Genomic DNA, 57,671 nt, shown 5'->3' on the forward strand with positions numbered 1-57,671 from the left:
TAAAAATTTCAGCCGCAACAGCTATGGCGCTGGGTACATCTATCGGGGGCTGGAAAATCATCAAGACGATGGGAACCAAGATTTTTAAAATCGAGCCAATTAACGGATTCGCAGCCGACATTTCGGGAGCCTCTGTTATTTTCACAGCTACATTGCTTCATTTGCCCGTAAGTACCACTCATGCCATTACTTCGGCTATTTTGGGTGTGGGTTCTGCGAAGCGTTTTTCCGCTGTGCGTTGGTCGCTGGCCGGTCGAATTATTATTACTTGGGTTATAACGATACCGATTGCTGCGCTGTTATCTGGATTGATTTTCAAAATTCTTTTCTAGTTCATTATTATTTCTTGAAAAATAGGTACACACTATAGAATACACAATAAGCTTCCGTCCGCTTTTTGCGGCAGGGGCTTATTGGCATTCTGGGGCAAAACTTTCTTCAAAGTTTACACATCCAGATAGTTCCATGAAACGTTTTTCAAAAATACCTGACATCAAAGTAGTCAATTTTTAATAACTCCTGTAGAATAAACAGAAAACTTTGAACCGTTCAACTGACTGGAGGAAATTATGCAAAAATCTAGAAAACTAATAGCACTCATGATTTGTTTGTTTTTTGTGGTTGCCCTGGCCGGTAATTTCGGTGTAGTGGCACATGCAGAAAATAAAACAAAGTATGATATCGGCACGGATACAACGTTCGCGCCTTTTGAGTTTGAAGATGTAAATGGTAAATTTGTCGGAATCGACATGGATTTGCTGGCAGCTATTGCCAAGGATCAGAATTTTGAATATACGATTAAGCCTCTTGGCTTTAACGCGGCAGTGCAGGCCCTTGAAACGAATCAAGTGGATGGTGTCATTGCCGGGATGAGTATTACCGATGAACGTAAGCGGAAATTTGATTTTTCCGAGCCTTATTTTGATTCAGGCGTCGTCATGGCGGTCCGCAAGGATAATGATACGGTTAAACGCTATGAGGACTTGAAAGGACAGCGTGTCGCTGTCAAAACAGGAACGGAAGGTTACACATTCGCAGAATCGATTAAGGCCAAATACGGCTTTACTACAGTTCCGTTCGATGATTCTTCTCAAATGTATGATGAAGTTAAAACAGGTAATTCGGTTGCCTGCTTTGATGACTATCCGGTACTGGCATACGGTGTAAACCAAAATAACGGCCTTAAGTTGGTAACAGATAAGGAAAAAGGTGCTTCTTACGGGTTTGCTGTTAACCAAGGCAAGAACCAGGAGTTGCTGGAGAAATTTAATGCAGGGCTTGTTAATCTGCGCAATAGCGGGGAATACGATAAAATTTTGGCCAAATATCTTGGCGAATCGGGCAAAGGTGTGGCGCCTGTAGAGACCAGCCGCTGGGGACTGATTTCCGCTTCGCTGCCTTCGCTGATTAAGGGCATGGGAAATACGTTGCTGTACACACTTGTATCTTTACTCGTAGCCTTTATCCTAGGGTTGGTGTTTGGCTTTATGAAAGTAAGCCATAACAAGGTGTTCCGTGGTATTGCAACTGTATTCGTCGATATATTCCGCGGTATTCCGCTGATCGTGCTTGCTTTCTTTATTTACTTTGGTATTCCACAGGCACTGGATTTCAAAATGCCGCTTTTTGTCGCGGCTGTACTGACATTATCCCTGAATGCGGGTGCGTATGTAACTGAGATTATCCGTGGTGGTATTCAGTCCATTGATCCGGGACAAATGGAAGCAGCTCGTTCGCTTGGTCTACCCTATCGGACGGCTATGCTTAAAATCATTTTGCCACAAGCTGTGAAAATCATGATCCCGTCGTTTATCAATCAGTTGGTTATTACGTTGAAGGATACGTCCATTTTGTCTGTTATCGGTCTGGTCGAGTTGACCCAATCGGGTAAGATCATTATTGCGCGGACATTCCAATCCTTTGATATTTGGCTGGTAGTAGCGGTGATGTATCTTATCGTCATTACAGTTCTGACCAAAATTTCCAACCGTCTCGAAGGGAGAGTTCGCCGTGGGTAAAATTATCGTTAAAAACCTGAAAAAAAGCTATGGTAGTAATCAAGTATTAAAGGGCATCGATATGCAAGTACGTGAAGGCGAGGTTGTGTGTGTCATTGGCCCCTCTGGTTCGGGGAAAAGTACGTTTTTGCGTTGTATGAACATGCTTGAAGAAATTACCGCAGGTGAGGTCATTGTCGATGACTACAACTTGAGTGACAAAAACGTGGACATTAACAAAGTCCGTGAAAATATAGGTATGGTATTTCAACACTTTAATCTGTTTCCGCATATGACCGTGCTCAAGAACATTATGTTCGCGCCGACTGAACTGGGGAAACAGTCCAAGGCAGAGGCCCGGGAAACGGCTATGAAGCTGCTGGATCGTGTAGGTTTGGCCGATAAGGCAAATGCACTGCCAGGACAGCTTTCCGGCGGTCAGAAGCAGCGTGTGGCGATTGCACGTGCGCTGGCAATGAACCCAGACATTATGCTGTTCGACGAGCCTACCTCGGCGCTCGATCCTGAAATGGTAGGCGAAGTGCTGGGCGTAATGAAAGATCTGGCGCGTGAAGGCATGACGATGATGATCGTAACGCATGAGATGGGTTTTGCACGCGAAGTAAGCGACCGTGTTGTGTTTATGGACGGTGGTTACATCGTAGAAGAAGGAACGCCACAAGAGGTATTTGGTAATCCAAAAAACGAGCGGACTATTAGTTTCTTGGAGAAGGTATTGTAAGAGGATTAAAAGTGAGGCAGGGTTTGTGTTTGTAGGCGGGGATCTCGTTGTAAGACGCTCCGCGATCCATTTGATCTTTCGATCGCTGTTGCCCCTGAATTTTTGGATTGTATAGGACCTTATAAGGTGAAAATTCAGAGGCAAAGGCGAACGCTGCCGCTTCTACAGATTCAAATGGACCGCTACGCTACTGCTCGCTGAGTAGTCCCTTTTCGTGCAAAGAGCCTGCCTCACTTTTGAATGAGTGGGTGCAGGGGAAGAGGGCGCGAGTGATTTTTCATTTTTGATGTTTCTTTTCATAAGTGGAGGGATTGCTTTGAAGATAAGGACTGCTCATCATGAGGATATTCCGGCTTTGGCTTATCTGATGGAGGAGCTTGGTTATCCTACGACTGTAGAAGATATGAAGATGAGATATGATCGTATCGCTTCTGACCCTAACTACCATACTCTGGTGGCTGAAGATGAAGGGGAAGTCGTTGGGATGGTTGGACTACATGCTGATATCTTTTATGAAAGAAATGAAGATTACGCGCGTATCGTCGTTTTTGTGATGGATTCAAAACATCGTAATAAAGGCATCGGGAAGGCGTTAAATGAGGAAGCGGAAGCTTGGGCTAAAGAGAACGGGTTGGTTGCCATTGCTTTGAACAGTGGTAATCGAAGTGAGCGACAGGATGCTCATCATTTTTATCGCCGATTAGGATATGAAGCGACAAGCACAGGATTTGTAAAAAAGATTTAATTTATAATGAATTGATTGTTTTATAAGGATATCTTGGGAGGCATGTTGGCCCGGAGATATCCTTTTCTTTATTAAAAGGAATACAGGACTTGAGATTGGTATAATGTTAATTGGCTTATATAAAATATAAATAACATAACAGACGGAAGTGTAAGCGAGGGGGACGTACGGTGATACGTACATTGACTATAGGTCATGATCATCAGGTAACAGTGGGAAAACCATTGGATCAGATCGTCATGGAGGATTACATATGGATGTGGGTAGATTTTAGCGAGCCTACAGATCGCGAGACAGAACTGCTGACGAGTTATTTTCATTTTCACCCATTGGCTGTGGAGGATTGTATGCACGTTCTGCAACGTCCCAAATTGGATTATTACGAGGATGTGCAGTTTCTGGTCGTGCATGCGCTTGATGTAGATACGTTAGCTGCGGAAGAAGTGGATATGTTTATTAGCAGTCGTTTTTTGGTTACATATCACCATCATGAGTTAGAGGAGCTGGATCAAGCCTGGGAGCGGATTGTCCAGCATGCGAATGAACGCAAAATATGGTCACGAGGACCGCTGTCTGCAGCCTACACGGTGATGGACAAGCTGGTAGATAACTATTTTCCGAGCCTTTTTATGATTGAGGATGAATTGGCCGAGCTGGAGGGCTTGGGTGGTCGCGAATCCGTAGAGGAATTAATGAAGCAGGTGTTTGACCTGCGTGGCAGGCTGCTCAAGCTACGCCGTACCATCGTACCCATGCGTGATCTGATGTACCGAGTTTTGAATTCGCAGCATGTGCAGGGCCAAGGAGATCATATGGCTTATTTTACCGATATATATGATCATTTATTGAAGTTGACAGACATGCTGGAGGCCGACCGCGAGATGACAGCCGACCTGAGGGACAGTTATATATCGCTCAATTCCAATCGCATGAATTCAATTATGAAGACGCTGACCGTAATTACGACCGTCTTTATGCCCTTGACGCTGATTGCAGGAATTTATGGTATGAATTTTTCGAATATGCCCGAGTTGGGCTGGAAATATGGATATTTTGGCGTACTGTTCTTCATGTTTTTGTTGAGTGTTGCAATGGTGGTCTGGTTTATGCGCCGAGGCTGGTTCAAATAGTATAATCTACTTTCTTTTGCGCTTGCGCGGACGTCTACGCGGGGTAGTGGTGCTTTTGCGCTGCGTCTTTTTCCGGCGTGGGCGTGGTGGTGTGTATTCATCCAATTCCTCGGTGATATCTGTGGCAGAATTTTTGCTCGCGGATTTGCCGAATGCTGGGAGCGAGCCCATAATCAGCTTCGCCATTGGAGCAAATTGCTGCACACTAGACATAACCTTTTGCACCTTGCCGACCGTAGCAACAATTCCATCAATGCCACCCATACGGTCAATGAAGCCTTTAATTTCGTTGAGATTACCGAGGTTGCCAAGACCCCCAAGCAGTCCTCCTTTGGCTGGAACCGGGTCTGGTGTGACCACGGCAGAATCCGTAATACTCGCTGGCGCCTCGTAAGGAACCAGCCCGGAAGAACCGGCTTGCGGAACCTCGTTGTATGGATCGAGTCCGGGATAAGGAGATGAACTATACGGATCGGAAAGGGAACGCTGTAGCGGCCTCCGATGATAGTAGTGTCCAGGCATGAGATCACATTCCTTTGCAGGTTGATACTCTACTGTATGTTACAAACGCACAGTGGGTTTAGGCGCGTGTCCCGAAATCAGGTATAAAAGCGGATTTGGGCATTCGTACGGTACGTTTCTATGGTCATAATGTTGTTCTGTAATGCGTGAAACCGTTAATGCTTGAAAAACCGACTATTCCTCGGGTACAATGAGGAGAGATCGTAACCTTGGGAGATGATAATCCATGCAGCTTAAAAAGCTTAATGATAAAAGTATTGATCAATTGTTCGAAGCTATTTTAACTCTTAAAAATTTGGAAGAGTGCTATGTATTTTTTGATGATCTGTGCACGATTAATGAAATTCAATCCCTCTCCCAACGTCTAGAGGTTGCCCGTATGCTAGGCAAAGGCAGCACATATAATCAGATTGAAGCAGAGACGGGGGCCAGTACAGCTACCATTTCACGTGTTAAACGTTGTCTGAACTATGGTAATGACGGGTACAAAATGACTCTGGAACGTCTGGGACGCTAATGCGGAGCCCTGGGATACTGGTAATCAGCCATGGCTCTAGGGAGCCATATTGGGTGGAACAGGTGGATCAGGCAGTTGCGAAGCTTCATTTGTCGGAAGAAACGCCGATAGAGGTTTCATTTTTGGAAACGGTTAAAGGAAGATTGATTCAAAATGGTATTGACCGTCTGGAAGCCTTGGGTGTAACAGATATATTGGTTATACCTCTGTTTGTGTCATCAGGCAGTACGCATGTAGATGAGATTAGCTATGCGCTGGGTGTCAAAGATGCGCCGGACAAAGAGACAGATTTGAAGCCATTTCGAATGAAGGCGCGAGTGCATTTTGGCAGCCCACTGGATGACGGAGAAGATGTTGCTCGCATGGTGTGGGACAAGGTTTGCCCGCTATCTTCCGACCCTGCGAGAGAGGTTATTTTACTCGTAGGTCACGGCAGTGTGCACAACGGCTTTTTTCAGCGGTGGGAGCAGGGGATTTCTTCGTTGGCCCGTACGGTGCAAAGCGTGAGCGGTATCATCACGGACCACGCTTTGCTAAATCCCGAGAGTGTGTACGACAAGGCAGCGTATTGGAATCAAGAGCGGGGTCATGATGTTATTGTGGCACCGCTATTTTTGAGTTCGGGATATTTTACAAGTCGTATGATTCCTAAACGCTTGCAGGGACTCGAATACCGTTATTCAGGAGACCCTTTATTACCGCATCCTTTGCTCACAAGCTGGATGGATAGACAAATTCGTGAATTATTGCAAAGTGTGCAGAAGCAAGCAAGGTAAAGTCATAGGTAGTCTGGTTCGGCTATAGCGTCATCTTAGCCTTAAATTTCCTTATTTGGGCAAAGTCTGGCTTCTTTTATTGTAAAAGAGGTCTTTTTCCAGTATGATGATATTTTGTACAGACTGAATGTGATGAACTGCTATGTGAATATAAATATCATTAAATATACGGGTGGCGTAACGGAATGAAAAGAGCTAGATTAATCTACAATCCGACCTCTGGGCGTGAGGAAATGAAGCGTCGTCTTGCGGATGTTTTGCAGCGCCTGGATGAAGGGGGTATTGAAGCCTCTTGCCATGCAACTACGGGTGAAGGAGACGCAACGCGTGCCGCAATAGAGGCCATTGAGCGTGGGTATGACATGATTATCGCCGCTGGTGGCGACGGTACATTGTATGAGGTCATTAACGGGATGGCTGAAAGAGAAAACCGCCCGCCCCTAGGTGTGTTTCCTCTGGGGACGACGAATGATTTCGCCAGAGCACTGGGCATCCCCAAGCACTGGGAGGATTATTGCGACCTCGTTATTCGTCAAAATCCGAAACCGCTGGATATCGGAAAAGCGAACGACCGCTACTTTATCAACATTGCAGGCGGGGGAACTTTAACCGAGCTTACGTATGAAGTTCCGAGCAAGCTAAAAACGATGATTGGCCAGTTGGCGTATTATTTTAAAGGTATGGAGAAGATGGTCAGCCTTGCTCCACAGGAGTTGATCATCAAGGCATCGGGTCAGGAAGTGATCCACGACGAGTTTATGCTTTTCCTGATTGCGAATACGAATTCGGTGGGCGGGTTTGAAAAGCTTGCTCCCGGGGCGACAATAGATGATGGACTGCTCGACGTCATCGCTGTACGGAAATGCAATCTGGCGGAAATGATCCGATTGGTAACCCTTGCGCTGCGTGGTGAGCATTTGCAGGATAAGAAGATTGTTTATTTTAAAACAGATTACATGGAAGTGACCTCACCCGGCTATGTCCAGCTTAATCTGGATGGCGAACTGGGGGGCACTTTGCCAGCGACTTTCCGAAATTTACCACATCATTTGAATGTTTTCCGGTGAGGAAACGAGCGGTAATGGTTCTATTTCCGTTGGTTTGAGCAGTTCGATATACAGATCGTAGAGTAGATAGTTGTTTTTTGTAGGAAACATATCGGTCCTTGCCGTTCTCCGTGGGGAGTAACGGCATTTTCGAGTTGATGTTTGTATGTTTAGATGACCATTCTAATTAGATGTCCGAAGGAAAATACCGCATAAAATGAAGATCAGAAAGAAGTGACAATCATGACGAATAACCGTAGCGGACGTGGAAAAAGCCGCCGGAATGCAGCAACAGCAACTCCTGTTCAAGGAAATCAGCATAAAAAGACTATGAAGGCGACAAGAGAGAGCGAACCGGAACAGTCTCAAGTTAGAGCTGGAAATGGGCTACTTCAAGCCGAAATAAAACATAAAAATGGAAATGTGAATGAAAATATGAATGATTCGGATCGGAAGAAGAGAAAGAACGGACGAGATACTCGTCGTTCTTCCAACGGTGGACGAAGTCAGGATGCTTCCAATCGTAACCGGTCTAGTGTAGAGCGTAGCGATCTGCCTGTGCAAAAGAACGATGAGGCTGTGATAGACATCATCGGCATGAACCACGATGGCGAGGGTGTAGGCCGTGTTGAGGGTTTTACGCTGTTCGTTCCGGGTGCGTTACCGGGGGAAAAGGTACGGGTAAAGGTGCTGAAAACGAAAAAGCAGTATGGCTATGCCAAGCTGCTGGATATCGCGCAGGCTAGCCCAGACCGAATTGCAGCTCCGTGCGCTATCTACGATCAATGCGGTGGCTGCCAGATCCAGCATATGAGCTACGAAGCGCAGCTCAGCTGGAAACGCCAGCATGTCGTGGATGTGCTGGAGCGTATCGGGAAGCTGAGTGTGGCTACAGAGCCCAGTGAGCATACTGCACAGGTTGTGGCTGCTTCTGCGGATACAGATGGTGAGGCCGATACAGTCACGACTGCTGATTCGGCCATGAATGCGGATGGAAATGCCGACAGTATGTCGCGTGTACATGGCGTAGTCGTGCATCCTACACTCGGTATGAGTGAGCCTTGGCGATATCGCAACAAAGCCCAGGTGCCGATTGGTGTCACAGAGGGCGGGCTTGTCGGTGGCTTCTACGCACGTGGCAGCCATCGGATTGTGGATATGAACACCTGTCTCATTCAGGACGAGCGTAATGACGAAGTTGTCGCACGTGTGAAAGAGATTGGCCGAATGCTGGGCAACAGTGCATATAATGAAGAAACCGGACGTGGGCTACTGCGCCATGTCGTTGTAAAGACCGCTTTTCGCACGGGTGAAATGATGCTGGTGCTCGTCACGAATGGACGAGATATTCCGCATGCAGATGCGTGGATCGGCAGTATCCGTGAGCATATTCCACACGTGGCAAGCATATGCCAGAACGTGAATACAAAGCGAACGAACGTTATTTTTGGCGACGAGACTCGTGTACTGTGGGGTCGTGACGTGATCTACGACTACATTGGAAACGTACAGTTTGCGATTTCCCCAAGATCCTTTTATCAGGTGAATCCCGTACAAACGGAAGTGCTGTATGGCAAAACCGTCGAATATGCCGGGCTCACAGGCAAAGAAACGGTGATTGATGCGTATTGCGGCATCGGTACGATTTCTCTGTTCCTCGCTCAGCATGCGGACCAGGTGTATGGGGTGGAGATCGTCAAAGAAGCCATCGACGATGCACGGAGCAATGCACTATTGAACGAAATGCGTAATGTGAAGTTTGAGGTAGGTGCGTCCGAGGACGTCATTCCTGCATGGAAAGAGCAAGGCATCACTGCCGACGTTATCGTCGTCGATCCACCCCGCAAGGGCTGCGATCCACGTCTGCTCGACACCATTCTGGAGATGAAGCCAGAGCGCGTGGTGTACGTATCTTGTAACCCAAGCACACTGGCACGGGATTTAAGGATACTGGAGGATGGTGGGTACAGTACAGTGGAAGTGCAGCCTGTGGATATGTTCCCGCATACGGTGCACGTAGAATCGGTAGCTTTGTTAGTTAGGAATGGTACAGGTATCTGAGATTGCAGTGGTGGAGCGGGTTTGTAGAGTAGTACAGATGGTACAATAGTATGAAACAGAGGTTTGGAAATATTAGAGTTGACTGATTGTTGACGAAATTAATAGATTAATATTTGGTAACACCTGATGTTGAATCAGGTGTTTTTTGCTTATTAGTAGGTAATCTGGGAGAAGTAAATAGGTTATTCAAGTTACTTATTTGCTAAAGGAACAGTTAGAAACACCAAATACAGGTTGGTGTTTCTTTGCTTTTACCATGGACGAAGAGGTGTTGTTGTAAATTGGATAAGAAAAGCTGTAAAGTAATGTAAAGATCGTATTCATGGGAGGAGCTCAATGTCAGGAGGTTTTATAGCTAGGCAGGGTTTTCGATTTCAGGATCTATTCTTATTAAGCAAAGTACTCGAGCATATTGCTGCAGGGGATGAACAGCATCGCGATGAGATGGTCTTCGGAATTGAATCCCCGAGACCTGATTCTGATGAAAAAGATTGGGATGTACTTATTTTACAAGAGGAAACACAGCAAGTAATGGAAGTGAAGCGTGGTGCAATTAATAAGGATGATCGCCGGGACTTCTGGCTCAGTATTCGTGCTGAATTAATCCAAGCCGGCGATCGGCATGAACAGGTTATCCCGATATTGGTGACTAATGCTGAAAATGAACCCGCAGTGATTAATGAATGGAGAGAACTAAGCAATCTTCAGGACATTAACCCGAGGTATCAAGGAGTAGAAGTCTCAAGAGTGGACAACGTGGATCAGCTGATTCAACAGGCTTTGTACTGGCTAACCGTTGCAACCCATTCAGATAACCAATCCAAAACCCCATTAGGCAATCAGATAGAACACAGTATTGCTATTCAGGCCTTGAACCGATTCCGACTCAAAGAGGTCCAAGAAAGTGAATTGGTGAATCAGATCGAGGACAAATTAGGCTACCTTGCATATGGACCAGATCCACATTCGCTCTTAAAACAACTAGAAGGATTCATCAATCAGAAGGCGACGACCGAAAACGAAGTGAAGAGATGCTTCACCATTTCAGAGCTAGTTAGGGAAGTCCAACTGCTTGATATTTATCTTCATCAAGACCCTGAGGCTATACGGCTTATTAGAAAAATAATTGACGAGCTCACCTCTGTTTGTATTGGTGGCTGGAGGCATCAGTTCGAGGGTGCTCACGGGATGACTCGCCAAGAAATCAGTATCGTGCAACCAGCACTAGTGCCCATAACCAGGTCATCAGAAAAATTCAATCAAATCCTACTTGGTGAGGCTGGACAGGGGAAATCGTATTCGTTATTTCAGATCTACAACGAGTTCGCATCTCGAGTTGAACAATACCGTGTATACCCGCCGCTTCAGGCAGATAGTATCGTTGCGGATATAGAAGCAAACACGTCACGCGTTCAGCAAGCTTTCCGTATTATATGCGGTCTAGCGGCTCTTCAAGGACAATATTCGCTATTTTTGATCGACAGCCTAGATCATTTGCCTAAAGACAAAAGAGACATTATAGGTGACCTTTTGCGAACGTGTGGTGAGCATAGCAGGTTCTGTGCCATTGTAAGCTGCCGGCAGGTAGATTGGGATGACACCCCTGTTTTGAAAGAGAGACTTGAGAGATGGAGTAAAGTTCATCTTGAGCAATGGAATGCCAATCTTGTGCGCAGGGTAATTTCTAAAGCAGGAATTGAACGAGAAATAACCCCAAGTATCGTCACCTTCCTTCAAATACCTCTTTACCTAGATTTATTTTTACGTACGTTTGCCCGCGGACTAGATGAAGATGTTCCAGATACTTTTTTATACAAAGCATGGTTTACTTCTTGAGTACTGGAACAAAATCGTTTTAGGCGGTGATTCGGTAGAAAAATGGCGTATTCTTGATGAGGCGAGCTCCTCTCTCATGGAGAATCGTCAGTGGATTCCATCTGCACAAGCGAACGGTACAATCATCGCAACACTTGTGTCGCAAGGGCTCCTTTATCAATCCGATGTTAGAGGAGGGTATGGATTTCGTCACCCGATTTTACGTGATTTCACAATGGCGCAGTACGTGTTACGACATGCTCGTGAGCAAGTGAGCCATCTTACCGAAATGCTCAACCGAATTCGTTATCCAATCATAGCAGATGGTGTGCATCGTTCTTTGGTTGAAGCGCTGATATCGGATCAATACATTTCACTTGAACAATACGTCACGACATCATCACGTTCACATCAGGGAAATATTGTCAGGATAATCGGGAGACTCAAACCACCTGAAAACTTTAGTATCGAGGTATGGCACAGAAAGCCACATCCTTCATTCCTCGCCAAATTGATAGAGACGGCTCAGCATGCTAAAAATAGCAACTGGATTTATTATTTCGCCACACTTTCTCATTCTGTTAATTGGGTAGAGCGGCGGGATTGGATTGGCGCTTCTACGATCGATGATCTTGCTATGTATATCCGTGTCGTAAGTGAACGTATTGTAAGTGATGGTCAAATAAACAAACTTCAAGAACTGAGTGAAATGATGATTCAGTGGTCATATGCCCCTAAGTTTAGGGCTTACTACCATCAGGATACATCGATAAGAGCAGCTGACTTGATACCGATTGTTTCTCATTGGGCAACTCCAGGGACATACATTTCGTTCTTGAAAGACGGAGGCCATGATTATTTACGACGCATAGGGAATTTGGATGACTATGAAGAACTTTTTGAATGGATCGAGTTAGAACAGTAATTATGAGCATCCCTGTTTGAGCCAGTCTATAATTGCTTCCTGATAAAATAGGATTCTTCTTCTTACTCTGATATGAGGTATTTGTTTTTCGCGAACCATTGTATAGATACAATCCGTAGAAACACCAAGAAGTTCAGAGATTTCATTAACATTTAGAGTAAGTTTACTATTCATCAATATCCCCCTCAGAAATAAAAAACTATTATCAGTTATTCCCAATCTAGTTTTTTTTACTCCTACAATTTTTGCAAAACGTATAGTAGAGTTGACTCCATTGACTATCACTAGTTAAGGGGTTTTGGGGTTTACGGGTTGGAATCCGGTGGCTCTAAAATCCCTTTATTATTACCTGTAGGAACATGTCCAAGTTGCAGGGGGAAGCGGCGTACGAGCGGATTAGATGTCAGTTGTTAGTGAGAAAGCAGTTTAGATATCAATCCTTAAATGAGAGAGCAGATATATGTAGAAGCGGGCATGATAAGTTAGATAGCAATGCGGTATCCTTACCTATCATGGCTTTCGTGAGTCCTCATGTCCGCAAAGGCTCCGTGTCAAATCACGCTATGAGCCTAATTATTGTTAATCCCCCCATATTGTAATAGCGAAGAGCCACTACGAAGAAGAGTAAAACCAATTGGTAAGGTATAGGGGACTTATGGCTGAAATCTTGTGTCCTAACTTCAATAGATGAATCTCGTTATGGAAGTGCCTTATATTTCTTTTTCAAGTGAGAAGGGAGCCTTAAACAATCATGACTTTTGCCGCATCTCCAACATGAAAGTGGAGAGTTTAGCGCGGCACGTTCTCCTACATACTGCATTGCTAGATTTAATATAAGAATTAGAACCCTTTTAATCGCCCAATGTCGGTGGTTTCAAGGGTTTTTCTCTTTTAGAGACTGATGGATTTGATTGTGATGGGCGTGGTTTTCCGAATTTGAAGCTGTCTGTGGAAACGGAATTACAATAAAAGGGAGTGGAGTTTAACGGAGATGGTTTAGCAATTCAGCGGAAGACGAACTTTTTTGCAGAAATGTAAAACAAAAACATGGCTTGCAGAATAGTTTCTGCAGGCTTCGTCAAATGATATTATGAAATATATAAATATTTCATAATATCATTTGACGAAACAAATTCGATGTGATTTAATATGTAATATAGAAATATTTCAAAAAATACTATCTGTAGTTTGGAGACGATTTGGTTGGAGAAAAGAGGATTAAAAGAGTTCGTAACATTCGTCCCAGGTATAAATCCAACAAGAGCGCAAAAACAGTTTGGTATTCAAGTAATAAATTATTATGACCAGCTGTCTTTTGAAGCTGATTATGATCATGAGGACGTAGTAGTTGAAGATGAGTCAGAATCTTCATCTCAAAATAACCTATCATTAAATGAAGGTGATGTTGTTATCAGTAACTCATTACAGCTTGCAACAATTGTCGGTAAAAGAAATGTTGGTAAAGTGTTGTCCCTTAACTTCACAAAAATACAGTTTGATAGCGAACAACTTGATAAAAGATATTTTCTTTACTTGTTTAATGCTTACAAAGAAGTGAGGCGACAAAAGGAAAGGGAGTCACAAGGGAGTGGCCCTGTTCTAAGAATTCCACTTCGTTCTCTAGAGGAGATTATTATTCCCGTAGTTCCTCTTGAGGAGCAGCAGAAAATAGGTGCTATTTACGTAGAAACATTGAAGCTACAAAGTAAGCTAAACAAATACGCAGACTTGATTGGGCAGTTTACGAGCTCAATGATAGAAGAAACCTTAGAGGGGAAATAATCAAATGAAAAGTCAATCGGAGTTGGCGTTCGAAAATGAAGTCATCGATTATTTGACTAAAATCGGTGGAGTAAAACAATGGGAATACAAAAAAGACATCAAAACAACCGAACAACTCTGGGATAACTTTAAAATGATCCTAGAACAAAACAATCGCGCCCGTTTAGATGAACCATTGTCTGTCACTGAATTTAACCAGGTAAAGAAAATCATCACTGGTATTGAATCACCTTACCATGCTGGACAATTTTTGTATGGTGTTAACGGTGTTTCTGAAATTGAAGTTGGCCTTGACAATGGTAGGCATGTGTTTTTGACAGTATTCGACCAAGCCCAAGTTGGTGGTGGAAACACTGTTTATCAAGTGGTAAATCAAATTAAACGACCAAAAGTTATTGATGGTAAGCCCAAACGTAGATTTGACGTGACGTTGCTTATTAATGGTTTACCGATTATTCAAATCGAATTAAAGAAAGCACTTCACAGCACTACGGAATCCTTGAACCAGATGGAACAGTATATTGCTGAGAAACAATACAGCGGTATCTTTTCAACTTTGCAGATTCTAATTGCGATGACACCGTTTGATATTCGTTACATGGCAAATACGCCATTCAAAAGCTTTAATCGAGCTTTCGCATTCAACTGGCAAAATGATGATGATGCGCGCCCTATTCGTTCATGGAAGACGTTTGCGGATAAAGCATTGTCAATTCCAATGGCTCATGATTTAGCAACACGCTACATGGTACTTGATGGTACTAAAAACAAAGAAAGTATCAAAGTTATGCGTCCTTATCAAGTCTATGCCACAAAGCGTGTGCTTGATAAAGTTAGAAAATTTGACTTCAAATACAATGATGGGAAGTTAGGATACATTTGGCACACTACGGGTTCAGGTAAGACAATCACAAGTTTTAAGACTGCTTGGCTTGCAAGTCGTCTATCTAATGTAGATAAAGTTATCTTCTTGGTTGACCGTATTGCGCTTACAAACCAAACAGCTGATGCCTATAAAGCCTATGATCCTGTTGCGGGATTTGAAGGGAAAACTGGTGTGGTGAGTGACACAGCAAATATCTCAGATCTCCATCGCAAATTAACGAAGAAGAGCGATAAGAACATCATCGTGACAAGTATTCAAAAGATGTCACGTTATGTAACGCGAGATAGCTTCAAGCCACTTAATGAAAGTATTCTTTTTATCGTTGATGAGGCCCATCGTTCAACCGGTGATGGCACTGAAAATGAAGGAATGCTTGAAGCGATCCGAAAAGCTATTCCTAATTCTGCTTGGGTTGGTTATACTGGTACACCAAAATTCCCCGAAACACGAGAAATCTTTGGTGATATTCTACATGCATACACCATCAAAGAAGCGATTGCGGATAAAAACGTCTTAGGGTTTAACGTTGAATTCAAGGAAACGATCGAGGCTCCCGAAGATCCAACCGAAGATGATATCGACGATAACGTTCGTGGTAGTGTTTACGATTATAGCCCAGAACATGTCAACTTGGTAGTTAAAGACATCTTCGATAATTGGAAGAAACGTTCAAATGATCGTAAGTATAATGCCTTATTTACAGTCCACGTTGGAGGTAACAAAGCAAGTACACCAAGAGCGATGGAATACTTCGATAAGTTTGTTGAAGAAAACGCGAACCGTCCAGTAGATCAACGATTAAAAGTTGCAGTGAGTTTCTCGGCAGATACATCCAATAGTATTCATCAATTGAAAACGAACGAGAACTTGCATAGAGCTATCACAGTATATAACGCAATGTTTTGCACAGCTTTTGATATGACGACAGTTAAAGCTTACACAGAAGACTTAGCACGACGTTTGAACAAGACAGCTGATGATGGTAAGTATTTAGATCTGGTTATTGTAGTTGATCAACTTTTGACCGGATTTGATGCTCCTGAAATGAATACGCTCTATATTGACCGAACGCTTAAGGGTGGGAACCTGATTCAGGCATACTCACGTACAAACCGAATGCACAACCTGATCGATAAGCCTTGGGGAAATGTCGTTAATTATCGTTGGCCAGAGCAAAACGAGTATGAAATGAATAAGGCTTTTGCTATCTATTCAAATCGTGCATCTGCTGACGAACAGCTTTCACTTGAAGATTTGAAGGAAGGTAACGAAGAGTCTGGTATCATTTCTAAACCATTTAGCAAGGTTCAAGCTGAGATGCAAGAAGTCATCAAGAAGCTTGGGGCGCTCACGGATGATTTTGTGCAATTACCACCAAGTGAAAAAGCACAAGATGAAGTCTTTGAGAATTTGAAAGAGTACAATCGCTTACTTAGTCAGTTGAAACAATATACCGAAGATGATGATAAAAATCCTATTTCTGCCTATGATAACCCTGAAGAGTTCTATGAACGATTAGGGATTACTGAAGAGCAGGAAGTAATCTTAACAACTGTAATCGCCGGTGAGTTGAAAGAACGACGTGCTAAGCGAGAAAACATTGATATTTCGCAAGTCAATCTCTCTATGGTTCATATTCACGATGTTACTATCAACTATGATTACTTAATTGATTTGATTGCTCGAATGGCTGACGAAGTTCACGCCAATTATATGTCAAAAGCGGAAAAAACGCGTGATGAAATCCATATTGAAATTGCCAAGTCAGATAACGAAAGAGAAAAATCTAAGATGCGCAGCTTTGTATCTAAGATATTCTCAAAAGAATTTGAATTTGATAATTATCCAGCTCCTCGAAGTGTTGAAAAAATGAACCAAGCTATGGATAGAGCACAAAAGGATACGAATATTCAACTTGTAACGAACTTCATCCGTACTTGGGGACTTGATAACAGCACAAAACCTAAGGAGCTTGAAAGCTTGATTAAGAGACACCGTTTAGGTCAAGAGGATATGGATAAACAAGGCGAGTTGACAGCAATCATGAATGACGCAAGAGCTGATTATAAAGAAATTGCAGATGAAAGAATTGCAGAATTGACCTGGGTACGATACCGCATTGAATTCCGTAAGGCATTTTATGAAATGGCTGACGAAATTAAGAAGGGTGAGTAGTCGAGTGATGAAATTATATAGACTACAAAAAGGAGATCAGAAATGAATTTATATACAGAACGCCATGGATTACGAAAACCAATTGCACGTACGAGTAAAATTTCAAAAGAAGTTTATACTTTGCTATTAAATATATGCCAAAAATACTATAAAAATCTAACACATATCTTTAAGCTCCAGAAGCATAGTTCCTTTGTGGGCCAGGATTATATTGAATTTAACAGTAGTCAATTTGAAAATAGAATGGCAATAAAAATTCCTAATATTTTCAGGGATGAGTATGGTCATTTAGCTGCCCCAAAAGATAATGATGAATATGACCAATATTCATTAATTGACCTTATAGAATATGTTGCTGAAAATATAAAGGATATTTCTGAAGGATGGAATAATGATCGTTACAAAAATTATTGGTATATTCATTGTTTGGATACAACAAGTGCGTTCGATGATTATCGAAATGAAATAAACGAAATATTTCAAGAGTCGGGGTTGTTGTTTACATTAACCCACGGAAAACTTATTGAGCGTATAGTAGAAAACACCCCGCTTTCACCTGCAATAGAGACACAGGTACAGCAAATTGCTGAATATGGGACAAGAGAATTGATGAAAGATGCAATTGCATTATACAAAACACCAAATCCAGCAGCTCACCAATATTCAGTTGAGAAAATATGGGACGCTCTTGAGCGCCTGAAAACTTATTATACTAATCTTGACAAACGTGACTCTGCAACTAAAGTGGTAAATGATATGAGCAACGGGAAGGATGATTTTATTGCAATTTTTGATGCTGAATTTAGAGCACTAACGAACCTTGGTAATAGTTTTAGAATCCGTCATCACGAGACAAATAAAATTGATATTACAGATAATCGTCACTATGATTACTTTTTTAACCGCTGCTTGTCGTTAATTGCTCTGGCAATTCAATATTTAAAATAAAAGGAGATTGGAAATGAGTGATAAAATAACAAAATCACCTCAAATCAGATTCACAGGATTTACTGATGCTTGGGAACAGGTCAAGCTAAAAGATTGCTTTACAGAAAGGTCTGAACGTTCTGCTGAAGGAGAATTGATTTCTGTAACGATAAATTCAGGTGTTGTAAGGGCATCGGACTTAGACAGAAAAGATAATTCTAGTTCGGATAAGTCGAATTATAAAGTTGTAAAAGTTGGAGATATTGCGTATAACTCCATGCGTATGTGGCAGGGAGCAAGTGGTTTTTCTCCGTATGATGGTATTTTGAGTCCAGCATATACGGTCATCACACCGAAAGAAAATAGTAATCCAAAATTCTTTGCTTACAACTTCAAAAGGCATGAAATGATTTCGACTTTCCAAATAAACTCACAAGGGCTTACTTCTGATACGTGGAATTTGAAGTTTCCTGCTCTAAGTTCCATAAAAGTAGCTATACCTGGTTACTGGGAGCAGACAGAAATAGCATGCTTTTTTGAAAAACTAGACCACCAACTAGAACTCCATCGTCGTGAGTTGCAACTGCTGAAGGATACAAAAAAGAGTCTCCTTCAAAAAATGTTTCCGAAAGATGGAACCAATGTTCCTGAAATTCGATTTGCAGGATTTACTGACGCTTGGGAACAGCGTAGGTTGGGTGAACTATACACAGAAAGGAAAGAACGAGGATATGATTCGTTACAGATCCTTTCCGTTTCTATCCATCATGGTGTTTCAAATGAAGAATTAGACAGCGATACGTTAGGGAAAAAAGTGCGTAGAAGCGAAGATAAGTCTCTATATAAGCATGTGTATTTCGGTGATCTTGTTCTAAATATGATGCGTGCGTGGCAAGGGGCAATTGGAGTCGTGAAGTCAGAAGGGATGGTAAGTCCTGCATACATTACTGCTATTCCCAATGCACAGCTTTACCCTCTGTTTATGGATTACTGTTTGCGCCGAGATGAAATGATTCTCCAGATGAACAATCTCTCTTATGGAGTCACAGACTTCAGAAAAAGACTATATTGGGATTCGTTTATTAACGTTTTGTGTAGTATACCTTCTTTGGCTGAGCAGGAGAGAATTACTGATTTCTTCACTCACCTTGACAACCTCATCACCCTTCATCAGCGTGAGTTATATTCGCTTGAAAATTTGAAGAAATCACTGCTTCAACAAATGTTTGTATAAGAAAAGGAGACTACACAAATGAGTAATGCAACAGATATTACATCAAAGCTATGGGAAATGGCTAACAAACTGCGTGGGACAATGGATGCAAGTGAGTACAAGAACTATATTTTGCCATTTATGTTCTATCGCTACTTATCAGAAAATCAAGAAGAATATTTAAAAGTCAATGAGTTGGAAGAGTTCTACGAAGTGAAAGATGACACTGAAAAAGAAGATTACCTTGAAGAAATCAGTAAAGGTATCGGATATGCGATTGACCCATCCTACACTTGGGACAAAATTGTATCAAAAATTGAAAATCACAAAATCAAAGCTAGTGACTTCCAAGACATGTTTTACTCATTCAATACAAATGCTAAACGTAACGCAGTCGCAGAAGCGGACTTTGCTAACGTATTCTCAGATGTTAACCTCGGGGACACACGTCTTGGCTCAAGTACAAATGAACGTGCGAGGGCTTTGAATGATATCGTTTTGATGATTAACGAGTTCACTTTCAAAGACGATTCAGGACGTGACATTTTGGGTGACGTGTACGAGTATTTGATTGGACAGTTTGCTGCCAATGCTGGGAAAAAAGGTGGGGAATTCTATACACCTCATGAAGTTAGTCAAATCCTAGCAAAAATTGTCACGATTAATGCAGATGGTACTGGAGATCAATTTCGCGTATATGACCCTACAATGGGATCAGGTTCACTTCTTTTGACAGTTCAAAAAGAATTGCCAAATGGTGATGAAGAAGGAAGCGTTGATTTTTACGGCCAAGAGTTGAATACTACGACTTATAACTTAGCTCGCATGAACTTGATGATGCATGGTGTTAACTATCGCAATATGGAGTTGAATCGTGCAGACACACTTGATGCTGACTGGCCATTTGCTGAAAAAGATGGCACACAAATTCCTTTGAAGTTCGACGCAGTCGTAGCTAATCCCCCATATTCTCAAAATTGGGATATAAAAGACGTTGACCGAGAAAAAGACACACGTTTCAAGGGTTATGGTGTGGCACCTGCATCTAAGGCAGATTATGCTTTTGTTCTTCATGGACTGTACCATTTAAATAAAGCTGGAACAATGGCTATCGTGTTGCCACATGGTGTACTCTTCCGTGGTGCATCTGAAGGTAAAATTCGTAAGAATATCATCGACAACAATCTGTTAGATACTGTTATTGGATTGCCAGCTAACTTGTTCTATGGGACAAGCATCCCAACATGTGTGCTAGTGTTCAAAGGTCGTGAAGCTCGCAAGAATAAAGATATTTTGTTTATCGATGCTTCAAAAGAGTTTGAAAAAGGTAAAAACCAAAACAAACTCTCTCCTGAAAACATCAACAAAATTATCGAAACTTACTGTAACCGTGAAAATGTTGAGAAATATGCTCATGTAGCATCTTTGGATGAAATCAAAGAAAATGATTACAATTTGAACATTCCACGTTATGTCGATACGTTTGAAGAAGAAGAAGGTATTTCACTTTCGCAAGTGGCTCAAGAGTTGGTAGAAGTTAGAGCAGAAATTGCGAATTCATATGATAACTTGTTTGGGTTATTGAATGAGTTGAAGGGGACAACTGATGAATCCAAAAAAGAACTGAGCAAATTTATCAGTCTTTTAGGTAAATAATAGTGTTAGAAAAGAGCTAAGGAGGATATGAACCTTGGCTCTTTCACAAGAACTTGGGAGCAGTGTAAGCTGGAAAACCTGACTATTATAATGATGTTATTCCGTTTATTCGCTCTACTGAAATCAAAAGTGATTCAACTGATTATGTGCGGTGTTCTTATTTATACCGCCGCGGGAGATTCAGATGGAACTATGGGCGGGTTGGTTAGGATGTGGAATAAACGCTTTGCCGATAACCGCTTCAAGATAACCTTTTGTACAGAAATTGGCTTGCAAGGCCCAGACTCCTGTAATTTAGCTGCTTGCCACAGCTGCTCACTGGTGCCAGAAACAGCTTGTGAAGAATTCAACCGCTTTTTGGATAGAGGTCTAGTTGTTCCATTGCATGGTGTCGATCCATTAACGGCCTTTTTTAATTAATATTAGCTGAACTCATGGAGGGGAGTATAACTTCTCCTTTTTTTAAACTAAAACAAGTAACACCTCGCCTTAGATAAATTGAAAAAACTTCTAAGCGAAGGGGGAGGTAGGGGCATGAGTATGATTAAAGAGTTCGAGGATTGGCTAATTGGAAATGATAATAAAATCCTCGGAAGAAAGTTAAGCAAAAGTTCAGCGTATAAGTATTCACGCGCTATTAATACTATCTCGCAAGACATGATAAAAGAGGGGCTTTTTGAAAAAAGCTTCTATACAAACACTTCTTTGCAAGAAATAGAAAAAGATATTCTATTTATAAAGAATAATAAGTTTTTTATTAGTAAAAACCAAACCGGCCATAATATGTACAGTGTTGCCTTGGATCATTTTATAAGCTTCCTTCAGGAACGAGATTGATTGTCGGTTAGATATCAATGTGAGAATCAGAAATTGAATAGACAGCCACTTGTTGACACCTTGTTGACGAACATCGTCAACAAGTAATAAAACACAAACAAAAAGATCAATATGTCTTGGTCAAAAGCCTTATAAATCAAGGGCTTTAACCAAGTAACACAGAATCCAAACAACTCCCACATGTTCCCGCATACGGTTCATGTGGAGAGTGTTGCGCTGTTGGTCAGAAAAGGCTAATAGTTGAGGTGTATTGGCGTTTGAAAAAGGTGAAAATCAAAACAAACTTACTGATAAAAACATCAATAAGATTATCGAAACGTACCTAAATCGTGTAGATGTTGATAAATATGCTCGTGTGGCATCAGCTGAAAATGTTGGGTATTCATGTGTAGAATTTGACGAAAAGGGTCAAGGATATTATTCCTCGGCTCTTTTTTTAAACCATTCGCATGGGAATGGCGTAGGCTGGGGGAAGTTATGCCGTACAGTATTTCTATGAACTGCGGCGCAGTACGTTATAGAAGATGGCAAGGAGGGCGACGCTCTTCCTATTTTTGCGAGTCTTTTGGGGAGTCTGCTCCTCTCTTGGGTATGATATACTCATTTAGATGTCTATGCTTAACATATACTGCCGTTTGAACTACGTTGCTTAAACATGTTATATGTGAAGAAGAAGCAAGGATATGAACAGGTTAGATTTACCATTTTGGGACCAAAGATTTGTCCTGGTAATTATAGAGGAGCTTTTGATATGACGAATAATTTTTGGCGTGATTTGCCACGACCTTTTTTTATACTGGCGCCGATGGAAGATGTGACGGATGTTGTGTTTCGCCATGTCGTAAGTGAAGCAGCCAGACCGGATGTGTTTTTTACGGAGTTTGCGAATACAGAGAGTTATTGTCACCCGGAGGGGAACAAAAGTGTACGTGGGCGTTTGACTTTTACAGAGGATGAACAGCCCATGGTGGCCCATATCTGGGGAGATAAGCCGGAATATTTCCGTGAAATGAGCATCGGTGTGGCGAAAGAAGGCTTCAAAGGCATCGATATTAATATGGGTTGTCCTGTAGCGAATGTAGCGGAGAATGGGAAGGGAAGCGGCCTGATCTGCCGTCCCGAAATCGCAGCGGATATCATTCAGGCCGCCAAAGCCGGGGGACTGCCCGTCAGTGTGAAAACAAGGCTTGGTTTCACTGCCGTAGATGAATGGCGCGACTGGTTGACCCATATTTTAAAACAAGACATTGTGAATTTGTCCATTCATCTGCGGACCAGAGAGGAAATGAGCAAAGTAGACGCTCACTGGGAACTAATTCCGGAGATTAAGAAACTTCGTGATGAGGTGGCACCAGATACACTGCTGACCATTAACGGAGATATTCCGGACCGTCAGACCGGCTTGAAGCTCGCTGAGCAATATGGAGTGGATGGCATTATGATTGGGCGTGGTATTTTCCAGAATCCATTTGCGTTTGAGAAGGAGCCGAAGGAACACAGCAGTGAGGAATTGCTTGAACTGCTGCGGCTTCATCTAGATCTCCATGATCATTATTCAGCGCAGGAGCCACGTTCGTTCAGCCCTCTTGCCCGCTTCTTCAAAATATATGTCCGTGGATTCCGAGGGGCAAGTGAACTCAGAAACAGCTTAATGAACGCCAAATCAACAAGTGAAGTGCGTACATTGCTTGATGAGTTTGGAAGCAAGGATCATGATGAGGTAGAGGAACGTGGAAATTAAATTGCCAAGTTGGGGACGGGCTGTTAGTAGACATTGAAAACATAGGAGGATATATGTCCTGGAGTAAATTGAAGCAACAACTGGAGAGCTTCCGCTGTCCTGCGTTAGACGGAAGGGTCGAATACCGAGCTACCAGTTACCGTTATTTTCCTGATAAATCTGGAATTTGTTATATAACTGTAGATAAGAAGAACATACTCAATATGAATGATATCACTAGTCCAATCCAATGGTATCAGACGGAGTTGGAAATCAAGAATGATCCCAATATCCAAGTTCCTATCAGCAATGAAGAAATTGAAGCGGTCAGAAAAGATACCAAAGGGACCGTTCCAGAGGATCGTCTACAAGTAATTGCAAGAGGTAGAAAAATATCAGAGCATGCAAAGGAGCTTTTGTCAGCACAGGCCTCATTAAGCAAGTCTAATTTTAATGTTGTAGCTAATAAATTTTTAACTACTTCTATAGAGGACAGCTTAGAGAGTAATGATATCTTATTGAATATTCTAGCTTTAGTGGACAGACGAGTAGGAAAAAAGCGAATTTTAAACATGACCGAGAAGATGAAGTTAAAGCATCCCAGTGTGCAGTATTTTTATGAACTACGGCGTAGTACGTTATGAAAATAAATAACTTCCATTGATGGGGGCACGTCGTGTCAGGGTTGTCCTCACTGCAATTTGAAAAATGTATGGGAGAAACAGTAAAAAGGGGCGACAAGCCCCTCTTAATTGTGTGATGCTGATAATTTTCGTTTATTTACAGAAATCGTAGCAATTAGTTTCAAAATTTTTCATCGCAAAAAAACTTTTTTCTCATTTAATGATCTTGCTATATTCGATAAAAGCTGAATTGTATTTCTTATCTCATGTTCCGTAGTGTCTGGGTGAATTGCGCAGATTCGGAGGACAGTTTTTCCATTGAGTTGTGTCGTAAGCACAGAGGCGTATCCGTTTGTCATCATTTCTTGGGAGATCCTTTTATTGAGTGAATCTAATTCTTGCTCAGATAATCCAGTTGGCGCATATCGAAAATTAACAATCGCTAATTTAGCGGGGGTTACAATTTCCCAATGATTATGTTTTTTGATTTCATCTTCAGCCCATTCTGCGAGTTGAACTCCATGCTCTATAACTTCACTGACAGCATTCGTTCCTAAAGCTTGCAGTGTCACCCATAGTTTCAAACTTCGAGCAGGCCGGGTTAACTCAGGACCCAGATCCCAATAATTCATATGTTCTTCATCAGTCTCGGCATCTTTCAAATACTCTGGATGGGTGCTGAAGCAATTTTCGAGGTGCTGCTTTTCTTTGGCTAAAACCACACTACAGGAATAGGTCTGCATTAGCCATTTGTGTGCATCCCAGGTGATACTATCTGAACGTGATATCCCGCTCAAAAGAGACTTATATTTCGAAGAAGCCAAAATCGACGCACCGTAAGCTCCATCCACGTGTAACCAAATATTATGTTTTTCACATAGGTCAGCAATTTCGTTTAATGGGTCAATGCTTCCCGTATTGGTTGTGCCTGCCGTGGCAATGATTGCAAAAGGCTTCATCCCAGCCGCTTGATCATCCATTATTTTTTTTTCTAAGGCTGAAACATCCATACGAAAATTTGTATCACTTGGAACCTTCCTGATTTGATCACTGCGGAATCCGAGGATGCGTAACCCTTTGGCGACCGATGAATGAGTTTGATCTGAAACATAAGCAGTTCCAATGGCATATTCCTGCTCGGATAACTTTGCATTGCGTGCAGCTGCTAAAGCGGTCAAATTCGATAGCGATCCGCCCGACAGAAATAAGCCCCCAGCAGTATCGGGATATCCTGCTTGGTCACACATCCACCGGATCACTTCCCCCTCTAAAAGGCTTGCGCTCGAACTCAGCATCCAGCTTCCGGCATGGGTATTATAGGCGCTGGTCATGATATCTCCTAACCACGAGTAAAGAGACATTGGACCAGGAACCAATGCGAAAAAGCGAGGGTGTTGCATGAAGGTTTGGTGAGGATAGACGTTTTTCCTCATTTCATCGACGACCTCTTGTATCGGTCTTCCTTTTTTCGGAAAACCAATTCCCCTTAAATGAGCTATCGTATCCTCATCTGCAATGTTGATTACTTTTTGAGATCGAATGTTATTATTTTCTGCTATTAATGAATGTATGAACTGCTCAATAATCTCGCCTAATTGCTGATTTGGTTCTTGATTCATCATAAGCATCTCCATCTCCTTTGTTTAACTTCAACCAAAGTATAATATAACATCTGTTGTCATATTGTGAGATTCACCGATTTCATCATTACGTTTATTTTTAGGCACTTTGCTATTACATAAATTAATTTTCAAGGTCGAAGATGGCTATATGACGGGGCTTGCTGGAATGGAGTTGTTAAAAGATTTGAATTTTATGCTTTTTCTAGATCCATTGCAAAATGTGATTAATCATATAAAGCAGAAAATGGCTAGTTTGATATCCAGAATATTGAGTTCGTTTTATCAAGTTTATTTCTGCTGTAATGCTAAACCCACCCCGTAAACTCCAGTATAGACGCTTTTGCAGATTGCGCTTCGGATTGTGCTCCTTTACGCCATTCTTTGGGCGGCTTTCCCATAAGCCTGGAAAAGCAACGGTTGAAGCTGGAAATGGAGTGAAAACCGACTTGTTCGGAGATCGAAAGAATAGAATCCTCCGTGCTTTTTAATTGCTTGCAAGCCTCTTCGATTCGGGTGCTGTTTAGGAAATCGAGAGGCGACGTCCCCATAATTTCATGGAATTTTCTTCGGAAATGAGTTGTACTTAAATGGCACAGATCGGCCAAAAAATCCATGGTAATGGGGTTCATATAGTTTTTCGTGATGTACTCCAGAACTGGAGAAATGACAAAATCGCTTTTCAGGCTATGCTCTGTTTCTTGATCTGCCAACAGTTCATTCCTGGAATGAATTCTAAGGAGTTCTATGTAAAGGGATAGCAATAAACCGTAGGTACTTTCCTGATAGTAAGGATTCTGCTGTTTTAATTCCTCTACGATTGAAGTCGCAAGTGTATAAACCTTGGGATGTTGCTCCTTATTCAATATACAGTTCATTCCCTTCACCACCCACAAATTCGGCTCGAAGTTGCTGTAAGCACTTTTAAATGAATGTTGAAAGAGGTCCTCTGGCGAAAAAAAGATATAAGACCAAAGACTGGCTGTATTGGGCGAACTATACGTGGTATGAGGAAGATACCTGGGGATGAAGGTGACGTCTCCGGCTTTAAAGGGTACAGATTCTCCTTTGATCTCCATGATGCCGCTATCTGAATAGCATATACCAATCTCCAAATGGTTATGGAAATGGAGATGCTCACTTTTAATATCTGAAATCTTCCAACGATCACCGCTTAATAGCAAGACAGGGAAATTTATAGGCAAGCTGTAGTGCCGATATTCTATAACGGGCTTCTTTTTTCTGGGCATATTCAATACCCCCATGACTTTGATTTTAACCAGCAGATATACATAAATGATTAGAATTGCGCAGTTTTGTTGCGAATATGCTTAGATGGAGACTATTTTACTGCGTACAATGGAGTAAGTAAAGCGTTTCCAAAACGGCGACAAACAGCTCTCAAGCGCCTTTGGGGGCGTGTGTGCTAGGAGAGGGGAATAAAGATGCTTCAATTGAATTGTGACAAGGAAGAGATATTAAAAGTTATCGACAAAGTCGTCAGAAAAACAATGGCGATGGATTTGACGTGGGACTGGCCTTGCGGTGTGGCTTATTATGGTGTATCCACGGCCTATACAAAAACAGGAAATAAAGACTATTTGAATATGCTTAAGCAGTGGGCGGATGAATATATCGAGCTGGGTCTGCCGCACTGGACGGTAAACACATGTGCTATGGGCCATATGCTGATCACATTGTATGAAGAAACAGGGGACCAGAAATATTGGGATATTGTGATGAGCAAGGTGGATTATATTCGGAACCATGCTCTCAGGTTTGGAGACCATGTTCTGCAGCATACGGTATCCGTTGCTAATGATTTCCCAGAACAGGCGTGGGCGGATACGTTGTTTATGGCGGCATTTTTTCTGCTACGTGTAGGTACCAAATTAAAAGATGAGGAAATGATCCAAGATGCCTTAAATCAGTATTACTGGCATATTAAATACCTGCAAGACCCTAGTAGCGGTCTCTGGTACCATGGCTACAATAATGTCAAGCAGGACCATATGTCCGGATTTTTCTGGGGGAGAGCGAATGCTTGGGGAGCCTATACCATGTCGCAAGTTAAAATTCATTTGAAAGACTGGTATTTATATCCGCGGTGCATGGACGTGGAGTGTTCACTTCGGGATCAACTGGCGGCACTGAAGGGGGTTCAAACGGAGAACGGCCTGTGGCGGACGGTACTGGATGACGAGGAGTCCTACGAAGAAGTGTCTGCATCTTGCGGAATCGCGGCAGCCATGATCAATAACGGCAATCCGTTGCATACCAAATACGTGCAAAAGGCATTGAAGGGCATCTTGAACCATATTAGCGAGGACGGACGGGTACTAGGTGTGTCCGGCGGCACAGCGGTTATGAAAGATCGGGATGGGTATCGGAATATTCCAAAAGACTGGATTCAGGGCTGGGGTCAAGGCCTGGCATTGGCCTTTCTGTCTGATATGTTGAATTAGGAGGGAACCAAGTTGTCCAAACAAACTACGGGGAACTTTACACTACCGGGAGAATCCGGTTATGAGGCGCTGACCCTGAAATTAGCTGAACGGTGGGGTGCCGATGTCATCCGTGATAGTGACGGCACGCAATTGTCCGATGAGATTATTAACGCTGGGTACGGCATATATTCGACAATCTGTATCATCAGAGATCATAACGAGTGGGCGTCCCACCATCTGGATAAGCTGCAGCAGTGTTTTTTAATTACAAATCCGAAGGTAGCTGTACAAGATTATGTATCCATCTATCTGATGGAGGATTTTTTTGCTGAACAATTCAAAGTTAATGATTCCAAAGAGGCGTTTAATTATTGGCAGGTTTTTGACAGAACGACCGGAGAGGAAGTTCCAAGAGAACAGTGGAATTATGAAAGGGAATCCGGAAATGTGGTCATTACCGGAATTGTTCCTTGGCATAAATACACGGTAAGCTTTATGGCCTACCGGATCTGGGAAGAGATTTCCATGTACAATCACACAACGAATCATTGGGACAAAGAGCATTTGATGCAGATTGATCCCATCTATGCAGAAACGCAAAAATATCTGCTGGATTGGATGGAAGATTGGTGTCTCCATCATAAGGAAACCACGGTTGTTCGGTTTACCTCCTTATTCTATAATTTCGCCTGGATCTGGGGCAGTAATGAGCGCAATCGCCATCTGTTCTCTGACTGGGGTTCATATGATTTTACGGTAAGTTCAAGAGCGCTTAATCTGTTTGCCAAGAAATATGGGTATTCGATGACTGCCGAGGATTTTGTGAATGGCGGGAAATACCGCGTCAGTCATATCCCGGCTGAGCAGCGCAAGCTGGATTGGATGGCATTTATCAATGATTTTGTAATCGAATTTGGCAAGAAATTAATTGACATTGTGCATAGGTACGAGAAGCTGGCCTATGTTTTCTATGATGACAGTTGGGTTGGCATGGAGCCTTACAATGACCGTTTTCAAGAGTTTGGATTTGACGGGTTGATTAAATGTGTATTCTCAGGTTATGAGGCGAGGCTTTGTTCAGGTGTAAAAGTGAATACGCATGAGATTCGGCTGCATCCATACTTATTTCCAGTTGGTTTAGGCGGGCTTCCTACCTTTATGGAAGGGGGAAACCCCACGCTGGATGCCAAAAAGTATTGGATTAATATCCGGCGCGCCTTGCTGCGGGAGCCTATTGACCGGATTGGGCTGGGCGGATATTTACATCTTGTAGAGCCTTACCCGGATTTTTGTGATTATATCGAAAAGATTGCCAATGAGTTCAGAGAAATTAAAGAACTGCATCACGAAGGCAAACCCTATCACATGAAGACGAAGGTAGCTATTCTGCATAGCTGGGGAAAATTAAGATCGTGGACATTGTCCGGCCATTTCCATGAAACGTATATGCATGATTTGATTCATGTCAATGAAGCTTTATCAGGATTGCCGATTGAAGTGCAGTTCATTGATTTTGAAGATATCCGTCAGGGAATTCTACAGGATTGTGATGTAGTGATCAATGCCGGCTCTGCTGGTTCAGCATGGAGTGGTGGGGAGCACTGGAATGACAACAAGTGTGTAGACTTACTGACCCAATGGGTTTATGAGGGTGGTGTCTTTATTGGTATCAACCAGCCTTCTGCGGTTGAAGGCCACGACAGCTTTTTCAGAATGGCACATGTTCTCGGTCTGGATGAGGATACAGGCTCCAGGGTAGGTCATGGAAAATGGACTTATGAGGTTAGGGATGAGCATGGTTTGGTTCCTAAAGGAGCCAGTATAACGCCAAAGAATAGCATTTATCTTACCGATGGGTCAGCTGCGGTAGTGGAGGAAACGAGTGGTATGATAGCATTGTCTACTCATGCCTTCGGTAAAGGAAAGGGGATCTACCTTCCTTCTTTCGAATTCAGCTGGGAAAACACAAGGTTGCTGCTGAATATAATTCGGTTTGCAGGCAATGAGTTACATGAAACGAAGTACATTACAGATAACCTATATACAGAGTGTGCTTATTATCCAGAAAGTAAAATATTGGTTGTTATTAACAATAGCGATCAACTTCAAAGAACGACGATTGAAACGGAATACGGCAAACAAACCATGGAATTAGATCCGTATGACACCATGATCACCCATATCGGCTTAACAAAATCGGTATTAGGAACGGAAAATAATGAGAAGTAGCGGTATCAAGCCCTCCTTTATTTTAAGGAAGGGCTTTTTGTTTCAGCAACTCCAGAAAATCAAGCTAATTTACCGGGGATTTTGTCCATTCAAAAGTATCTACCTCATCATTAACTATAAGTAGAACAATTAAGGAGATGATTTCTTTGAGAAAGGCAACCTTAATGAAAATTAAAAATGCGGAAGCAAAGTTGGGAAGAAAGCTAAAAAAAAGAAGTCATGTGGTTATGAATCTTAAAAAAGCCATTCGTGTAACTCAACTTGGAGATGGATTCGCACGCTTCACTTTCGCTCCGATCACTATTTCTCCTAATAGCTTTAGAAGCACTACGATTAACGGTAACGCCTACAATTTGATTAGCGGTGCATGGACTTTCTCTGGAAATGAACAAGGGTTTCTTCTCAATAATTATTCCGCGGCCGAAGACAGATGGGTGTTTACTGCATGGAATCCAACTGGATTCACAAGAACGGTATCCTATGCTGTTATCGCCAAACGGAAGCCATAATTCAAATGTCATCGTTAGCAAGGAAAAGGAGCGTGTGCCTTCTTTTCCTTGCTACAATGTAGAGGGAATTTTGAACAAACCTTCGATGATTTTATAATTTTTGATAGTGGTGTAAGAGGTGCTCAACTCTATCTTTAATAATCCGTTTTAAAGATTCTGGCTTCACTGATCGTACATAATGACCATATCTCATAAAATAATGAGCGATAAACTCCTCTTCTCCAGGATTATAAAATCCCTTAATGACTGTCTTATCACCATTTTCTATTTTCATAGAAGGATAATGTTCTTTATAAAAAATATCCTGGGCTTGTTCTACAATCTCTACTTCAAAGTCAATGCTCTTCTCAGATTGATACATTTCTAATGAACGACTAAGGAGTTCATCTATAGAAAAGCGAGAATTGTTCTCCTCTTCTTCTACAAAGGTGATTCGATCACATCTGAAAACTCTATATTTATTCGTATGTAACTCTATTCCAGTAGCATACCATTGGCCAAACTTAGCGGAAATTTTGAAAAATTGAACATAGTAACTTTTGTTCTGATTATTTTTTACATATTTAACTTTACACTTACTCTCATTAAGAATGCTTGTTAGAATTTTATCTAAATAGCGACTAACATGATTATGCTGATATATTTCAAATTGTAGAACCTTTTTCATTTTATGAATCTGGTTTATTTGTATTTTAGAAAGACAGTGTTCAAACTTTTCATTCAGTTGATTAACACTTAAGTGAAAGGGGGTGGATTGATAAGCTTCTAACGTTAACATTGCAAAGTACAGAGCATACACTTCATCCATCGTAAAAATAATGGGGGATAACAATCTATTTTTTAGGATACCATATCGTCCATGTCTGCCATGTTCCGAAAAAATAGGCATACCTAATTGTTCCAATGAACTAATATCACGTAGAGCTGTACTTTTTGAGATATGGTATTTATCCATTAGGTCATTTAAATTAAAAAACTCTCGACTGTTTAAGTATCTGATCATGTCATTTAATCTTTCTGACTTCTTCATCTAAATCTCCTTATAAAGGTGTCATGTTTTGATACCTTTTTATATGATAATAAGTTCAAGGGAATATATCAAATTCATGACATATAAAAGGAGATTGATACCATGAGTACAACACTGGAAGTAGCTATTTTCTTATCCATGAACGGAAAGGCAAAGGAAGCTATACATTTCTACAAAAAACACTTCAACGCAGAGGAATTGTTTCTTGTTACCTATCAAGACATGGCCCAACGTAACAGCTCCATACAGCTTACGGATGAAAATAAAAATTATATTTCTCATTCTGTCTTATCCATCGGAAAAACAAAACTAATGATAGCAGAAGACACAATGAACATCAGTGAAAAATATACAGTGGGTAATAACACTTCTTTATGTATTCAAAGTGCTGACCTAGAAGAAATTAAACGTTTTTATAATAGCTTGATTACGGATGATCGAGTAAAAATTATTGTGCCTTTATCAAATAATGTGTTTAGCAAAGCCTACGGTATTATTGAAGACCCGTTCGGTATTCAAATACAATTAATGTTTGATAATCGATTACAATAAAAAAAGCATGTTCCATGTTTCATAATTGGATAATAAATGGACAGAAGTAAAAACTAAAATAGGAAAACCTAAGATACCGCAGCAGAAAAGGAGACACTATGACGGAGAAAAAAGAAATAGCAGATCAAATAGGATGGAACTTCGACAACAGTTATTCTCGTTTGCCGGAATCATTGTTTACAAAGCTCAACCTAACTTCTGTCCGCGCACCCAAGCTGATCATTCTTAATCATCCGTTGGCAGCATCACTGGGGTTGAACGGTACAGCGCTGCAAAGGAATGATGGCGTAGCGGAGCTGGCTGGAAACCAGGTTCCAGAAGGAGCTGCACCTCTTGCTCAAGCTTACGCAGGGCATCAATTCGGGCATTTTAACATGTTAGGAGACGGACGTGCTCTGCTGCTTGGCGAACAGATCACTCCCTTGGGTGAACGGGTTGATATTCAGCTCAAGGGCTCAGGCAGAACGCCATATTCCCGTGGTGGTGACGGCCGTGCGGCACTTGGTCCGATGCTTCGCGAATACATCATCAGTGAGGCGATGCATGCGCTGGATATTGCTACCACCCGCAGCTTGGCGGTGGTATCCACGGGTGAGTCGATCATCCGGGAAACCGAGCAGCCCGGAGCCATTCTGACCCGTGTGGCTGGCAGTCATCTTCGCGTCGGAACCTTTCAATACGTCTCAGCATGGGGCACGTCCCAAGATCTCCGTGTTCTGGCTGATTATACCTTGGAAAGACACTACCCGGAAGTTGCCAATGACGAAAACCGTTACCTTTCACTGCTTCAGGAAGTGATTAAGCGTCAAGCCGAGCTGATTGCCAAATGGCAGCTGGTTGGTTTTATTCATGGGGTGATGAACACCGACAATATGACCCTTAGCGGAGAAACCATTGATTATGGTCCTTGCGCCTTCATGGATACCTATGATCCTGAGACGGTGTTCAGTTCCATCGACAGGCAGGGACGCTATGCTTATGCCAATCAGCCGCATATTGCTGCGTGGAATCTCGCGAGATTTGCTGAGACGCTCTTGCCACTGCTGCATGACAACAGGGAGCAGGCTGTCACACTGGCTGAGGATGCAATTTCAGATTTTGTAAAAATGTTTCACCATCATTGGCTTGCAGGAATGCGGGCGAAGCTAGGGATCTTTAACGAAGAGCAGGAGGATGAATCTCTTATTGAGGAGCTTCTGAGTATCATGCAGAAGCATCGTGCCGACTACACCAATACCTTCCGTGCCCTAACTTTGAACAAGCTGGAAGATACGGTTCTGTTCAGCACTGCGGAATTCACCCAGTGGCACGAGCAGTGGCAGGCGAGGCTGGGCAGACAGCAGGAATCACAAGCCTCCTCGCGTCAGCTGATGCGCAGCAGTAATCCTGCAATCATCCCACGCAACCACCGGGTAGAAGAAGCACTAGAAGCTGCGGTGGAACGAGAAGACTACCGTGTGATGGAGCAGCTTCTTGAAGTTCTTTCGAACCCTTATGCTTACTCTACCGAACAGGAAATGTACTCTACATTGCCTGAGGAATCCACCTGTCCTTACCGAACCTTTTGTGGTACCTGATGTGGAGCAAACGATTTGAAGATAACCTATATCATGCGTTGGTGGAGAAGATAGCCAATCTCTCACCAACGCTTTTGTTTTTATAGGGGTAGGTTGTAACTGTTTAATCCAGCTCCTGACCGTCATTTTCGATCTGTATGTGTCCGCAATAAAGACATTGATGCGTACAGTTCTGCGTAAGAGCAGGCTGGCCTTCGATGCGCATGTCGCTTTTTCCGTTCAACCAAGGCATCGTAAGGACAGGAATACACGGGGCCTTTTTCACTCCATAAATATCGACCATCTCACTGGCTTGCACAGCCGGATTCAGCGGACTGGAGCAATTTCCAAAAGATTTTATGTTCACTCCAGGTACATAATCTCCAATATTCATCTGTGCTTTATTTTTGACATACACCCCATGACTAAAAGGGCGCTTCAAACGCGTAGGCTGTGTACCGTAACTACAGCTTAAAATCGCACCCGCCACGACATAGCTTTTTTTCGCACCTGTTCCAGGTTGCACACTTGCTTCTTCCATACGGATTATTCCTCCTTTGTGGCCATCTCCACTTTTTGCACACGAACACCTGTAAATGGACGACGCAGCAGACTTTCCGCTACCGCGAGATTGATATAGACATGTGCTTCCAACAAGCCGGCAATCCGAAATATAGACGGTTCGATTTTCCCGTACTTAAGTACCAGTTGCTTCAAGGTATGGTCGGGATACCACTCGGTTTGTGAGGAAAGACAGTCCACCACAGGTGGACGCAGTATCCAGTACACATCCTGCCTGGCTTTCTGAAAATCGGTAAGTATAGCGGCCTTCCATTCCAGCTCTGGCATGTATTTTTCCAACAGGGCTTTCATGGAGTCTGAAACCAGCGGCAAAGGGAACTCCAGAAAATCCGGATATACGGTTCGTGGATCTGTATGTACTGCTAAAAACAGGGGAGTGTCCTCCGCCTGAATGGTGCGATCCGAAAGGATATCCTCCACTTGTAAGGGAGACAGGGGAGCAGTCTCCACCCGATGCTTTACGCGCTCGTCCGCCATGAGTCGGAAATACCTCATGACATCCACTCTCCTTTACTCACTGTATCTGTTATCTGTGTAGCCAGTGGCGCTTCTATAGCAGCAAGGCCAATGGCTTCGCTTAGTTGTTCATCTGTAAAGATTACCCGGTGTAGTTTTGCTCCTGTAAAATTAGCTTTTACTAAACATGCACCTATAAACGAAGCGTCAGTAACATCGGCTCCTACAAAGCAGGCACCTGTTAGATCCGCGCCGTTAAATAAAGCTCTTTGCAGCGCGGCATCTTGGAAAGCAGCCCCTTGAAGCTGTGCATGTTGAAAGCTAGCTCCCTGTAAATTAGCTCTTGTAAAATTCACTCCATCCAATCCTAACGGTTCCCAATCCAGCCAAGCATCCGATCCATATTCGCTATTGCTTAAAACTTCGTCCAGTACAGCCTCTTGCAGGGAACAGCTACTGAAATCGGCTCCGTGAAGCAGGCTGTGCGAAAAGTCGGTTCCATCTAGCTGAGTTTCTTGCCATACCGTGCCTACGAGGATACAGTGATGCAATCGACTTTGTTGCATCCCGATCTGGCGAAAGACTGTATAGCGAAAATCCAAGGAACTGTAGTCTCCATTCGACAGTTGAACTTGAGACAGTGTTTGGTAGCTGTAGGCCGATTCTTCTTTTTCCTCCAGCCAAGACTTTATTATGTTTGCATCCATGGGTCTCCGATCTTCCCGATACACAGAGACACTATGATCCATATACTCTCCGACGCGAATCTCAAAAGCTTCTTCACGATCCAACGCCTCAAACTCTGGTAGGTCGACTGCTTGCTTCATAGCCTGACGAACCAGACTAACGATCATCGTATGAAGATATCCCGCTGCTTCCAGCATGATCTGTTCCAGTTCAAGTTCGGAAAGGGAGACTTGTTGCTTCAAAGTTTCAGCCCCAAGCTGTTCACGTAATTGAGTCCAATAGAGAAAAATCCAACTCGCATCGTACTCCAACTGAACGGGCTCAGCATCAAGCATCCATAAGGCATCCGTAGCTTCAACAAGATAAACGGGCTTCTGTTCAAGCCATGTGGTGCGCAGCATAGAGTAGGTGATGTAACCAATATGACCTTTACGACCTGTGAGTTGTTTTTGCCGAACCAGCTCACAAAAGGCGCGAAAATGTTCTACTATATGCTGTAATCTTTGTGTTTGTGTTGATTTACATTTCAACGCCCATTCTTTGCGGATGAAAGACCAAGCCTGATGAAGGGCTGTTTGTTGCTGATCTAACACATCTGTTTGCTTTTCCATTTCTAATCATCCTTAATTTGACTTCACTTCGCTGCCTTTCATGTCTGCCGACCCACTTAATTCGATATGACTGCCATTACAATCCATACGGAGCTGACTACCTGCGGACAGGCTCATTGTCTTCCCCGCAGATAGGCTGAGATTGCCTCCCGCCGTAATATTCACCTGTTTGCTACTCGCAATATGAATGCCTTCTTTATCGTCCAGTTTGATATAAATGGCGCCGTCCTTACCTGTAACGACCAGTTCATCCGGTCCTAGCCGAATTTCCTTGCCATGCGGGGTACGCCATATTTTCATTTGCGGATTGGAAAAATGGTTATGCGTACTCTTGCGATCTGCCCGTCTCACGGCACTACCTGCTACGCCGTCTTCTTCCCGACTACCGGGGAAATAGAGGGAAACTGAATCGCCTTTTTCTGGCATGACGTACCAACCGGTATGACCACCGCCACTGTACACGGTAGAATAGTTGAACCAGTGTGCTTGGTTGGTGTCCTGTTGTTCATCACAATCCAGATGAATGCGCACTTGATCCTGACGTACGTCCAGTACAATACCGCTTAATGAAGCTCCTGCCAGCTTATCCTGGTAGTAGCTTTTTTGCCGAAATCCCTGGTAAGAACCCAACACATACTGATGCCGCAGCAGTCCTTGGCTCATGGCGGTGTAGGCTTCCATCACATACAGGTTATGCCCCTGAAAATTCAACTGAGCGCCCAAGTCGAGTACCTCATCCGTTTCTACCTCATAAAAAATAAAATCATGTTCACTCAGTTTGGTCTGTTCATTCTCCTGAAAATAACGAAAAGGTAGCAACTGCTTACGTACGGTATAACGGGTATGATCCAGTATCGCCTGTGCAGGGCTGTCCTCAATACCAAAATAAAATTTGGGACTGTCAAAACGAGCTACAGGCATCAGACTCGTATGATAACGGGAGGCTATGCGTCTTAAAAAAGCCCAGTCTGTCTCCTGATACTGAATGGCAAGCCGCCCGATGGCTTCTCCGCCAGTAGCCCCGTCGATCACATCCAGCCCTTCATAGTCCTTACCAATGTGCTCTAGCATTTGAGGAATCGTCATTTTCGTATACTGAAAAGAACGAGTACGCTGCTTCATGTCCATCCGGTACGTATGGGAAATGGCTTCCACCTCCAGATAGTACACACCTCGCACGACTTTTACCTCAACTGAGAGGGCAATCCCACTAAATAGCGGCTTGCTTGCGCCAGATTCATCTTGTTGGCTGACTTCAATGATGGTATTTTTTTCTGTCGTTTCCACGTAACTGTCTTGCAAGTCTTCGGGGATAACACCTGTAAAATAAAGCCGAGTATGCTCGTTAACTTTTTTCGTTAAGGTGAGCTCTTCTAGATCAATTTGTTCATAAGGGTGAATTTGAATTTGATCGTATCCCAGACTCATGGTGTAATCATTCCTTTCTCATTTGTAGAATAGGCGGAGGGTGGAAGGACAGAAAGGGATTGAACCCAGTATTCCGCTACAGGTAACCAGACTTCGAGATCTGCCTCCAGACAGCTAAAGGAACCTATGACAACTCGTCCATTGTGGATAAAGAGCAGCATTTCGTTGTATAGATTACCGTCGATCCCCGCCGCCACAAAACGAATCTGTCCAACTGAAAGTCCGGAACAGTTGGTGACCATTTCGGTACCTAACCAGTTGCGAATCGGTTGTACAGACCGTAGAATATCCGCCATTTGCTCTACAAAATCGGGCAGTTCTTCCGCTTCCAGAGCGGTATCTGTAGGATTAAAAGTGATATTGATGGTCTCCTCAGATGAGGTATAAATGACCTTTGGTCGATGCTCTGAAGGATATTTGATTATAGCTTGCTCCATTGGCATAGGAGTAAAGGACTTGGGGATGTAGAAACCAATCTCTCCGTGTAGTATTGTAATGGGCTCCAACGTGAGATAATCATTTTCAATATGAAGTAGCTTTGTTTCTTCAAACCTGGAACCGTCCTGTTCCGATTTCTGAGTTTGAGCTGGGATGGATTTCACATTATCGTTATTAGCTGTCTTCTGATCCACCATTTTAGCTTTGAGGCTAAGTATATGCTCGTCTAGATAGTTCATAGAAAGCCCCCTTTTAGGAAAAATACGCGTTTGTACTTGAATAGGTAAAGATGAGAGGAGATATTTAAGTACAGAACCAACATATGTATTTATCGGTTAAAAGAGAGATTTAGTTTACAAAATGAACCATTCGTTGGAGGCTAGATTGTTCGATTTTAGATTCTATTTCATTCCATAACGCCTTTTTGCCGTAATAATTCGGTTGTAGTACTCCAAAGTAGGCGTTGCATCTTGATATTCCCACCAGGATATGTCGGTACAATCGGCTTACCAGTACCAACATTAAAATATCCGCCTGTCACTTCTTGATATTGGGATTCTGTTGCTAAACGAATAATGATGTCCGCTCCTTTCCGTGGGTCTCCGATATGCAAAGCGTTCAATATTTTCGCAAGTATCGAAGAAAATCCTAACTCGCGTCCAAGGCCGGTAACGTTAAAGCCTGGATTAAGTGCGTTAACTACGATTCCAGTTCCATCCAGCTGACGTCCAAGTTCTTCTGTAAACATGATATTAAGAAGCTTGGTCTTTCCGTATATCTTAGATGAACCTCTTGCGGTAAATGCAGATGTATCTGTTAAATCCTCCGGTAATTTTAATTCACCATGGTTGCGTGATGCTTCAGAAGCCACATTGACGATCCTAGCATTTGTGGATTCCATGAGTGACTTGAGTAGTGTATGCGTTAACAGCCAGGGGGCAAGATAGTTTACGGCTATCATTTCTGCCAAACCCTCTGAGGTTATTCGCTGTTCAAATCCATGTATTCCAGCATTGTTCACTAATACATCAATCTTTGGATAATTAGCTTTAATTTCATCCCCAATACGTTTGACATCTTTCATAAGAGACAGGTCTCCGAAAAAAAAGTCCACCTTTGTATTGGGCGCCAGATCTTTTAAAATATTTTTAGTCGTTTCAGCACGTTTTTCATTTCTGGCTGTTAAGACTAGATGTGCTCCACGTTTGGCTAATTCAATTGCTACCCATTGTCCAAGACCGTTAGTAGCACCAGTGATTACAATAATCGGGTATGTCGACATATAGATCATCCTCCAAATTCTTGATCCAATTACATCCATATTCATATCTACGCTTTACGGTTGTGGATGCTTTATAATGTAGATCTTCTGCTTGACACTTACCAAAGTTGAAAATATGATTGATATATATCAAGTATATGTATTTTGATTGACATATGTCAAATATATATTCGAACTCATTCAAATAAGGTGGAGACATATGGATAATAAAACTCAACATCCAGATTCTACAAGAGAGCAATTAGAACTGAATCTTGGTGAACAACTTAATGCACTTATAAGCGCGTCGCATGCACTCAATGTAAAAACTGCGGCACTTTTCGATCCATCATTACAACCTGCAGCTTTTCTAATTGTACGTTGTCTCCTGTCATACGGTCCGGCAAGCGCTACATTTTTGGCGGAATCCACCGCTATGGATCGAAGCTCTGTCAGCCGTCTTGTTACTCAGCTTAAACACTTGAATTATGTAAAAAGTGAAACTCATCCTGAGGATCGTCGGGGAGTGTTGATATCCCTGACAGCCAATGGTCGTGAAAAAGCCTTGGAAGCTTTAAAAGAAAAAGAAAAAGAGTTTTATCAACGTATTTCAACATGGGAGGATTCTAAACTTGAAGCGTTCATCGAGATGCTGAAGTGTTTTAACGGGTATGATTGCGAGGATTAATGATTCAACATAAAGCATCGTATGATGAAAAAAGGAGGCATTTTAAAAGTGAAAGAAAAAAATGTTAGGGAAATTTGAACAGTGGGGGAAGTCCCATGGATTTTCCGGGATCAAACTGTTATCTCATCCAAGTCGGATACAGACTCACAGGTTCTACGAACGACGTGGCTATATGTTTACCAAGGATCAAAAAAATTTTATAAAAAATCCCAAATAAATATATATTCACTATTTATATCACAAGGCAATGTTTGAAATGGTGCTCTTTCATTCGGGATTCATGTTTTCCACTGTATGAATACAGATTTCAAATAGGCTTAATATCGTGATATTTATCATTGAAGAAATATGTATGTTTAGCACTCTAATGCATTGCATTAAATTGACCATTGTTCAGAAAATATGAAAAGCCTTCCTTTCCATTTCATGCCTAAAAATGTCTGCTAATTAGCAGTTGTATTTAGGCGTTTTTTGTCATACAATGCATCTAATGCTACGGACTCGGTCTTAGAAACAGTAAGGTTTGGACGGTAAATAGGACGTGGTTTCCTTGTATATTTACGAATCGTGGAACTACTTTGTAGTCGTTCATTCACGACCACGTCAGTCTGAAAAATTAATAATGTTTGGGGACAGTTTTCCGGATCATTAGCGTTTGATGATGAACATATACGAAGGGGAGCGTTCTTTTGGAATCGAAACAATTAACGAGAGGGCTAAAGCCACGGCACGTTGAGTTGATTGCGCTTGGAGGTACGATTGGCGTCGGTTTGTTTATGGGGTCGGCAAGTACGATAAAATGGGCAGGTCCCTCAGTGCTGTTGGCATATCTCTTAGCTGGGATTATTATGTTTTTTGTCATGCGGATTATGGGGGAAATGCTGATTCTTGAACCGGTGACAGGCTCATTCGCTACATTTGCTCATAAATATATCAGCCCTTTAGCCGGTTTCTTGACTGCCTGGAGCTATTGGTTTTTATGGGTTACCGTAGGGATGGCAGAAGTCACTGCGATTGGGGTATATGTGGGCTACTGGTTCCCAGATATCCCGCAATGGTTGCCGGCTTTGGCAGGTGTAATTATTATTGCATTGGCCAATTTGGCGGCTGTGAAATTTTATGGGGAATTTGAGTTTTGGTTTGCGATGATTAAAATTGTCGCCATTATCTTCATGCTAGTAGTTGGTACGGGGATGATCTTCTTTGGACTTGGTAACGGTGGACAACCGATAGGTCTATCCAATCTGTACAGCCAAGGAGGTTTCTTTGCAGGTGGTTTGAAAGGGTTTCTATTTGCACTCTGCATTGTAACAGCGGCTTACCAAGGGATAGAGATGGTAGGTATTACGGCAGGTGAAGCTGAAAATCCGAAGATGACACTGCGAAAAGCCATTAAAAACATCATCTGGCGTATTTTGATTTTCTACGTGGGTGCAATCTTTGTCATTGTTACGATTTATCCTTGGAACCAAATAGGCGAGATCGGCAGCCCATTTGTTCTGACTTTTGCCAAGGTAGGAATTGTGGCTGCTGCGGGTATCATTAACTTTGTTGTACTTACAGCTGCGATGTCTGGTTGTAACAGTGGTATTTACAGTGCGGGCAGAATGTTATATACATTGGCTAAGAACGGACAAGCTCCTAAGTTTTTTGGGAAAGTTTCTCCAAGCGGCGTCCCTAGAAATAGTATAATAACGACCATTTCCTTGCTGCTGGTAGGGGTGTTATTTAACTATTTAATGCCTGATTCCAAACTGTTTCTGTATATTTACAGCGCCAGTGTTCTTCCAGGCATGGTACCGTGGTTTGCATTAGCCATCAGTCAATTTAAATTCAGGAAAAAGTGGAAGGACGAAATGAAGGATCACACCTTTAAATCTCGTTTTTTTCCGATCAGTAACTACATCACCATTGTCTTTTTGTTGCTGGTGATCGTTGGAATGTGGTTTAATCCAGACACACGCTTGTCGTTGATTGTCGGGGCAACATTTATGGCGATCGTCGTTGTTGGATATTTTGTCTTTGGCATAGGAAAGCGGCAGAGAATTGAAGAATTAGAGGAAAACTAAAAGATTGCTAAATACGTAACATTTGCCGAGCGCAATTCAGATGATCCTGAGTTCGCTCGGCTTTTCTTTTACATGACGAGGGAGGGGCTTATGGAAGGGTTGTTACTGAGGTATAGAACCGTGTGGTTATCCTGTTCGCACTACAAGTGTAAATATAGATACAAAAAAAGTGAGAACGAAAATGGAGAAGTTGATTATTGCTACACTCTTACGGTTAGCCTTAAACTCTGTAATTCCAGAAAATAAAAATATAAACCCTAGAAAAAATTGCGCGATTTTGTATGAGTCCCTATAGGTGTCTGGGTATGCGAGTGATAAAGAGGAAGAGATCATAACAACTACAGCAAATATTAAAGTGAGGATTCGGTAAATATCCATTTTCTTGAACATAGATAAGTTCCCCCTTCCTATATAACGCCTAGTACATTATATATTTTAAAGGTCAGACCGTGGGACTTCAAATAAATACAAAGGAGGGAAAATGATACTGGATATCTGCAACCGGAGCAACAACGGTTTCGACTACATAGTTCACCAATTTGGACAATACGAGACAGGCCAGTATGATGCTACTGTGAGCAATACTGCAGACTAAGCTACAAGAGAGAATGCGCATACGTTTCATGTCCACGTGTTTATATTTGAATTTATATTTTTCTAATATTTAACTGTTAATAGAATTATTGAAAAGCTATAATGCTAATAATGATTTGAGTGTATTTGGAGAAAGAGGTTGAGGGTATGTTGTTGAAAAAATGGTCATTATTATTGATGATAGGTATTCTCATGGTGGCATCTGTGGGCTGGAACGGTGGAGTATCTTATGCAGCTACAGAATATACTTGGGATAAGTACAAGGGCACTGAGGTCAAGACATATAGATTGACTGCAGTACCTGGAAGAGTCGAATATATGGATCAGGAAAGGTTTTTTGCAGCTTTAAGCCAAACCCCAAATGTGTATGGAGATTTCAGCGGCTATAAAACGGGGAAAACAACTGGAGTTGTAACCGAGAGTATAACGGATGATGTGTACAAATTTACAGTTACTGATTTTCTTCGCGATCAAGAGCCTGAGGTTGTAGAGTATATAAATCCTAGAGGCGGAATTCCTCATAGATGGAATGGAACTAGTGATATTCAAATTTTTATGAGAGGGTCAGAAGCGGCTTCTTTGTCTGAGCTGTTTTATGAGGGGACACCCAGTGAAGGACGCTTTCAATTTAATGCTAACGATATATATTTAGTTACATTCTGGTCCAGTACCGTAAGACTTATCAGTGGGATGTCTGCTGAAGCGTTAATAGAGGAAGGTCCTCACACGTTTAACAATCGGGAGCTTGTAGGTCAAGTAACCAGCGAAGATCCTACAGCTTATCCGCAAGATGGGATTTCAGAAGGTTATTATTATGTTTTTAAGGGTACGGGGAACAAAGAATCAACTGATGATGGAGATAGCCAATAAAAACAAAAGAAGAGATAACATTGTGTAGGGTGCTTTATACATGATGTTATCTTTTTTATTGTGATGCTCGCATTAGAAAATTTAGTAATAAAAGAATGTTGGAAATTTAATTCCCAATGAAAACCATTTTAAAAGATCGGGATATATGCCTTTAAAATAATGACAATATTACGGATAGAACCGTAATCTATAATTACTTTTTTTGCTGTCTTTATTCAATCCTAGGGATATTATTCCGATAATTCAAGTATATACAGTTTGGTGTTAATAGAAATGAAATTCGTTTGAAAACAAAAGAAATAATTTTCAAAATTCACACAGAAGTCCAGGTGCAAGTAACCTGATGCTATATTGTAAAGGAGGTGCAAGAATCCAAAATAATATGAAATATGAAAAAAAGTTAAAACAAATTAGGCAGTACATCGCTGCTATACTGGCTGTTTGGTTGTTCTGTATACATACTGTGCCTGTTTTTGCAAACAGGGCCTTTAACGATATTGAACATTCATATGCAGCCGATGCAATTGAAGCCATGGCTGCTCAAGGGTATGTTACGGGTTATCAGGATGGTAGTTTTCGACCTGTACATTTTATTTCGCGACAGGAGTGGGCGAGTATTTTCGCTAAAACGTTAAAGCGAACTTCGGTTAACAAAAGCGTTGCTCCTTTTAGTGATGTGTCACCATGGGCTCTACCCTATGTGCAGACCTTGCAAGCAGAGAACATTACCAAAGGAATTAGTGATCAGTTATTCGGTGCAAAACACAATATGACTCGTCAGGATATGGCAGTGTGGTATGCCAGATATTTCGGTGTCACTGAAGATACCCGTGCTTCCAATAAATCCAGTTTTGTGGATCAGTCTGATGTATCAGCCTATGCACAAACGAGCGTATGGCTGATGGAACGTTTGGAGCTGATCGAGGGGGACACGAACCATTATTTCCATCCCAAAGAGTCTGTGAGACGGCAGGATGCTACACTGGTAGCGTATCGGATATGGCTAGGTGGCGACGGTCTAAGAGAACGTGCCAAGCGTTTGCTGGAGTCATTAGGAAATGGAACTGCAACGACGAATCAGCCAGCCAGTCCACCGGATGCGAAGAAGATCGTGGTCGACCTGGCGCCAGAAATTAGTCACCAGCGTGCGAATCCGGAAATCGAAGAGCCTAAAAGCCACAGTCCAAGGCCCGATCCACCGGTATCTCCGGTAACACCTACTGAGCCTAACCCGGAACCGCCAGTTGTACGACCAGATCCTGGGCTCAAACCACCAGTGATACCGCCAGTGACACCACCTGTGACTCCGTCAGAACCACCGGACCATTCTTCGGATTTTCTAGTGGATGAGGTCGTAATCAAGGCGCCCGAGTTGGTAAATCAACCAGAAACGTATCCTTCGTATCAGCTGTCCTTTGATCTCTACAATAAAGGGCACTTGGTAAGCATTCCCGATGTTAGCGTCACAAGTGTTACTTACACATTTAGTGATACATTAGGTGTATTTGATGAACATGGGAAAATTGCGCATTCCGAAAATATACCTGCTGCTGATGATTACATTCCTGTAGAGATGGAAGTCATCATTGCTAAACCCCATCAGGTGCTTAAAGCACAGACCAAGCTGATCGTGAAAGGGAAGACTCCTCCGGTAGAGGAACCGAGTGTAATCAGGTCCGTATACTTGGCGACGTACTCCATTTCACAGGCCGCGACTCTAGACCCTAATGCCTGGAGCATGCCCTATGTATTTCAAAATGCAAAGGGAGAGGTCATACCGTCCGGTCTATTGCCGTCAGACTTGAAGCTTCGGATTGAGGATTCCAGAGGGATATTTGACGAGGATGGACATATTGCCAATCTGCATCTGATACCTGCATTGAACTCTGTCATTCCATTCAAGATTGAGGTTGAGTCACCCTCTCAGGGAATTCACTTCATATCCGATGCGGAGTTAACTGTAGTACCAGGGGCACGCAAAAAGCAATATTTTGCTATCTCCATGATGCTGCAGGGAAAAGATGCGGGCAGTACGACCACGATAGAGCAAATTGAGCAGTCACGTCAATTGCTGATGGATCACTTTGGTCCCAACGTAAAAGTGACGTGGGCTATGGAAAATAGATTTATTTTTGTGGAATCAAATCGTCCGCAGCTTAAAAAGGTTTTGGAATATGTGGATCAGTATGGCGATGAAGTCGGGATTTTGGATGGGTATCCGAATAATCTGTTTGGTCTCCCTGAATGGGAAGCACAGATGAACGAGTGGTTGTATATGTATCGTTATAATGCACTCAATGAGCTGCACCAATCTGGTTCGTTAGGATCACCTTCGGTGTTTGAAAGCATGGATACAGACCAATATCGGAAGTATCTGCCTAAATCATTAACTGGCTTTACGGTGAATCCTGAGCAGGCCCAATGGCTTAAGGATCACTTTAAGATCACCTCAGCGATGGGTTGGTCGGCTACACAGTATAATGTGAACAACATGTATGGTGAGGGTTCACCTTTGATGCCTTACTGGTCCCATAAGGATAATCCGATTGTTCCGGCACAGGGGCTTACAAATAATAGCGGTATCGTATTTATGAACTCGATTACGATTGATCCGATTGGATCACGTTATACCAAAGATTCCTCACGCTGGACTCTCCATCCGGGCGATCCATATGTGACCGAAACGGATGCGGCACCACAACTGTATATAGCGCAGCAGTATTTAGATAACCCGTATCAACGTTTGAATACAGTAAACTACATGTCCATTATTTTGGATGTCAACTGGCTTGCCAAAAACCATAACATGTCTCAAATATGGGAGAACTTTGTGAATCACTTCCCTGTTGACCGTGAGGTTGAGATTGTAGGCGTGGACGGGCTGAAACAGATTTATGAATCGGTAGCTGGATTGAGTAATGATCATACGGAGTTTTCGCTCATGTTTAGAGGCTCAGGCTTTAAGGCAGTTATGGACTCCAATAATTCACCAGCCAATCTGCGTTACTTGTGGACTGAAAACGCCTCACAGCGGATTATTTTATCCAAGGAGGATGGAGATGCGGCATGGTCCATTATTGACTTTACTGACTATACCCGAAGTCCGGTTCCGAAGATGGCATACAATCTGGATAAGAACACGGATGTAAGCTATGTCACTGGAAGGAACTTTAAGCTGCATCCTACAGCTCCGTTAACAGCAGATGAAATTCAGCGCGTAAAGGATCGTTTGAAGGAGATTTACTTTGCAGAAGAAGTAAACTATCAGTAAGGATTTTGAATGACAGATTTTTTATAAGACTTGAGATTTTATGAAAAAGGGGCGCCCATAGCCATGGAAATGGCTGTGGGACGCCTCTTTGTTTTAGAGTAAAGGTTTTACACCCATTCAATAACCTGATCTACAGAGCGCCGGGTTTTGCCGCGCGGCTCGTTCAGACGGTATCCAAATGCCACCATACAGGAAATACCGAAATGTTCGGCATCCATAATGCCTTCTTCGGAGAGGATGCGTTCGATTTCCTGTTTATTAAAACCTTCGATAGGACAGGAATCAATGCCGATTTGAGCTGCGGCAGTCATCATGTTGCCCAGTGCGATGTAGGTTTGTCGGCAGCCCCACTCGAACAAGGCTCTTTTATTTTCCTCCAGCCCAAAATCAGATTTTAGAAAGGCATCATACACTTTCTCTCTGCCTTGAATCACTTCAGCGGGTAATTGCTGTACGTTCTCCATCATACTCTTGATATAATCGGAGGAGGCTACCATATCTTCAGGAAGTCTAGAGAGGATGAGTACAAAATGGCTGGCTGTTGGCAGTTGTTTTTGCGCCCCCCAAGAGTAAGGCAGCAGCTTCTCACGCATAGCTTTACTCTGAACGACAACAAATTTCCAAGGTTCAAAGCCAAATGAGCTTGGAGATAAACGACCGGTTTCAAGAATAAAATCAAAATCGGAATCGCTAATTTTCTTATGACTATCAAATTCCTTCGTTGCATGTCTGAACTCGTATGCAGATAAGATTTGATCTTTAGTAGTAGTTAAGGTTTCCATCGTTATTCCACTCCTTATGGATGTGATTAAAATTGACGCTTACCAAGTGACATGCTTAATATTAGAATATACATGACCGTTTTTGAAGTACGCACATTAATGTGCTGTAGTATATAAAATGATACCAAGGAGGAGAAAAGCCTATGCGCAATCGGAAAGGCGGCTTTGGGGAATGTACCGCTGGAAATGATCAGGCGTGTCCAGTTGAGTTCACGCTGGACGTGATTGGGGGCAAATGGAAAGGGATTATTCTATATCATCTTATGTATGGGACTAAGCGATTTAGTGATTTTCGGCGGATCTGTCCGGGAATTACTCAGCGTATGCTGACACTCCAATTGCGCGAGCTGGAAGAGGACGGAGTCGTTCACCGTGAAGTCTACCAACAGGTTCCTCCTAAGGTCGAATACTCTCTAACTGAATTTGGAAAAACGCTGATCCCGATTATTAACCTGATGAAGGATTGGGGAGAAGAATATAAAACAAAACAGCGATCATCAGAAAGCAGCCTTCAGCAGCCTAGCCCCAATGTGTAGGTTTTTGAGACGGCTCCAAAGACCTGGCCATCATTTTGGCAGGTCTTTTGTTTTTTTAAGTGAAATGATGCAAAGTTCGTTTTTCAGTTGACATCAAGGACGACGCTTGATATATTTCTTACGATATTGATAATCATTATCATCTGTATTGGAGATCATCTCCACAATATATAGGGGGCTAATCAGTTGAAAAGAAAATCGTATTTTATGATGACAGCTATGTTACTTGTATTGTCTGTATTCATCAGCGCTTGCGGCGGAAATAATAATGGAAGTAGTCCGGCTTCATCTTCAGAAGATAAGCAAGAGTCGGCTACTACTGGAGAGACTAGAAGCTTTAAAACGGTTAAAGGGGATATTCAAATTCCTGCTAAGCCACAGCGCATTGTAACGGATTTTTACGGCGGAGAATTGCTGTCCGTGGGTGCTAACGTGGTGGGTGTGGAGCCGACTGCGTTTCAAAATCCTTTTCTGACCGATTTGCTGAAGGAAAAAGGAACGAAAGAGGTGGGTGATCCGACCAATTTGGAAAAGACGCTGGAACTCAAACCCGATCTGATCGTGGTTATGAAGGATACGAATTATGAGGCTTTGTCTAAAATCGCACCTACCCTGTACATTCCTTACGGTACGACGACTAATATCTATGATACGGTCAAGCTGTTCGGCGATATCACTGGGGAAAAGGAGAAGGCCGAGCAATTTATTACTGCATTTGATAAAAAGGCCGCTGAAGGTCGCGCACGTCTTAAAGGTGTGATTGACGAAAAAGCAACTTTCGGTCTGTATGAGCTGACGGACAAGCACGCACTTTGGATCTTTGGTGACAATGCGGGTCGCGGCGGCCAAGCTGTATACAATGCGCTTAAACTGAACATGCCAAAGAAAACAGTGAACTCCAAGGAACAAACGGTGCAGCTTTCGATGGAGGTATTGCCACAGTATGACGCAGATTATATGTTCCTGACTACGTATGACCCCGAGAAAAAGGGTGACGCGCTCAAGCAACTAAAGTCGTCCGCTGTGTGGGGGAATCTTCCTGCGGTGAGGAACAATAGAGTGTTCTTTAACGATTTTGATACGTATTACCGCTATGATCCAATCGCTATTACCGGGCAAATTGATATGATCGTAGATATGCTGGTCGAAAGAGAAAAAGAGAATAAAGCTAAAGAATAGATGTGAGATTCACATGGATAAGCACTTCACTACACGGACAGCTGACCGGGGTGAAGTGTTTTTTTGTTGAATTACTGAATAACAAAAAAATGACAATACGAAGTATAATAGACCAATATGTGATCTTTCTAATCTTTTTCAAGAGAATAGTAATGTGCTGATTAGCAAGGAGTGAGTCTATTGGAAACATTCTCGACAAATGAAATCATTCAGGCTGACCTAATGGAAGCATTTCATCGATTTTTTGGTTTAAATATAATTGAATCTGTTCCCATCCAACGAGGGTGGTTAAATCTAAAATGGAAAATCACCACGAACAATGGGACTTTTTTATTGAAACAATATAATAAACAAAGATATAAGGATTATAATTTTGATGATCTTTTGAGAGCGTTTTCTCAACAAGAAAGATTGCATGGGCTTGGTCTGGCGTGTCCACGGTTATTTAATCATGAGGGGCAAGTCTTTATGGAATCTGATCGTAGAGAACGCTTCCTAGTGATGGAATTTTGCCCAGGGACGTTGGTCTCACCAGGAGAAGCTAATGTTTACCAATTATATGAACTAGGCAAGGCAACCGGAAAAATGCACCACTGGTTAAACGACGGGACAATCAGGAGCAAAAGTACCCCGAAACTTGTGCTTTCCAGCCGTAAGGAACGACTAGCCCATTGGGATTCAGTATGGAAACAAGCGGAGGAAGCCGATAAAAAAAAGCTTTTGGCTGATATCGAAACCCAGCGCAAAGCAACAGAAATGATACCTATCGAGATAATGGATGCACCTCCACCCGGTTGGGCCCATCGTGACCTTTGGGCGGACAATGTTCTATTCAACGATGATAAGCTCAGTGCAATTCTGGATTTTGACCGATTGGATTATGACTATCCACAGTTGGATATTGCCCGAGCAGTCATGTCTTTTGCCTGGGATAAGCAGTTAAAACTTCCCCTTGTTTCAGCATTTATGGCGGGGTACAGGGAAGAGCATACGATGGTAGGGGGGTGTTTAATAAGATCATTACAATGGCTGTGGTATATGGAAAGTGTTTGGTGGATCAACGCCAACATAGATGAACATTCTGTGCCTATCCGATTTGCTAAAGAAATGAACTGGCTTGCTAGAAATTATAAAGTTCTGCCTGACTTATTAGCAGATCTGTAAGGGTTATCTAGATGGAAAACAGAATGGATTTATAAGCGTCAACCAAAACGAATAAGAGGTCGCATAATATACGCAGTATATAGCAATAAAAACCAGTCCAACATGAATCATGTTTGGACTGGTTTTTTATTTACTATTCGTCGTAATTCGATAGTATCTTCTTTTTGTATCCAATAAGCTATTTTTTTGAAGAAATGTTTTGGAACAGGTTAAACACGGTTATGAGCAGACTAATTCGCTATTCGACTGCGCACCATCAACAAGGTTTGTTCTTTGATCTGTCCGATTTCACGGATGAGTGCGGCTGTCTTGGTCTCATAGGAGTATTTGACGTCCAAGTCTTTCAGCGAAGCAAGATTAATGTCGACGGTAAGCAGGGCAGATTGAGCTGCTGCTTCGAACAGGATCGCGCCGATGCCAAGATCCGAAATCACATTTTTATTGGACATTTCCACAATGTTGTAGGCTTGCGACAATCCGTCCCGGCATACTTCCAGCAGGCGCATGGGTACCTCAATGGCAGCGATCACCGCTGTCTGTAAGGAATGGGTACGATAGCGCTTTTCTTCGTCCGTTTCCTTGGGCAAACGCAGCGCGGTCATGTACTGTTCAAAGGATTGGATGTCTGCGACCATTAGTTCCTCACAATGTGTAGACAATCTTTCCATGCTGCTAATGACTTCCGTGATTGGTTTATGGATGTGCGCATATTTTTCTCCTTGTGAAAGGTTGGCGGTCATGGAGGTCATAGCCGCGCCTAGTGCCGCAGCCAGTGCGGATACACTTCCTCCGCCGGGGGTAGGCGCTGCACTTGCAGCCTCTTTCAGAAAATGTCCGATGGAATGATTCCACGACAGTTCACTCATGAATAGACCACCTCTCTGGAGTAGTGTTGCAGATGTATTGCTTTGAGCAGATTTTTATACAAAATCGCAGTTGTTAAGGTGCCAACACCGCCGGGAACCGGAGAAATGGCATGGACCTTCTCCCCAACGTCTAAAGCGGCATCCCCCACTATTTTTCCCTCTAGCGTCTCATTAATTCCCGCATCTACCAAAATCAGACCTGGATGAACCATATCCTGTGTAATCACATCAGGGCTTCCGACTGCGACGAAGGCAATGTCTGCATGGCTCAGATGCTCTGCAATATCACGTGTTCCTGCATGACAGGCGGTAACGGTGGCATTTTCTCTTTGCAACATGTGGAAAAGGGGAAGTCCCACTGTCTGTCCGATGCCCACGAGAGTGACATTTTTGCCTGCCAATGTGTGACCGTAATGCTTGAGCAGCTCGATACAGGCTTGAGGTGTTGCGGGATATAATCCGGCGTCACCTGTTACGGTAGCCAGCTTGTTATCAGGTGTAATCCCATCAATATCCTTGTAGGGGGCGATGGATTGTTTAATAACGGAGGCGGAAAGATGTTGGGGAAGCGGCAGTTCCAGCATAATGCCATGTACATGGGGTGCATTGTTCAGACTGCCGATCAGGTGCAGTAGCTCGGTTTCGCTAACATGACGATCAAAAGTATGAAGATGAAATGAGATGCCCAGCTTCTCCGCTATTTTTTGCTTGGTCCGGGCATAGTAGGCAGAAGCCGGATCGCCTTCTACCAATAGTGTCGCCAGATGGGGACGGTGTCCTTGCTGCTTCATTTCTTCTACCTGTGAACGGATCGTTGCATATACTTGCTCAGCTGCTTCTTTGGATTTCATGATAATAGCCATAGTCCGAGCCTCCTCTGAATTTATCGCGTGATTTATCAACAGGGTGTCATGGTCTTGTAAACGAAAAAAAAGTATTTGCACAAGGTCGTCAAGACAGACGAATCCTCTGCAAATACTTCTCCCAGGCGAACGGTACGCTTTTTTTGTATGCTCCCTCGTGGTTCATTCCACTGACTTCGCCAGTCACATACAGCGTTATTATAGCTTATATTTTAACAAATAATCATCAGAAAAGAAACCCGCGAACATTTGGAAAAGGGGTTATGTTACTTGTCTATATGACAAATGTCATATACCCGAGCTGACGTTTATGACTACAGCGTCTACAGTCTTCACCTTATACTGAGATTAGATCAACATGTACGCCTAACAGGATCAAGGTATAGGCGTCATTTTAAAGGAGGATCATAATGAGTATGACACAACTCCCATTAGCCCAATTGAAAAAAAATATGGCTCCCTACGAGAAAATAAACACGAAATCCAGCGTTCTGCAACTCATCAATACTTTGGGTCCACTGATCCTATTGTGGTATGCTGCTTATCTTAGCCTGTCGGTTTCGTACTGGCTGACGCTTCCCATTGCCATTGTTGCATCGGGGTTTGTGGTACGGACGTTTATTATTTTTCATGATTGTGGTCATCAATCCTTCTTCAAAAGCCGCAAGCTGAACGACATTGTGGGAACGATTACAGGTATTATTACGCTCTGTCCTTATCATCAATGGAAAAATAGTCATGCGATCCACCATGCAACCAGCAGTAATCTGGATAAAAGAGGCACAGGTGACATGTGGGTGCTCACGGTAGAAGAGTACACAGAGGCTTCCACATGGACACGGCTGGCCTATCGCATATATCGAAATCCTTGGGTTATGTTCGGACTAGGTCCGATCTATACTTTTTTGATTTCCTATCGCTTTAATATCAAGACAGCCAAACGCAAGGAAAAAATGAACACTTATGTGACGAATATATCCATCGTTGCATTGTATGCACTGTTGTGCTGGGCTATTGGATGGCAGGCCTTCCTTCTGGTACAGGCACCTATCTTTTTTGTATCCGGTATGTTGGGCATCTGGTTGTTCTATGTACAACATCAATTTGAGGATTCGTATTTTGAGCACGATGAAGAGTGGAGTTATATTAATGCAGCCGTAGAAGGCAGTTCTTACTACAAGCTTCCTAAAGTATTGCAATGGATTACGGGGAATATCGGATTTCACCACGTACATCACTTGAGTCCCAAAGTGCCAAATTATAATTTGGAAAAAGCACATGAAGCGACACCGTTACTTCAAAAAGCAACCACGATCACAGTGAGTAGCAGTCTGCAATCTTTGAAGTTCCGCCTTTGGGATGAAAATACGAAAACCTTTTTGACCTTTAAACAAGTGAAGCCGCTCCTCAGTAAACGTGTTGCAGTCACGAAACCCATCCCTACACCTGTTGTAAGCACAGAAAGAAAATAGCGTTGTATGAAACTTGGTATGATAAGATAAGGGATATAAGTCATGTGAAGTAGAAGAGGGTGGGCAGGATGCAAAAATGGTATCAGATTTTTCAAAGAAATACGGGACTTAGCCCTTATGTGTGGGTCGTCTTTTATATCCTGCCCTTTTACTACTTTAGCTCTTCATCTACAAGTCATATTATTCTGGGTACTGCTATTATTTTGGTGTTTTTTGCATGTTATGTATTGGCTTTTGTCTCGAAAGGCTGGCTCATATACTTTTGGACCAGTGTACAAATTGCCATATCGATTACCATGACACTGCTGTTTAGCTATATGTATTTTTCCATATTTATCGCCTATCTGATCGGTAATATTAAAAGTAAGGCTGCATTTACGACGCTGTATATTATTTTAATGATTATTACGATTGGATTGATCAATTACGGTTTTGTTTCTCAGAATCCCGTTTTTATTAAACAGATTCCTTTTATCCTGCTCAATCTGATCGGTGTGATTCTCCTTCCGATTACGAATTTTAATCGCAACAAAAGCGATCGGCTCCAAGTCCAATTGGAGGATGCCAATAAGAAAATAGCGGAATTGATTAAGCTGGAGGAACGGCAAAGAATTGCGCGTGACCTGCACGATACCTTAGGTCAGAAGCTGTCACTCATTGGGCTGAAGAGCGATTTGGCGGGCAAACTGATGGATCAGTACCCGGAGCGGGCTCATGCTGAAATTAACGATGTTCGTCTCACGGCGAGAAGCGCACTAAAAGAGGTGCGAGAAATGGTTACTCAAATGCGCGGTATGCGACTAGAGGATGAACTGCTACGTATTCGGCAGATTTTAAAGGCTGCTCACATTGAATTGACTCTAGAGGGCGACCCGAAGCTGGAGCATACATCATTAATGAATGAAAATGTCCTTAGTATGTGTATGAAGGAAGCAGTGACAAATGTGGTTAAGCACAGTGGAGCCACCGCTTGTTCCATCACCATTGAGCCGTCCCGTAAGGAATTAACCCTTCGGATTCAGGATAATGGAGTCGGCGCTACGGGGGAAAATGGGGCCTTTCGGGGAAACGGCCTGAAAGGTATGAAAGAAAGGCTCGAATTCGTGAACGGATGTATGGAGCTGCGTTCAGATCAGGGAACGACCCTGGTTATTAAAGTGCCCAATATCACTGAAAAGCCGAATGAGGAGGTGGGGCCATGATTCGAATTGTCATCGCGGAGGACCAACGTATGCTGCTGGGTGCTCTAGCCTCCCTGCTGGACTTGGAAGAAGACATGAAAGTAGTCGGAAAAGCTAGCAACGGGGAAGAAGCTATAGAACTGGTGAAGCTGCACCAGCCCGATATATGCATTATGGACATCGAAATGCCGATCAAGAGCGGATTGGATGCGGCTGAGGAACTCAAAGGCTTGAACTGTAAGGTGCTGATTTTAACTACGTTTGCCCGTCCCGGGTATTTTGAACGAGCGATCAAGGCGGGGACACACGGTTATTTGCTCAAGGACAGTCCTAGTGAAGAGCTGGCTTCCTCCATTCGAAGTATTATGGCAGGTCGGCGTATTTACGCTCCAGAACTGGTCGATGATGCTTATGCCGAAGTCAACCCGCTAACAGAGCGTGAAAAGACCGTTTTAGCGCTCATCGCTGACGGAAAGAACACAAAAGAGATTGCTGGTGAACTGTATTTAACGACAGGGACGGTGCGCAATTATATTTCAGTCATTCTCGATAAGCTGGGTGTCAGTAACCGGATTGAGGCAATTACACGTTTTAACGAAAAAGGTTGGTTTAAATGAGAAACAGGGACGCTATGAAGCAAAATGTAGCGCTCTGTTTTTTTTGTTTTATCCATAGATTTGGTATGCCTTTAGCGTACTACCTTGTGATACAATAGGATAGTTGTCCACAGGATGGACTGGAGTACAAGGAGGAGCAGAACCCCATGAAACAAGCCCCATTTATAGCCGTTGAAGGGCCAATCGGAGCAGGTAAAACGACGTTAGCTTCGATGCTTTCAACCGAGCTACATTTGCCGATGATCAAAGAGATTGTCGAGGAGAACCCATTTCTCGATAAATTTTATCAAAATATAGATGAGTGGAGTTTTCAGCTGGAAATGTTCTTTCTCTGCAATCGGTACAAGCAGCTGGAGGATACCGGTCTGCAATATATCGAGAAAGCTCAGCCCGTTATTTCTGATTACCATATCTACAAGAATTTAATTTTTGCCGAACGTACGCTTAAGGGTGTGAAGCTCGAAAAATATCGTCAAATCTATCATTTGCTCACAGACGATATGCCTAAGCCGGACATTATCATTTATATTAGAGCAGATTTGGATACCTTGCTGGGGAGAATTCGCAAGCGTGCACGCTCTTTTGAACAGGAGATGGACCCCGCCTATCTGGAGCAATTGATCATAGATTATGATAAAGGCATGCAGTTTCTCGCTGAACAGTCCCCTTCCCCTCGTATATTGACCGTGAACGGGAATGAAATTGATTTTGTAGAAAACCAGGCACAATTTAAACAAATTGTTTCCGATGTAAAGGAGCTTATATAGTGAATAATTACAACATTCCTGCGAATGCCCTGATTACGGTAGCGGGCACAGTGGGTGTAGGTAAATCCACGCTGACGGGTGCTTTGGCCGGACGTCTTGGTTTTAAAACCTCTTTGGAGCAGGTTGATCATAATCCCTATCTGGAGAAATTTTATCACGATTTCGAAAGATGGAGCTTTCATTTGCAAATTTATTTTCTCGCGGAACGCTTCAAGGAACAAAAGAATATTTTCTTGTCTGGTGGAGGTTTTGTACAGGATCGTTCTATTTATGAGGACACAGGCATTTTTGCGAAAATGCATGCCGATCAGGGAACGATGAACCCTACCGATTATGAAACGTATACTAGCCTGTTTGAGGCGATGGTGATGACACCGTTTTTCCCGCACCCTGATGTGTTGATCTATTTGGAAGGCAGCTTGCCTTCCATACTGAGTCGGATTGAGGAGCGTGGTCGCGAGATGGAGATCCAGACCGAGCGTTCTTATTGGGAGCAAATGCATCGCAGATATTCCAACTGGATCAACGAATTTGATGCCTGTCCTGTGCTGCGTCTGAACATTGATGAGTATGATGTACACGACCCAGCTTCCATGGATGCCATTTTGGAAGAAGTAGGAAAAGTGATATCAAAAAAATAGAGATATAACCCCAAATAAATGACAGGGACTGTGGTACAATCAGTATAAATTATGCTGATAGACTACAGTCTTTTTTTGTCGAACGAACATGTTGAGGCATGAGGTATGAATAACGGTATAGTGGACAAGTTTAGGCTGGAATGCGAGAATAGGTACATATAATTTGTAATGACTCACGGGAAGGATGGGATACTGTGATGCGTTTTGGTATTATTGGAACCAACTGGATAACAGAGAGATTTATTCAAGCTGCGATGGAGACGGACGAATTTTCCCTGACGGCGGTATACTCACGCACAGAGGATAAGGGCAAAGCTTTTGCTGACAAATATAACAGCCAGCCGGAGGTTTTTACAGACCTGGCGCAAATGGCCGCAAGTGATCAGGTCGATGCTGTATATATTGCCAGCCCCAATTCCTTACATGCGGAGCAGGCGATCTTATGTATGAATCATGGAAAGCACGTGTTGTGTGAGAAACCCTTTGCGTCTAATGCAGCAGAGGTGAAGAGCATGATCGAAGCCGCGCGCAACAACGATGTTCTGCTGATGGAGGCCGTTAAATCCACACTGATGCCTAACTTTAAAATAATAAAGGATCATATGTATAAA

Annotated in this window: 53 protein-coding genes, 1 pseudogene and 1 riboswitch (2 of these 55 cut by a window edge); of the genes and pseudogenes, 40 read left to right on the forward strand and 14 right to left on the reverse strand. The window is 42.7% G+C overall.

The genetic code is table 11. From position 1 onward, the window contains the following. The 5 genes from NLX74_RS18605 to corA form a co-directional block, all read left to right on the forward strand. Nucleotides 1–332: the final stretch of an inorganic phosphate transporter gene (locus tag NLX74_RS18605; protein WP_039272398.1), read on the forward strand. 658 nt of this gene lie to the left of the window's left edge; 332 of the gene's 990 nt are visible here — the last part of the coding sequence; its start codon lies beyond the left edge, outside the window; its stop codon occupies nt 330–332. Nucleotides 333–569: 237 nt separating this feature from the next. Then, nucleotides 570–2,018: an amino acid ABC transporter substrate-binding protein/permease gene (locus tag NLX74_RS18610; protein WP_103049900.1), complete on the forward strand. Its 1,449-nt coding sequence runs from the start codon at nt 570–572 to the stop codon at nt 2,016–2,018. Next, a complete protein-coding gene (locus NLX74_RS18615) occupies nt 2,011–2,739 on the forward strand; it encodes an amino acid ABC transporter ATP-binding protein (protein WP_235307302.1) in 729 nt (242 codons plus the stop codon). The genes NLX74_RS18610 and NLX74_RS18615 overlap by 8 nt, the downstream gene beginning before the upstream one ends. Before the next feature lie 316 nt (nt 2,740–3,055). After that, nucleotides 3,056–3,484 carry a GNAT family N-acetyltransferase gene (locus tag NLX74_RS18620; RefSeq protein WP_235307303.1) on the forward strand — a complete coding sequence of 143 codons (429 nt, stop codon included), beginning with the start codon at nt 3,056–3,058 and terminating at the stop codon, nt 3,482–3,484. A gap of 170 nt (nt 3,485–3,654) precedes the next feature. Then, nucleotides 3,655–4,614 carry a magnesium/cobalt transporter CorA gene (corA, locus tag NLX74_RS18625; protein WP_250259358.1) on the forward strand — a complete coding sequence of 320 codons (960 nt, stop codon included), beginning with the start codon at nt 3,655–3,657 and terminating at the stop codon, nt 4,612–4,614. Nucleotides 4,615–4,620: 6 nt separating this feature from the next. Here the strand turns inward: corA and NLX74_RS18630 are convergent, their stop codons facing one another. Further along, nucleotides 4,621–5,136 carry a hypothetical protein gene (locus tag NLX74_RS18630; RefSeq protein WP_061830840.1) on the reverse strand — a complete coding sequence of 172 codons (516 nt, stop codon included), beginning with the start codon at nt 5,134–5,136 and terminating at the stop codon, nt 4,621–4,623. A gap of 226 nt (nt 5,137–5,362) precedes the next feature. Here NLX74_RS18630 and NLX74_RS18635 point away from each other — a divergent pair, with 226 nt between their 5' ends. The 6 genes from NLX74_RS18635 to NLX74_RS18660 all read left to right on the forward strand — a co-directional run bounded on the left by NLX74_RS18635 (nt 5,363) and on the right by NLX74_RS18660 (nt 12,276). After that, nucleotides 5,363–5,653, forward strand: coding sequence for a YerC/YecD family TrpR-related protein (locus tag NLX74_RS18635; protein WP_007428885.1), 291 nt, complete (start codon nt 5,363–5,365; stop codon nt 5,651–5,653). After that, the gene (locus NLX74_RS18640; protein WP_254329594.1) at nt 5,653–6,429 is read left to right on the forward strand and encodes a sirohydrochlorin chelatase; all 777 of its coding nucleotides are present in this window, start codon (nt 5,653–5,655) and stop codon (nt 6,427–6,429) included. Before NLX74_RS18635 ends, NLX74_RS18640 begins: the two co-directional genes overlap by 1 nt. A gap of 185 nt (nt 6,430–6,614) precedes the next feature. Next, nucleotides 6,615–7,496, forward strand: a complete 882-nt coding sequence (locus NLX74_RS18645) for a diacylglycerol kinase (RefSeq protein ID WP_013308843.1) — start codon at nt 6,615–6,617, stop codon at nt 7,494–7,496. A gap of 222 nt (nt 7,497–7,718) precedes the next feature. Beyond that, nucleotides 7,719–9,536 carry a 23S rRNA (uracil(1939)-C(5))-methyltransferase RlmD gene (gene rlmD / locus NLX74_RS18650; RefSeq protein ID WP_254329595.1) on the forward strand — a complete coding sequence of 606 codons (1,818 nt, stop codon included), beginning with the start codon at nt 7,719–7,721 and terminating at the stop codon, nt 9,534–9,536. A 336-nt stretch (nt 9,537–9,872) separates the two neighbouring features. Further along, the gene (locus NLX74_RS18655; protein WP_254329596.1) at nt 9,873–11,372 is read left to right on the forward strand and encodes an NACHT domain-containing protein; all 1,500 of its coding nucleotides are present in this window, start codon (nt 9,873–9,875) and stop codon (nt 11,370–11,372) included. Between the two features lie 76 nt (nt 11,373–11,448). Continuing rightward, a complete protein-coding gene (locus tag NLX74_RS18660) occupies nt 11,449–12,276 on the forward strand; it encodes a hypothetical protein (protein WP_254329597.1) in 828 nt (275 codons plus the stop codon). Here NLX74_RS18660 and NLX74_RS18665 read toward each other — a convergent pair whose 3' ends face one another. Continuing rightward, nucleotides 12,277–12,450 (reverse strand): helix-turn-helix domain-containing protein, encoded by a 174-nt coding sequence (locus NLX74_RS18665; protein ID WP_254329598.1) that lies wholly within the window; start codon nt 12,448–12,450, stop codon nt 12,277–12,279. Between the two features lie 1,029 nt (nt 12,451–13,479). Here NLX74_RS18665 and NLX74_RS18670 point away from each other — a divergent pair. From NLX74_RS18670 to NLX74_RS18715, 10 genes are all read left to right on the forward strand, one after another. After that, the gene (locus tag NLX74_RS18670) at nt 13,480–14,058 is read left to right on the forward strand and encodes a restriction endonuclease subunit S (protein WP_254329599.1); all 579 of its coding nucleotides are present in this window, start codon (nt 13,480–13,482) and stop codon (nt 14,056–14,058) included. 4 nt (nt 14,059–14,062) lie between these two features. Continuing rightward, the gene (locus NLX74_RS18675; RefSeq protein ID WP_254329600.1) at nt 14,063–17,119 is read left to right on the forward strand and encodes a type I restriction endonuclease subunit R; all 3,057 of its coding nucleotides are present in this window, start codon (nt 14,063–14,065) and stop codon (nt 17,117–17,119) included. Nucleotides 17,120–17,161: 42 nt separating this feature from the next. Then, nucleotides 17,162–18,067: an AbiJ-NTD4 domain-containing protein gene (locus NLX74_RS18680; protein WP_254329601.1), complete on the forward strand. Its 906-nt coding sequence runs from the start codon at nt 17,162–17,164 to the stop codon at nt 18,065–18,067. A 13-nt stretch (nt 18,068–18,080) separates the two neighbouring features. Beyond that, the gene (locus NLX74_RS18685) at nt 18,081–19,280 is read left to right on the forward strand and encodes a restriction endonuclease subunit S (RefSeq protein WP_254329602.1); all 1,200 of its coding nucleotides are present in this window, start codon (nt 18,081–18,083) and stop codon (nt 19,278–19,280) included. An 18-nt stretch (nt 19,281–19,298) separates the two neighbouring features. Continuing rightward, nucleotides 19,299–20,915 carry a type I restriction-modification system subunit M gene (locus NLX74_RS18690; RefSeq protein ID WP_254329603.1) on the forward strand — a complete coding sequence of 539 codons (1,617 nt, stop codon included), beginning with the start codon at nt 19,299–19,301 and terminating at the stop codon, nt 20,913–20,915. A gap of 27 nt (nt 20,916–20,942) precedes the next feature. Further along, nucleotides 20,943–21,335: a hypothetical protein gene (locus tag NLX74_RS18695; protein ID WP_254329604.1), complete on the forward strand. Its 393-nt coding sequence runs from the start codon at nt 20,943–20,945 to the stop codon at nt 21,333–21,335. A 114-nt stretch (nt 21,336–21,449) separates the two neighbouring features. Continuing rightward, a complete protein-coding gene (locus NLX74_RS18700; RefSeq protein ID WP_254329605.1) occupies nt 21,450–21,752 on the forward strand; it encodes a phage integrase SAM-like domain-containing protein in 303 nt (100 codons plus the stop codon). A gap of 250 nt (nt 21,753–22,002) precedes the next feature. Further along, nucleotides 22,003–22,251, forward strand: coding sequence for an N-6 DNA methylase (locus NLX74_RS18705; RefSeq protein WP_254329606.1), 249 nt, complete (start codon nt 22,003–22,005; stop codon nt 22,249–22,251). Between the two features lie 252 nt (nt 22,252–22,503). Further along, nucleotides 22,504–23,493, forward strand: a complete 990-nt coding sequence (locus tag NLX74_RS18710) for a tRNA dihydrouridine synthase (RefSeq protein ID WP_254329607.1) — start codon at nt 22,504–22,506, stop codon at nt 23,491–23,493. A gap of 53 nt (nt 23,494–23,546) precedes the next feature. Then, nucleotides 23,547–24,116, forward strand: a complete 570-nt coding sequence (locus tag NLX74_RS18715) for an SF0329 family protein (protein WP_254329608.1) — start codon at nt 23,547–23,549, stop codon at nt 24,114–24,116. A gap of 170 nt (nt 24,117–24,286) precedes the next feature. Here the strand turns inward: NLX74_RS18715 and NLX74_RS18720 are convergent, their stop codons facing one another. Together NLX74_RS18720 and NLX74_RS18725 are read right to left on the reverse strand one after the other, a co-directional pair. Next, nucleotides 24,287–25,717, reverse strand: a complete 1,431-nt coding sequence (locus tag NLX74_RS18720) for a pyridoxal phosphate-dependent decarboxylase family protein (protein ID WP_254329609.1) — start codon at nt 25,715–25,717, stop codon at nt 24,287–24,289. A 305-nt stretch (nt 25,718–26,022) separates the two neighbouring features. After that, entirely contained in the window at nt 26,023–26,964 is a 942-nt protein-coding gene (locus NLX74_RS18725) for an AraC family transcriptional regulator (protein WP_254329610.1), read from the reverse strand. A 195-nt stretch (nt 26,965–27,159) separates the two neighbouring features. Here NLX74_RS18725 and NLX74_RS18730 point away from each other — a divergent pair, with 195 nt between their 5' ends. The 3 genes from NLX74_RS18730 to NLX74_RS18740 all read left to right on the forward strand — a co-directional run bounded on the left by NLX74_RS18730 (nt 27,160) and on the right by NLX74_RS18740 (nt 30,899). Continuing rightward, on the forward strand, nt 27,160–28,179 hold the full coding sequence (locus NLX74_RS18730) for a glycoside hydrolase family 88/105 protein (protein ID WP_254329611.1): 1,020 nt from the start codon (nt 27,160–27,162) through the stop codon (nt 28,177–28,179). Nucleotides 28,180–28,191: 12 nt separating this feature from the next. After that, the gene (gene gnpA / locus NLX74_RS18735; RefSeq protein WP_254329612.1) at nt 28,192–30,390 is read left to right on the forward strand and encodes a 1,3-beta-galactosyl-N-acetylhexosamine phosphorylase; all 2,199 of its coding nucleotides are present in this window, start codon (nt 28,192–28,194) and stop codon (nt 30,388–30,390) included. 137 nt (nt 30,391–30,527) lie between these two features. After that, nucleotides 30,528–30,899 (forward strand): hypothetical protein, encoded by a 372-nt coding sequence (locus tag NLX74_RS18740; RefSeq protein WP_231109497.1) that lies wholly within the window; start codon nt 30,528–30,530, stop codon nt 30,897–30,899. 91 nt (nt 30,900–30,990) lie between these two features. On the opposite strand, the gene NLX74_RS18745 is transcribed toward NLX74_RS18740, so the two are convergent. Beyond that, nucleotides 30,991–31,929 carry a helix-turn-helix transcriptional regulator gene (locus NLX74_RS18745; RefSeq protein ID WP_254329613.1) on the reverse strand — a complete coding sequence of 313 codons (939 nt, stop codon included), beginning with the start codon at nt 31,927–31,929 and terminating at the stop codon, nt 30,991–30,993. A gap of 102 nt (nt 31,930–32,031) precedes the next feature. On the opposite strand from NLX74_RS18745, the gene NLX74_RS18750 reads away from it, so the two are divergent. After that, on the forward strand, nt 32,032–32,481 hold the full coding sequence (locus NLX74_RS18750) for a VOC family protein (RefSeq protein WP_254329614.1): 450 nt from the start codon (nt 32,032–32,034) through the stop codon (nt 32,479–32,481). Between the two features lie 98 nt (nt 32,482–32,579). Next, the gene (locus NLX74_RS18755; protein ID WP_254329615.1) at nt 32,580–34,058 is read left to right on the forward strand and encodes a protein adenylyltransferase SelO; all 1,479 of its coding nucleotides are present in this window, start codon (nt 32,580–32,582) and stop codon (nt 34,056–34,058) included. A 103-nt stretch (nt 34,059–34,161) separates the two neighbouring features. Here NLX74_RS18755 and NLX74_RS18760 read toward each other — a convergent pair whose 3' ends face one another. From NLX74_RS18760 to NLX74_RS18785, 6 genes are all read right to left on the reverse strand, one after another. Further along, complete coding sequence (locus NLX74_RS18760; RefSeq protein WP_013308879.1) at nt 34,162–34,578, reverse strand: DUF4280 domain-containing protein; 417 nt, start codon at nt 34,576–34,578, stop codon at nt 34,162–34,164. 5 nt (nt 34,579–34,583) lie between these two features. Continuing rightward, the gene (locus NLX74_RS18765; protein WP_254329616.1) at nt 34,584–35,114 is read right to left on the reverse strand and encodes a hypothetical protein; all 531 of its coding nucleotides are present in this window, start codon (nt 35,112–35,114) and stop codon (nt 34,584–34,586) included. Then, nucleotides 35,111–36,373, reverse strand: coding sequence for a pentapeptide repeat-containing protein (locus NLX74_RS18770; protein WP_254329617.1), 1,263 nt, complete (start codon nt 36,371–36,373; stop codon nt 35,111–35,113). Before NLX74_RS18770 ends, NLX74_RS18765 begins: the two co-directional genes overlap by 4 nt. Before the next feature lie 12 nt (nt 36,374–36,385). Beyond that, nucleotides 36,386–37,801 carry a phage baseplate assembly protein V gene (locus NLX74_RS18775; RefSeq protein ID WP_235307354.1) on the reverse strand — a complete coding sequence of 472 codons (1,416 nt, stop codon included), beginning with the start codon at nt 37,799–37,801 and terminating at the stop codon, nt 36,386–36,388. Beyond that, a complete protein-coding gene (locus tag NLX74_RS18780) occupies nt 37,798–38,478 on the reverse strand; it encodes a hypothetical protein (protein WP_254329618.1) in 681 nt (226 codons plus the stop codon). The genes NLX74_RS18775 and NLX74_RS18780 overlap by 4 nt, the downstream gene beginning before the upstream one ends. A 167-nt stretch (nt 38,479–38,645) precedes the next feature. Then, the gene (locus NLX74_RS18785) at nt 38,646–39,521 is read right to left on the reverse strand and encodes an SDR family NAD(P)-dependent oxidoreductase (RefSeq protein WP_254329619.1); all 876 of its coding nucleotides are present in this window, start codon (nt 39,519–39,521) and stop codon (nt 38,646–38,648) included. A 199-nt stretch (nt 39,522–39,720) separates the two neighbouring features. Here NLX74_RS18785 and NLX74_RS18790 point away from each other — a divergent pair, with 199 nt between their 5' ends. The 5 genes and pseudogenes from NLX74_RS18790 (at nt 39,721) to NLX74_RS18810 (ending at nt 46,992) form a co-directional block, all read left to right on the forward strand. Then, complete coding sequence (locus NLX74_RS18790) at nt 39,721–40,188, forward strand: MarR family winged helix-turn-helix transcriptional regulator (RefSeq protein ID WP_061831604.1); 468 nt, start codon at nt 39,721–39,723, stop codon at nt 40,186–40,188. Nucleotides 40,189–40,261: 73 nt separating this feature from the next. Beyond that, nucleotides 40,262–40,405: pseudogene (locus NLX74_RS26035) on the forward strand (N-acetyltransferase); the annotation flags it as partial. A 472-nt stretch (nt 40,406–40,877) separates the two neighbouring features. Then, the gene (locus NLX74_RS18800; RefSeq protein ID WP_235307357.1) at nt 40,878–42,257 is read left to right on the forward strand and encodes an amino acid permease; all 1,380 of its coding nucleotides are present in this window, start codon (nt 40,878–40,880) and stop codon (nt 42,255–42,257) included. 741 nt (nt 42,258–42,998) lie between these two features. Then, the gene (locus NLX74_RS18805; protein ID WP_254329620.1) at nt 42,999–43,721 is read left to right on the forward strand and encodes a hypothetical protein; all 723 of its coding nucleotides are present in this window, start codon (nt 42,999–43,001) and stop codon (nt 43,719–43,721) included. Nucleotides 43,722–44,103: 382 nt separating this feature from the next. Then, entirely contained in the window at nt 44,104–46,992 is a 2,889-nt protein-coding gene (locus NLX74_RS18810) for an S-layer homology domain-containing protein (protein WP_254329621.1), read from the forward strand. A 107-nt stretch (nt 46,993–47,099) separates the two neighbouring features. Here the strand turns inward: NLX74_RS18810 and NLX74_RS18815 are convergent, their stop codons facing one another. Continuing rightward, the gene (locus tag NLX74_RS18815; RefSeq protein ID WP_061831600.1) at nt 47,100–47,774 is read right to left on the reverse strand and encodes an NAD(P)H-dependent oxidoreductase; all 675 of its coding nucleotides are present in this window, start codon (nt 47,772–47,774) and stop codon (nt 47,100–47,102) included. 143 nt (nt 47,775–47,917) lie between these two features. On the opposite strand from NLX74_RS18815, the gene NLX74_RS18820 reads away from it, so the two are divergent. The 3 genes from NLX74_RS18820 to NLX74_RS18830 all read left to right on the forward strand — a co-directional run bounded on the left by NLX74_RS18820 (nt 47,918) and on the right by NLX74_RS18830 (nt 50,653). Next, complete coding sequence (locus NLX74_RS18820) at nt 47,918–48,310, forward strand: winged helix-turn-helix transcriptional regulator (RefSeq protein WP_165179453.1); 393 nt, start codon at nt 47,918–47,920, stop codon at nt 48,308–48,310. A gap of 186 nt (nt 48,311–48,496) precedes the next feature. After that, nucleotides 48,497–49,489 carry an ABC transporter substrate-binding protein gene (locus tag NLX74_RS18825; protein ID WP_254329622.1) on the forward strand — a complete coding sequence of 331 codons (993 nt, stop codon included), beginning with the start codon at nt 48,497–48,499 and terminating at the stop codon, nt 49,487–49,489. 180 nt (nt 49,490–49,669) lie between these two features. Next, on the forward strand, nt 49,670–50,653 hold the full coding sequence (locus tag NLX74_RS18830) for a phosphotransferase (RefSeq protein ID WP_254329623.1): 984 nt from the start codon (nt 49,670–49,672) through the stop codon (nt 50,651–50,653). 230 nt (nt 50,654–50,883) lie between these two features. Here the strand turns inward: NLX74_RS18830 and NLX74_RS18835 are convergent, their stop codons facing one another. Together NLX74_RS18835 and NLX74_RS18840 are read right to left on the reverse strand one after the other, a co-directional pair. Further along, the gene (locus NLX74_RS18835) at nt 50,884–51,519 is read right to left on the reverse strand and encodes a cyclodeaminase/cyclohydrolase family protein (RefSeq protein WP_254329624.1); all 636 of its coding nucleotides are present in this window, start codon (nt 51,517–51,519) and stop codon (nt 50,884–50,886) included. Beyond that, a complete protein-coding gene (locus NLX74_RS18840; protein ID WP_254329625.1) occupies nt 51,516–52,382 on the reverse strand; it encodes a bifunctional 5,10-methylenetetrahydrofolate dehydrogenase/5,10-methenyltetrahydrofolate cyclohydrolase in 867 nt (288 codons plus the stop codon). Before NLX74_RS18840 ends, NLX74_RS18835 begins: the two co-directional genes overlap by 4 nt. A 112-nt stretch (nt 52,383–52,494) precedes the next feature. Further along, a riboswitch (ZMP/ZTP riboswitch) is annotated at nt 52,495–52,579 on the reverse strand. A gap of 213 nt (nt 52,580–52,792) precedes the next feature. On the opposite strand from NLX74_RS18840, the gene desA reads away from it, so the two are divergent. From desA to NLX74_RS18870, 6 genes are all read left to right on the forward strand, one after another. After that, complete coding sequence (gene desA, locus NLX74_RS18845) at nt 52,793–53,854, forward strand: Delta(5) desaturase DesA (protein ID WP_190298660.1); 1,062 nt, start codon at nt 52,793–52,795, stop codon at nt 53,852–53,854. A 68-nt stretch (nt 53,855–53,922) separates the two neighbouring features. After that, nucleotides 53,923–55,056, forward strand: coding sequence for a sensor histidine kinase (locus NLX74_RS18850; RefSeq protein WP_254329626.1), 1,134 nt, complete (start codon nt 53,923–53,925; stop codon nt 55,054–55,056). After that, the gene (locus NLX74_RS18855; protein ID WP_017426246.1) at nt 55,053–55,652 is read left to right on the forward strand and encodes a response regulator transcription factor; all 600 of its coding nucleotides are present in this window, start codon (nt 55,053–55,055) and stop codon (nt 55,650–55,652) included. Before NLX74_RS18850 ends, NLX74_RS18855 begins: the two co-directional genes overlap by 4 nt. A 146-nt stretch (nt 55,653–55,798) precedes the next feature. Further along, on the forward strand, nt 55,799–56,419 hold the full coding sequence (locus NLX74_RS18860; RefSeq protein WP_061830657.1) for a deoxynucleoside kinase: 621 nt from the start codon (nt 55,799–55,801) through the stop codon (nt 56,417–56,419). Then, nucleotides 56,419–57,060, forward strand: a complete 642-nt coding sequence (locus NLX74_RS18865) for a deoxynucleoside kinase (RefSeq protein ID WP_013308920.1) — start codon at nt 56,419–56,421, stop codon at nt 57,058–57,060. The genes NLX74_RS18860 and NLX74_RS18865 overlap by 1 nt, the downstream gene beginning before the upstream one ends. A gap of 197 nt (nt 57,061–57,257) precedes the next feature. After that, nucleotides 57,258–57,671, forward strand: the beginning of a protein-coding gene (locus NLX74_RS18870) for a Gfo/Idh/MocA family protein (protein ID WP_302058656.1). Its footprint extends 588 nt past the window's final position; 414 of the gene's 1,002 nt are visible here — the first part of the coding sequence; the start codon lies at nt 57,258–57,260; its stop codon lies off the right edge, out of view.

The sequence above is a fragment of the Paenibacillus sp. MZ03-122A genome (genome assembly GCF_024213325.1).
GTDB lineage: Bacteria > Bacillota > Bacilli > Paenibacillales > Paenibacillaceae > Paenibacillus > Paenibacillus polymyxa_B.

Bases quoted from the DNA above. Each gene is read 5' to 3' on its own strand.
- NLX74_RS18765 (WP_254329616.1), bottom strand. From the start codon at position 35,114: ATGAGGTATTTCCGACTCATGGCGGACGAGCGCGTAAAGCATCGGGTG.
- NLX74_RS18820 (WP_165179453.1), top strand. From the start codon at position 47,918: ATGCGCAATCGGAAAGGCGGCTTTGGGGAATGTACCGCTGGAAATGAT.
- NLX74_RS18665 (WP_254329598.1), bottom strand. From the start codon at position 12,450: ATGAATAGTAAACTTACTCTAAATGTTAATGAAATCTCTGAACTTCTT.
- NLX74_RS18850 (WP_254329626.1), top strand. From the start codon at position 53,923: ATGCAAAAATGGTATCAGATTTTTCAAAGAAATACGGGACTTAGCCCT.
- NLX74_RS18780 (WP_254329618.1), bottom strand. From the start codon at position 38,478: ATGAACTATCTAGACGAGCATATACTTAGCCTCAAAGCTAAAATGGTG.
- NLX74_RS18805 (WP_254329620.1), top strand. From the start codon at position 42,999: ATGTTGTTGAAAAAATGGTCATTATTATTGATGATAGGTATTCTCATG.
- NLX74_RS18810 (WP_254329621.1), top strand. From the start codon at position 44,104: ATGAAATATGAAAAAAAGTTAAAACAAATTAGGCAGTACATCGCTGCT.
- NLX74_RS18640 (WP_254329594.1), top strand. From the start codon at position 5,653: ATGCGGAGCCCTGGGATACTGGTAATCAGCCATGGCTCTAGGGAGCCA.
- NLX74_RS18730 (WP_254329611.1), top strand. From the start codon at position 27,160: ATGCTTCAATTGAATTGTGACAAGGAAGAGATATTAAAAGTTATCGAC.
- NLX74_RS18835 (WP_254329624.1), bottom strand. From the start codon at position 51,519: ATGAGTGAACTGTCGTGGAATCATTCCATCGGACATTTTCTGAAAGAG.
- NLX74_RS18695 (WP_254329604.1), top strand. From the start codon at position 20,943: ATGAACCTTGGCTCTTTCACAAGAACTTGGGAGCAGTGTAAGCTGGAA.
- NLX74_RS18690 (WP_254329603.1), top strand. From the start codon at position 19,299: ATGAGTAATGCAACAGATATTACATCAAAGCTATGGGAAATGGCTAAC.
- NLX74_RS18760 (WP_013308879.1), bottom strand. From the start codon at position 34,578: ATGGAAGAAGCAAGTGTGCAACCTGGAACAGGTGCGAAAAAAAGCTAT.
- NLX74_RS18655 (WP_254329596.1), top strand. From the start codon at position 9,873: ATGTCAGGAGGTTTTATAGCTAGGCAGGGTTTTCGATTTCAGGATCTA.
- NLX74_RS18840 (WP_254329625.1), bottom strand. From the start codon at position 52,382: ATGGCTATTATCATGAAATCCAAAGAAGCAGCTGAGCAAGTATATGCA.
- NLX74_RS18785 (WP_254329619.1), bottom strand. From the start codon at position 39,521: ATGTCGACATACCCGATTATTGTAATCACTGGTGCTACTAACGGTCTT.
- NLX74_RS18740 (WP_231109497.1), top strand. From the start codon at position 30,528: ATGATTTCTTTGAGAAAGGCAACCTTAATGAAAATTAAAAATGCGGAA.
- NLX74_RS18770 (WP_254329617.1), bottom strand. From the start codon at position 36,373: ATGGAAAAGCAAACAGATGTGTTAGATCAGCAACAAACAGCCCTTCAT.
- NLX74_RS18855 (WP_017426246.1), top strand. From the start codon at position 55,053: ATGATTCGAATTGTCATCGCGGAGGACCAACGTATGCTGCTGGGTGCT.
- NLX74_RS18750 (WP_254329614.1), top strand. From the start codon at position 32,032: ATGAGTACAACACTGGAAGTAGCTATTTTCTTATCCATGAACGGAAAG.
- NLX74_RS18630 (WP_061830840.1), bottom strand. From the start codon at position 5,136: ATGCCTGGACACTACTATCATCGGAGGCCGCTACAGCGTTCCCTTTCC.
- NLX74_RS18745 (WP_254329613.1), bottom strand. From the start codon at position 31,929: ATGAAGAAGTCAGAAAGATTAAATGACATGATCAGATACTTAAACAGT.
- NLX74_RS18815 (WP_061831600.1), bottom strand. From the start codon at position 47,774: ATGGAAACCTTAACTACTACTAAAGATCAAATCTTATCTGCATACGAG.
- NLX74_RS18660 (WP_254329597.1), top strand. From the start codon at position 11,449: ATGGAGAATCGTCAGTGGATTCCATCTGCACAAGCGAACGGTACAATC.
- desA (WP_190298660.1), top strand. From the start codon at position 52,793: ATGAGTATGACACAACTCCCATTAGCCCAATTGAAAAAAAATATGGCT.
- NLX74_RS18775 (WP_235307354.1), bottom strand. From the start codon at position 37,801: ATGAGTCTGGGATACGATCAAATTCAAATTCACCCTTATGAACAAATT.
- NLX74_RS18715 (WP_254329608.1), top strand. From the start codon at position 23,547: ATGTCCTGGAGTAAATTGAAGCAACAACTGGAGAGCTTCCGCTGTCCT.
- rlmD (WP_254329595.1), top strand. From the start codon at position 7,719: ATGACGAATAACCGTAGCGGACGTGGAAAAAGCCGCCGGAATGCAGCA.
- NLX74_RS18725 (WP_254329610.1), bottom strand. From the start codon at position 26,964: ATGCCCAGAAAAAAGAAGCCCGTTATAGAATATCGGCACTACAGCTTG.
- NLX74_RS18610 (WP_103049900.1), top strand. From the start codon at position 570: ATGCAAAAATCTAGAAAACTAATAGCACTCATGATTTGTTTGTTTTTT.
- NLX74_RS18720 (WP_254329609.1), bottom strand. From the start codon at position 25,717: ATGATGAATCAAGAACCAAATCAGCAATTAGGCGAGATTATTGAGCAG.
- NLX74_RS18645 (WP_013308843.1), top strand. From the start codon at position 6,615: ATGAAAAGAGCTAGATTAATCTACAATCCGACCTCTGGGCGTGAGGAA.
- NLX74_RS18710 (WP_254329607.1), top strand. From the start codon at position 22,504: ATGACGAATAATTTTTGGCGTGATTTGCCACGACCTTTTTTTATACTG.
- NLX74_RS18790 (WP_061831604.1), top strand. From the start codon at position 39,721: ATGGATAATAAAACTCAACATCCAGATTCTACAAGAGAGCAATTAGAA.
- NLX74_RS18755 (WP_254329615.1), top strand. From the start codon at position 32,580: ATGACGGAGAAAAAAGAAATAGCAGATCAAATAGGATGGAACTTCGAC.
- NLX74_RS18860 (WP_061830657.1), top strand. From the start codon at position 55,799: ATGAAACAAGCCCCATTTATAGCCGTTGAAGGGCCAATCGGAGCAGGT.
- NLX74_RS18675 (WP_254329600.1), top strand. From the start codon at position 14,063: ATGAAAAGTCAATCGGAGTTGGCGTTCGAAAATGAAGTCATCGATTAT.
- NLX74_RS18700 (WP_254329605.1), top strand. From the start codon at position 21,450: ATGAGTATGATTAAAGAGTTCGAGGATTGGCTAATTGGAAATGATAAT.
- NLX74_RS18635 (WP_007428885.1), top strand. From the start codon at position 5,363: ATGCAGCTTAAAAAGCTTAATGATAAAAGTATTGATCAATTGTTCGAA.
- NLX74_RS18685 (WP_254329602.1), top strand. From the start codon at position 18,081: ATGAGTGATAAAATAACAAAATCACCTCAAATCAGATTCACAGGATTT.
- NLX74_RS18680 (WP_254329601.1), top strand. From the start codon at position 17,162: ATGAATTTATATACAGAACGCCATGGATTACGAAAACCAATTGCACGT.